Annotated in this window: 38 protein-coding genes (2 of these 38 running past the window's edge); 22 read left to right on the top strand and 16 right to left on the bottom strand. The window is 34.8% G+C overall.

Going from position 1 to position 57671, the window contains the following annotated elements:
- Positions 1–206, bottom strand: partial view of a prolyl oligopeptidase family serine peptidase gene (locus V7719_RS04410; protein WP_335728659.1) — the 5' portion only. Its footprint begins 2248 nt before the window's first position; the window shows 206 of its 2454 coding nt (coding positions 1–206); the start codon lies at positions 204–206; the stop codon falls past the left edge of the window.
- A 194-nt stretch (positions 207–400) separates the two neighbouring features.
- Between V7719_RS04410 and V7719_RS04405 the strand changes: the two genes are divergently transcribed.
- Positions 401–1411, top strand: coding sequence for a 3-oxoacyl-ACP synthase III family protein (locus tag V7719_RS04405; RefSeq protein WP_335728658.1), 1011 nt, complete (start codon positions 401–403; stop codon positions 1409–1411).
- Between the two features lie 633 nt (positions 1412–2044).
- On the opposite strand, the gene V7719_RS04400 is transcribed toward V7719_RS04405, so the two are convergent.
- Complete coding sequence (locus V7719_RS04400; protein ID WP_335728657.1) at positions 2045–4501, bottom strand: TonB-dependent receptor domain-containing protein; 2457 nt, start codon at positions 4499–4501, stop codon at positions 2045–2047.
- Between the two features lie 163 nt (positions 4502–4664).
- Here V7719_RS04400 and V7719_RS04395 point away from each other — a divergent pair, with 163 nt between their 5' ends.
- Positions 4665–5027 carry a CoA-binding protein gene (locus V7719_RS04395; protein ID WP_335728656.1) on the top strand — a complete coding sequence of 121 codons (363 nt, stop codon included), beginning with the start codon at positions 4665–4667 and terminating at the stop codon, positions 5025–5027.
- Here V7719_RS04395 and V7719_RS04390 read toward each other — a convergent pair.
- Positions 5011–6486 (bottom strand): sodium:solute symporter, encoded by a 1476-nt coding sequence (locus tag V7719_RS04390; protein WP_335728655.1) that lies wholly within the window; start codon positions 6484–6486, stop codon positions 5011–5013. The genes V7719_RS04395 and V7719_RS04390 overlap by 17 nt on opposite strands.
- A gap of 144 nt (positions 6487–6630) precedes the next feature.
- On the opposite strand from V7719_RS04390, the gene V7719_RS04385 reads away from it, so the two are divergent.
- The 4 genes from V7719_RS04385 to V7719_RS04370 all read left to right on the top strand — a co-directional run bounded on the left by V7719_RS04385 (position 6631) and on the right by V7719_RS04370 (position 12393).
- On the top strand, positions 6631–9141 hold the full coding sequence (locus V7719_RS04385; protein WP_335728654.1) for a T9SS type A sorting domain-containing protein: 2511 nt from the start codon (positions 6631–6633) through the stop codon (positions 9139–9141).
- A gap of 102 nt (positions 9142–9243) precedes the next feature.
- Entirely contained in the window at positions 9244–9861 is a 618-nt protein-coding gene (gene recR / locus V7719_RS04380) for a recombination mediator RecR (RefSeq protein WP_335728653.1), read from the top strand.
- A 7-nt stretch (positions 9862–9868) separates the two neighbouring features.
- A complete protein-coding gene (locus V7719_RS04375; protein ID WP_335728652.1) occupies positions 9869–10975 on the top strand; it encodes a glycosyltransferase family 2 protein in 1107 nt (368 codons plus the stop codon).
- Between the two features lie 80 nt (positions 10976–11055).
- Positions 11056–12393, top strand: coding sequence for a dihydrolipoamide acetyltransferase family protein (locus V7719_RS04370; RefSeq protein ID WP_335728651.1), 1338 nt, complete (start codon positions 11056–11058; stop codon positions 12391–12393).
- A 119-nt stretch (positions 12394–12512) separates the two neighbouring features.
- Here the strand turns inward: V7719_RS04370 and V7719_RS04365 are convergent, their stop codons facing one another.
- From V7719_RS04365 to V7719_RS04355, 3 genes are all read right to left on the bottom strand, one after another.
- Entirely contained in the window at positions 12513–14324 is a 1812-nt protein-coding gene (locus tag V7719_RS04365; RefSeq protein WP_335728650.1) for a glycoside hydrolase family 2 TIM barrel-domain containing protein, read from the bottom strand.
- 83 nt (positions 14325–14407) lie between these two features.
- Entirely contained in the window at positions 14408–15595 is a 1188-nt protein-coding gene (locus tag V7719_RS04360) for a DUF1624 domain-containing protein (protein ID WP_335728649.1), read from the bottom strand.
- Between the two features lie 158 nt (positions 15596–15753).
- The gene (locus V7719_RS04355) at positions 15754–17298 is read right to left on the bottom strand and encodes a hypothetical protein (RefSeq protein ID WP_335728648.1); all 1545 of its coding nucleotides are present in this window, start codon (positions 17296–17298) and stop codon (positions 15754–15756) included.
- Positions 17299–17478: 180 nt separating this feature from the next.
- Here V7719_RS04355 and V7719_RS04350 point away from each other — a divergent pair, with 180 nt between their 5' ends.
- From V7719_RS04350 to rimO, 10 genes are all read left to right on the top strand, one after another.
- The gene (locus V7719_RS04350; protein ID WP_335728647.1) at positions 17479–18255 is read left to right on the top strand and encodes a 3'-5' exonuclease; all 777 of its coding nucleotides are present in this window, start codon (positions 17479–17481) and stop codon (positions 18253–18255) included.
- 100 nt (positions 18256–18355) lie between these two features.
- Positions 18356–18967, top strand: coding sequence for a fumarylacetoacetate hydrolase family protein (locus V7719_RS04345; RefSeq protein WP_335728646.1), 612 nt, complete (start codon positions 18356–18358; stop codon positions 18965–18967).
- 2 nt (positions 18968–18969) lie between these two features.
- The gene (locus V7719_RS04340; protein ID WP_335728645.1) at positions 18970–19311 is read left to right on the top strand and encodes an Hpt domain-containing protein; all 342 of its coding nucleotides are present in this window, start codon (positions 18970–18972) and stop codon (positions 19309–19311) included.
- Positions 19311–20558: a competence/damage-inducible protein A gene (locus tag V7719_RS04335; protein WP_335728644.1), complete on the top strand. Its 1248-nt coding sequence runs from the start codon at positions 19311–19313 to the stop codon at positions 20556–20558. Before V7719_RS04340 ends, V7719_RS04335 begins: the two co-directional genes overlap by 1 nt.
- An 81-nt stretch (positions 20559–20639) precedes the next feature.
- Positions 20640–20876, top strand: a complete 237-nt coding sequence (gene rpmB / locus V7719_RS04330; RefSeq protein WP_335728643.1) for a 50S ribosomal protein L28 — start codon at positions 20640–20642, stop codon at positions 20874–20876.
- Positions 20877–20903: 27 nt separating this feature from the next.
- Positions 20904–21086: a 50S ribosomal protein L33 gene (gene rpmG, locus V7719_RS04325; RefSeq protein ID WP_335728642.1), complete on the top strand. Its 183-nt coding sequence runs from the start codon at positions 20904–20906 to the stop codon at positions 21084–21086.
- Between the two features lie 49 nt (positions 21087–21135).
- Entirely contained in the window at positions 21136–21288 is a 153-nt protein-coding gene (locus tag V7719_RS04320; protein ID WP_173588131.1) for a DUF4295 domain-containing protein, read from the top strand.
- 144 nt (positions 21289–21432) lie between these two features.
- Complete coding sequence (gene ftsY / locus V7719_RS04315; protein ID WP_335728641.1) at positions 21433–22407, top strand: signal recognition particle-docking protein FtsY; 975 nt, start codon at positions 21433–21435, stop codon at positions 22405–22407.
- A 179-nt stretch (positions 22408–22586) separates the two neighbouring features.
- On the top strand, positions 22587–24257 hold the full coding sequence (locus V7719_RS04310; protein WP_335728640.1) for an amidase family protein: 1671 nt from the start codon (positions 22587–22589) through the stop codon (positions 24255–24257).
- Positions 24258–24297: 40 nt separating this feature from the next.
- Positions 24298–25602 (top strand): 30S ribosomal protein S12 methylthiotransferase RimO, encoded by a 1305-nt coding sequence (rimO, locus tag V7719_RS04305; RefSeq protein WP_335728639.1) that lies wholly within the window; start codon positions 24298–24300, stop codon positions 25600–25602.
- Positions 25603–25620: 18 nt separating this feature from the next.
- Here rimO and V7719_RS04300 read toward each other — a convergent pair whose 3' ends face one another.
- The 5 genes from V7719_RS04300 to thrA all read right to left on the bottom strand — a co-directional run bounded on the left by V7719_RS04300 (position 25621) and on the right by thrA (position 31851).
- Positions 25621–26436 (bottom strand): hypothetical protein, encoded by an 816-nt coding sequence (locus V7719_RS04300; RefSeq protein WP_335728638.1) that lies wholly within the window; start codon positions 26434–26436, stop codon positions 25621–25623.
- A 100-nt stretch (positions 26437–26536) separates the two neighbouring features.
- Positions 26537–27079 (bottom strand): DUF4287 domain-containing protein, encoded by a 543-nt coding sequence (locus tag V7719_RS04295; protein ID WP_335728637.1) that lies wholly within the window; start codon positions 27077–27079, stop codon positions 26537–26539.
- A gap of 108 nt (positions 27080–27187) precedes the next feature.
- Positions 27188–28486, bottom strand: a complete 1299-nt coding sequence (gene thrC, locus V7719_RS04290; protein ID WP_335728636.1) for a threonine synthase — start codon at positions 28484–28486, stop codon at positions 27188–27190.
- Entirely contained in the window at positions 28487–29407 is a 921-nt protein-coding gene (locus V7719_RS04285) for a homoserine kinase (RefSeq protein WP_335728635.1), read from the bottom strand.
- Positions 29407–31851, bottom strand: coding sequence for a bifunctional aspartate kinase/homoserine dehydrogenase I (gene thrA / locus V7719_RS04280; protein ID WP_335728634.1), 2445 nt, complete (start codon positions 31849–31851; stop codon positions 29407–29409). The genes V7719_RS04285 and thrA overlap by 1 nt, the downstream gene beginning before the upstream one ends.
- A 322-nt stretch (positions 31852–32173) precedes the next feature.
- Here thrA and V7719_RS04275 point away from each other — a divergent pair, with 322 nt between their 5' ends.
- Entirely contained in the window at positions 32174–33727 is a 1554-nt protein-coding gene (locus tag V7719_RS04275; protein ID WP_335728633.1) for an NAD(P)H-hydrate dehydratase, read from the top strand.
- A gap of 49 nt (positions 33728–33776) precedes the next feature.
- Here the strand turns inward: V7719_RS04275 and V7719_RS04270 are convergent, their stop codons facing one another.
- A complete protein-coding gene (locus V7719_RS04270) occupies positions 33777–35162 on the bottom strand; it encodes a TlpA family protein disulfide reductase (RefSeq protein WP_335728632.1) in 1386 nt (461 codons plus the stop codon).
- A gap of 125 nt (positions 35163–35287) precedes the next feature.
- On the opposite strand from V7719_RS04270, the gene hutH reads away from it, so the two are divergent.
- Together hutH and V7719_RS04260 are read left to right on the top strand one after the other, a co-directional pair.
- A complete protein-coding gene (gene hutH / locus V7719_RS04265) occupies positions 35288–36799 on the top strand; it encodes a histidine ammonia-lyase (protein WP_335728631.1) in 1512 nt (503 codons plus the stop codon).
- Between the two features lie 373 nt (positions 36800–37172).
- Positions 37173–46133, top strand: coding sequence for a T9SS type A sorting domain-containing protein (locus tag V7719_RS04260; RefSeq protein WP_335728630.1), 8961 nt, complete (start codon positions 37173–37175; stop codon positions 46131–46133).
- Between the two features lie 281 nt (positions 46134–46414).
- On the opposite strand, the gene V7719_RS04255 is transcribed toward V7719_RS04260, so the two are convergent.
- Together V7719_RS04255 and V7719_RS04250 are read right to left on the bottom strand one after the other, a co-directional pair.
- Complete coding sequence (locus V7719_RS04255; RefSeq protein ID WP_335728629.1) at positions 46415–46777, bottom strand: hypothetical protein; 363 nt, start codon at positions 46775–46777, stop codon at positions 46415–46417.
- An 84-nt stretch (positions 46778–46861) separates the two neighbouring features.
- On the bottom strand, positions 46862–49411 hold the full coding sequence (locus V7719_RS04250; RefSeq protein ID WP_335728935.1) for an ATP-dependent Clp protease ATP-binding subunit: 2550 nt from the start codon (positions 49409–49411) through the stop codon (positions 46862–46864).
- 256 nt (positions 49412–49667) lie between these two features.
- Between V7719_RS04250 and gyrA the strand changes: the two genes are divergently transcribed.
- Positions 49668–52217 carry a DNA gyrase subunit A gene (gyrA, locus tag V7719_RS04245; RefSeq protein WP_335728628.1) on the top strand — a complete coding sequence of 850 codons (2550 nt, stop codon included), beginning with the start codon at positions 49668–49670 and terminating at the stop codon, positions 52215–52217.
- Between the two features lie 27 nt (positions 52218–52244).
- A complete protein-coding gene (locus V7719_RS04240) occupies positions 52245–53525 on the top strand; it encodes a tetratricopeptide repeat protein (protein ID WP_335728627.1) in 1281 nt (426 codons plus the stop codon).
- A 53-nt stretch (positions 53526–53578) separates the two neighbouring features.
- On the opposite strand, the gene V7719_RS04235 is transcribed toward V7719_RS04240, so the two are convergent.
- Both V7719_RS04235 and V7719_RS04230 read right to left on the bottom strand, forming a co-directional pair.
- A complete protein-coding gene (locus tag V7719_RS04235) occupies positions 53579–54328 on the bottom strand; it encodes a C40 family peptidase (RefSeq protein ID WP_335728626.1) in 750 nt (249 codons plus the stop codon).
- A gap of 9 nt (positions 54329–54337) precedes the next feature.
- Positions 54338–55516 (bottom strand): acetyl-CoA C-acyltransferase, encoded by a 1179-nt coding sequence (locus V7719_RS04230; RefSeq protein ID WP_335728625.1) that lies wholly within the window; start codon positions 55514–55516, stop codon positions 54338–54340.
- Positions 55517–55681: 165 nt separating this feature from the next.
- On the opposite strand from V7719_RS04230, the gene V7719_RS04225 reads away from it, so the two are divergent.
- Positions 55682–57671 carry the 5' portion of an HD family phosphohydrolase gene (locus V7719_RS04225; protein WP_335728624.1) on the top strand. It continues 56 nt past the right edge of the window, so only the first 1990 of its 2046 coding nucleotides appear in the window; its start codon is at positions 55682–55684; the stop codon falls past the right edge of the window.

Genomic DNA, 57671 nt, shown 5'->3' with positions numbered 1-57671 from the left:
GTTTCCGATAGCTCAGCAATAGATTTGTATTGATCGCGATATAGCAAGACCATATGTTCACCTTTACTATCAATTTGTACACCTGGGGCTAATTCTACATCAGCAAGTTCTAGAATTTCATCAGGAGGTTGTTGATAGGTTAGATTTTCTTGGGCGTAGCTTCCAAAGGCTATAAAAAGAGTAAATAATTGAATGAGATGTTTCATTTTATATCTGAATATTTGTTAGTCCTTGAAGATACTAAAATTATGATTTATTGAGGGAATTACGAGGTTAAAATTAAATCATAAGGAACACGTGTTTTATATTACTATGCATGCATAACGAATAGGTTTCCGTTTAAAAAAAAGTACTACTGAAATGGTTAAATTGCAATCACTTATTTAATACAAAAAATACTATGTACAATTCCAAGATAATAGGTTTAGGACATTATGTTCCTGACAATGTGGTCACGAATGCTCATTTATCCAAAATGATGGATACTAATGACGAATGGATACAAGAGCGTACCGGAATTAAAGAACGTCGTTGGGTTAAGGAAGGCTCAAGAGATACAACGGCGACCATGGGAGTCAAAGCTGCTAAAGTTGCTATTGAACGTGCTGGTTTAGATAAAGACGATATTGATTTTATCATCTTTGCGACTTTGAGTCCAGATATGTATTTTCCGGGACCAGGTGTTCAAGTACAACACGCTTTAGATATTAAAACTGTTGGTGCTTTAGATGTACGTAATCAATGTTCTGGATTTGTGTATGCGATTTCTGTAGCAGATAACTTTATTAAAACAGGCATGTATAAAAACATACTTGTGATTGGTAGCGAATTACATTCGCGTGGATTAGATAAAACGACACGTGGTAGAGGAGTATCTGTGATTTTTGGAGATGGAGCAGGAGCTGCAGTTTTAACTAGAGAAGAAGATACGAGTAAAGGGATTTTATCGACGCATTTGCACTCACAAGGTGAACATGCAGAGGAATTGGTCGTTATGGCACCAGGAATGGGAACGCGTTGGGTGACAGACATTATTTCTGAAGACAATCCTAATGACGAAAGTTATTATCCTTATATGAATGGTCAATTTGTGTTTAAAAATGCTGTGGTTCGTTTTAGTGAAGTGATTATGGAAGGTTTGATGAAAAACAACCTTCAAGTCGATGATATTGATATGTTAATTCCGCATCAAGCTAATTTACGTATCTCGCAGTTTATACAGCGTAAGTTTAAATTGGGAGATGACCAAGTATTTAATAATATACAGAAATACGGAAATACAACAGCAGCTTCCATTCCAATCGCATTAACCGAAGCTTGGGAAGAAGGTAAAATCAAAGAAGGCGATACGGTTGTCTTGGCTGCTTTTGGTAGTGGTTTTACTTGGGGAAGTGTGATTATGAAGTGGTAATAAATCCCTTCGAAAAAAAAGATCTCATTGTCAATAATCAAAATTCAGTTTACTAGTGATAAGGTATAATCATCTACTAATTTCAAATTTGAACGATAGAAACTGAAATAAATCAATTTAAAAACTTTTAAATCATAGATACAAAAAATCCCAAAGTTTATGCTTTGGGATTTTTCTGCTATTAACCAATTTTACTAAAAACACTAAAACTATAAAATAGTGATTTGTTTAAACTGCTTAACCTTAAAACTTATCACATACTTATTACGCTAGAATGCCTAATTTATTTCATCTCTTAACATTTTTAACTATCAATTAACACAACGCGGTGTTTTTCGATTTAGGGACTAAAAAAAATCCGCAGTTTGCACTACGGATTTTCTTGCTATTAATCATTTAAAATTTTGTCTAGTACTTAGAGCTAATCTTAATAAACCAAATGTTATGTATAGAAGATTTGTCGTGAAGTGAATGCCTATATTACATTGAATATTAAACTTTAACACTTCTTTATAAAAATAAAAATAAAAATAAAAACCCAAAACGAAACGTCTTGGGTTTTCTTATTTAGTAACCAAACACTAACACTAACCATCAACTATTATATGTAGGTTACTAAACTTTACTTTATTTTTATATGAATCCGCCTCCAGATTTTTCGTCTTTATCTCTATTCTTACGAGATTTAGCACGATATTTTCCACCACCGAAACGGTAATTAAGTCCAAGATTCCAAGTGTTGCTTTCCCAATTAAATTGAAGATCTTGTCTCAAAGGCCTATGAGAATTGCCAGAGAACTTCATCGTATTAAATACATCATTGTAGCTAAAACTAAATGTAGCCTTTCCTTCCAAGAAGTTATAACGCATTCCAAGATTTACGAAGTGCATTGCATCCTGTTCGAATTGGATACTTTCGTTCGCTCCACGATAAAAAGCAAATGCAGTAAACGATAACTTATTATTCACTTTAAAGTTATTAAAGACTCTAAAATTATACGCTACATTGTCAACTTCTACAGATTCTAGAACAATATCGGCCTCTGTTGCTGTTTCAGCTGGCGCCGTTAAACGTTCACTAATACTTTTCTGTGTTTGTGAATACAAATCAAAACTTCCGTTAAGGGACCACCATGATGTTGGACGATAGCTAGAAGATATTTCTAATCCGTAGGCAGATGTATTTGAAAAATTGTCGTCTGTTACGATTAATCGATTAAAATCTGCTCTATCCACAAGAATTACAGTCGAGATTTCTGTCTTAATTCTTCTATAAAAAACACCTCCAGTGATGCTTCCTTTTTCTAATTTTCTTGTGTAATTTGTTTCAAACGAGTTTGTAAACTGAGGTAATAAATCTTGATTACCAAACTTAGAAATTAAAGGTGTATTAAATTCTGGTAAGGGGTTTATTTGTCCAACGCCTGGTCTGTCAATACGTCTGCTATAACTAAATTGATAAGAGTTCTTTTCTGAAGCTTGCAAGGTTACAAATGCCGAAGGATAAAGTTCAAAATAATCATTATCAAAAGGTGTCACTGTAACTTCATTTGTTATTAAATCCGTCTCCTCAGCTAAAGTTTCAACATTTGCAGATTCAGCACGAAGTCCTAATTGAACATTCCACTTGTTTATTTTTTTGTTATAATTTACATAAGCCGAGTAAATATCTCTACTATAATCAAAATTAGTTAATGAAGGAATATAACCACCATTTGCATTTTGAGAACGTCCATCAGATTCATAGTTTATAGTATTATTAAATAACCTAGCTTGAAGACCTAATTCTAGTTTTGTAGTTTCAGATAATGGATCAACATAATCTAAGTTAATCGAAGTACGATCTCTTTCAGTATGTGTTAATTCGAAAAAGTTAGGTCGGTTATTTGCGCTTCCAGAAAAGGAATTATTTGATTCAGAATCGCTATCGTAGACGTTATAATCTACCTCAAGTTCTAAATTCTGACCTTCTTTATCAAAATCTAATTTATAATCGAAGTTATATTGTTCAGACGTGTTATCTCCATCACTGGTGATAAATTGATCTTGAAATGTACCGTTGCCAAAAACGATGTCAGTTTCTGCATCTGTTCCACCATCAAATGAATTTAGGTTAGTAAAAACCGATATCGTGTTTTTTTCATTAAGATAAAAGTCAAGCCCCACTTTAAATGCGTGAGATTTTTTAGTGTCTAGAACTCTTACATTTTGAATTGTATTCTGATCAATTCTATTGATTAGTCCATAGTTAAAACTCTTTGAGATATTATTACTATAGTTGCCATACAAGTTGAATTTACCATTTCTATAGTTCATATTTAATGCACTATTAAATTTTGGTCGTCTTTCGTAACTAAAATTTGTACTTAAGCTTCCATTAAATCCAACCATAGAATTTTTGTGTAGTACTATATTAATGATGCCACTCATACCATCTGGATCATATTTAGCAGAAGGGTTTGTAATTAACTCTATAGATTTAATTGCACTTGAAGGGATTTGTTTAAGTAATTGCGCAGTAGGTATGTTTGATAGTTTCCCATCAACCATAACACGTACGTTTTGATTTCCTCTTAAACTAATATCTCCAGTTTGTGTATCTATGCTTACCGAAGGAATTCCTACCATAAGTTCTGAAGCAGTTCCACTTGCAGCAAGGTCTTTACCAATAGTAATGACCTTACGGTCTACTTTTTGTTGTATAGTAGAAACTTCAGCAACTATAGTTACTTCGTCTAAACTAGCAATGTCTTCTTCTAAAAAGAGATCTCCAAGCTTTATATTACGGTTGTTTTTGCCAATTGTTACTTCCTTAACTATGGTTTTATAACCAATGTAAGTGATTTCAATTTTAATAACGCCTTCAGGTAATTTTTTAATTTTGAAGTTCCCATTATCCTCTGTAATTCCACCAGTAATGATAGCGTCGGATGCATCTTTTATAATAACATTCACATAAGGTAATGGTAGATTAAGCGTTGCATCTATAACTCTGCCTGTTACAGTGCCATCTCTTAAATCTAATTTTGGGGGTTGTGCAAATGCCATAAGGGCAAATAGAAAAATGCACAATTGTGTGATTTTTTTCATTTATTGATTGATTGTTTTGATTGATGAGTCTTATTGCTTAATAAAACGGTTGTTATCTCATAGACGACAACTATGCAGATGTGTTACTTATTTTAACATGCTTTTAACATTTTGAGCTTAATACTCAAGATGTGAATGCTATTTTTGTAGAAAATTATTTGGAATGAATAAAAAAACTTTGGTCGTTGGAGCGTCTTTAAAACCACAACGTTATTCCAATCTTGCAATAAATCGATTGGTAAGTCATGGGTATGAAGTTGTTGGATTTGGCTTAAGAGAAGGCAAGGTTTCTGGAGTTGCTATTGATACACATTTGATGCCTTATAAGGACATTCATACGATAACCTTGTACCTCAATCCCGAACGACAAAAAGCGTTTTATGACTATATCATTTCTTTACATCCTGAACGGGTTATCTTTAATCCAGGAACCGAAAACCCCGATTTTCAGAATATTTTAAAACAAGAAGGTGTTTATTTTGAAGAAGCTTGTACGCTAGTTCTATTGTCTACGAATCAATACTAGTCGATTGCTTTTTTGAAATTAAAAATAAGCCAAGCATAGTGATTAAACCATTAATTGGTAATACTTCCCAATGAAATTTATAAGTGCCAATAATTGAAACTGGTAAAGATGTTATTCCGTAAGTAATAAGAATAGCTACTAAACCAACAATCCATGCATATTTATCTTTTATACCTTTTTTGGTTAAGATTCCGAATGCAAATAAACCTAATAAAGGACCATAAGTAAACGTGGCAAATTTGAATAGATTGCTAACAACACTGCCTTCTAGAGTATTAAAAATAATAACAACAATTATTAATACTAATGACACGCCAATATGCACTTTTTTACGAAGTGGTTTTTGTAGAGATGCTTCTTTCTTTTCAATATTTAGAAAATCTACAGAGAACGAAGTCGTTAAAGACGTTAATGCACTATCTGCACTACTATAAGCAGCAGCAATTAAGCCAATGATGAAAGTTATGGCAAGACCAGTTCCTAAGTTTTGATTCATCGCTATTTCAGGGAATAAAAGGTCATTTCTTGTCCTTCCATCTACCACCGGAATGTCGACACCAAATTTTTCAGCATAGATAAATAATAATGCACCTAAGCTTAAAAAGACAAAGTTGACTATGACCAATAAAACGGACATAGAAAACATGTTTTTTTGTGCATCTTTTTTGTTCTTGCAAGTCAGGTTTTTTTGCATCATATCTTGATCTAAACCTGTCATAGCTATAGTGATGAAAATTCCTCCAATAAAGTATTTCCAGAAATAGACTGTTGCATTCACATCATCAAAAAAGAAGATTTTGCTTTTAGATTTGAAGAGATCATTATTTATAATTTCTGAAGCTGACCATTCCAACTTGTTAGCAATTAAAACAATTGCCACAACAACACTAGTAAGCATGGCTAGTGTTTGTAATGTATCTGTCCAAACAATGGTTTTTATGCCACCTCTTTTGGTGTAAATCCATATTAAAAGAATAGAGATAACAACAGTAATCCAAAACGGAACACCTAATTCCTCAAAAACAATGTATTGCATAGCTAAGGCTACTAAATATAGTCTAAATGACGCTCCAGTGACTCTTGATAATAAGAAGAAAAATGCACCAGTTTTGTAACTCACTTTACCAAATCGATGCTCTAAGTATTGATAAATAGAAGTCACATTAAGTCTGTAATACAAAGGCAGTAAAACAAAAAGCACTATTAAATATCCCACAAAGAAACCAAAAACACCTTGCATATACGCAAACTGTTGCCCATCCACTATTCCAGGTACAGATATAAAAGTAACACCAGATAAGGATGCGCCAATCATACCGAATGCTACAACGTACCAAGGCGATTGTTTTTTAGCTTTAAAAAACACCTCGTTGGAGTCTTCTTTTCCCGTGAAGTAAGAAATTAAAATAAGTACTCCAAAATAGGCTAATATGAGTATAATGATGGCATTCGTCGACATAAATGGGGTTTTAACAAGACTTTATTAGAAAAATCTTATTTTAGCAAAAAATTGTAAACAATATTAACCATTTAAAATTAAAGTAGCATAATTGCCTATTTAATGCAATTATCTATGATAATTTTGTCCTAAATTTCATTAATAATGAAAAAGATATTACTCGTCTTCGCATTTGCTTTTTTTGCTATAACATCTTGGTCTCAAGAGTATAATAACATGATTTCTCAAGTCGAAGACTATACTGTTGCTGAAATCGTTGAAGAGGCGGAAACTTACTTTGATACTGCTGGTAGAGGCAGAGGAACAGGCTATAAATCGTTCAAAAGATGGCAGTATTTTGCTGAGCGTAACATGGATGAAACGGGAAAAACAAAATCACCGCAATTTTATCAGCAAGAGCTCGAAAACTATAACGCATATTTAAATTCGGGTGATGTGTTAGCAAGAACCACAGTGGGTACTTGGGAAGAAATGGGACCTACTTCATGGAATGCAACATCTGGATGGAATCCAGGAGTAGGTCGTATCACGTCGATTGCAGTTGACCCAAATACACCAACTACAATGATTGTGGGTTCAGTAACTGGAGGTATTTGGAGATCTACTGATGGAGGCCAAAACTGGACAGTCTTAACAGATAACTTATCTAATATTGACGTTTTTGCCTTAGCTATTGACCCAAAAAATCCTGCTATTTATTATTGGGGATCTACAGGAGGAACAATTTTTAGATCAACAGATTCGGGTAGCACTTGGAATTTTTACTCTGATATAGGAAATGGAAACATTAATAAAATATTGATTGACCCAACAGCAAATAGCACAAAAATGTATGCTACGGCACAAGGTGGTGGAATTAATAAATCAACGGATAGTGGATTAAATTGGACGCAAATTACCGGTGGGAGTGGATACGATGTAGAGTTCAAGCCAGGTGATCCTAGTGTTGTTTATGCTTCAGGAAACAGTTTCTATTATTCTAATAATGGTGGAGCATCATTTATAATAATTCCATCTGTGGCAACTTCTGGACAAAAAATGATTGGTGTGTCTGCAGATGATGCAAATACAGTTTATGTTCTTGAAGCAAGTGGAGGCGTCTTTAATAATTTATATAAGTCTACTAATTCGGGAATTAGTTTTACAACTTTAAGTCATATAGGAAAAAATTACTTTGGTTATAGCTCTTTAGCAGATGATAATTTAGGACAGGCACCACGAGATATGGATATTGCTGTTAATCCAACTAACATTGATGAAGTGCACATAGCTGGAATAAATACATGGAAATCAAGTAATGGAGGTGCTACATTTAGTATTACTTCTCAATGGACACCAGGGAATGCTCAGTTTGAAGGTATTGGCTATTGTCATGCCGATGTAGATATTTTGGAGTTTGTAGGCGACAAGTTATATGTTGGTTCAGATGGAGGTGTTTACGTAGCAAATAATACAACAGTTGTAAATACTAATTTTTACACGGATTTAACTAATGGTTTAGGAATACGTCAATTCTATAAAATTGGTATAAGTCAAACAGATCCTGTAGTTGTTACTGGAGGTGCTCAAGATAACGGATCATCCGTTATGAATGCTGCTGGTAACTGGACCGATTGGTTAGGTGCAGATGGAATGGAAAGTTTTATTGATAAGAACAATTCTCAAATTTTATATGGAACCAGCCAGTTTGGGTCTTTATATAAAAGTACAAATGGTGGATCTAATCTTGCAGGAATCTCTCAGCCTGAAGGTAAAGGTGGGCAAAATAATTGGAATTGGATTGTACCATTTGAACAAGATCCAATAGATGGTAATGTGATTTATGTGGCTTACGATGAGGTGTATAAGTCAATAGATGGAGGTGCTACTTGGGCATCTATATCTACAAATTTTGGTGCTAATATTGATCATTTAAAAATATCTCCTATTAATAACGATATCATGTATATGGCAATTAATGGTAACTTTTTTGGAACCTTAGATGGAGGTGCTAATTGGTTTCAATCACCAACTTTAAATTTAGGCGGCGGAATTGTTAATAGTATTGCGCCTCATCCTACAGATGCAACTAAGGTTGCTATAGCGACGTCAGGATCTGAAAGAGTATATGTGAGTACTAATAACGGTATTTCATTTACTGGTGCTGAGTTTGATCTACCTGCATTTCCTGCTCAGGCTATTGCATATCAAAATAATGGACAGGATGGTATGTATGTCGGAATGAATTATGGCGTATACTATAAAGATAATACAACTCCGAACTCTTGGTTGCCTTTTAATAATGGTTTGCCAAATGTGCGTATCAACGAATTGGAAATTAATACTGCAGATGATAAAATTTATGCTGGAACTTTTGGTCGTGGACTATGGAGATCTAGTGTCTATGACTCCTCCTTAAGTGTGAGCGAATTTGATTTAGAAACCTTTAAAGTGTATCCAAACCCTGCTACAAATAGTGTCACATTAAATTGGGATAAGAACGAACCTGTTACAATTAAAATATATGATGCCTTAGGTAAATTGATGTACTACACGAAAAGCAAAAATATCTCAGAACCTACTAATATAGATGTGTCTAATTATGCGTCTGGTCTATACTTTGTTAAAATTAATAACGCAGTTGGATCAATAACCAAAAAATTAGTTATTAAATAGCATATTATCAAATACATACTAAAAACCTCTATTGTTACGACGATAGTGGTTTTTTTATGCAATGCCTCTTGAAATTGCTCTACAAATTGTAAATTCGCAACTATGGAATTTTCTTCAAAATTACTTGAAAATGCAGTTAGCGAAATGTCGCAATTACCTGGAGTTGGTAAGCGTACGGCATTACGTTTGGTGTTGCATTTATTGCGTCAGCCTAAGGAGCAAACACTCGATTTTGCGAACGCATTAAGTACAATGCGTACAGAGATAAAATTCTGTAAGAGTTGTCATAATATAAGTGATACAGATGTTTGTGAAATTTGTTCAAACTCTAATCGTGTTGAGAATATCGTATGTGTTGTTGAAGATATAAGAGATGTTATGGCTATAGAAAATACAAGTTCTTTTAAAGGCTTGTATCATGTTTTAGGTGGAAAAATATCACCTATGGATGGTATTGGTCCAAATGAGCTAAATATCCAATCGTTGGTGGAGAAAGTGAAACTGGGGACGATTAAGGAGCTTATTTTTGCTCTAGGTTCTACGATGGAAGGTGATACAACTAACTTTTATATTTACAAGCAGATTCAAGGTTATGATGTAAAAACATCAACTATTGCTAGGGGGATTTCCGTAGGAAACGAGCTCGAATATACCGATGAGGTCACACTTGGTCGAAGTATCATTAACAGAATTCCGTTTGAAACATCTTTAAAATCATAATTTTTAGTTGAAGCTATCCGTTATCATATTAAATTATAATGTCTGCCATTTTTTAGAGCTTTGTCTCAAAAGTGTTGAAGCTGCTTTAATTCATATTGATGCTGAAATCATCGTCATTGATAATTGGTCTAAAGATGACAGCTGTGAGATGGTAAAGCGCCTGTTTCCGATGGTGAAACTTATTGAGAATACTGAAAATTTCGGATTTTCAAAAGGTAATAACATTGGAGTAGCTCAAGCAAAAGGCAAGTACGTCTGCATTTTAAATCCAGATACGGTTATAGCCGAAGATACGTTTGAGACCTTGCTGAAGTTTTCCGAAGACAACGATAACCTTGGTATTGTAAGTTGCCGATTGGTGGATGGTCAAGGACGATTTCTTCCAGAAAGCAAACGAAATATTCCAACACCAACAATCGCAATTAAAAAGATGTTAGGCTTTGTAAAGTCTTATTATGTCTCTACACTAGGCGAAAAAGAAACTGGTCACGTTCCCGTGTTTGTAGGTGCATTTATGTTACTTAAAAAATCAATATACAATGAAGTCAATGGATTTGATGAAGATTACTTTATGTATGGTGAAGATATCGATTTGTCTTATAAAGTAAGTCAAGCGGGTTATAATAATATGTACTATGGCGCTAAAACTATGATTCATTACAAAGGCGAAAGTACTTTAAAAGATAAAACTTACGCCAAACGATTTTATGGAGCGATGCAGATTTTTTACAATAAGCATTTTAAATCCAATATTGTTTTTGATGCGTTAGTATGGTTCGGAATAAAGATTGTGCCCTTACTTAAAAACCCTTCAGGTATTGATAAGACAAATGTTAATCACTATGTGCTCCTCTCTTCGGAAATGAATAAGCCTCTAGAAGTAGCACTAAAACATGATTTGAAGTTGCAATTGGGTGTTAGAAACTATGCCGATGATACCGAGTATATTTTAGATAATAATCATCTCAATTTTAAGTCAATCATCGAAATCCTGTCCAGTTCACCTAAAAATTGTACAGCGACATTCAAAATTCTACCAAAAAACTCTAACTTTATCATCGGAAGTAACAGCTCCAAAAGTAGAGGAGAGGTGATTGCTTTTGATTTTAATTAATTGAAATAATCTCAACAAATTTGCTGATTTTTTATTAATTTTGCAACCGAAAAACAAATTATAGACCCTAGATTACAGATATGGCAAAATTTGAACTAAAACTTCCTAAAATGGGAGAGAGTGTTGCTGAGGCAACAATAACATCTTGGTTAAAAGAAGTTGGTGATACTATCGAAGCAGATGAAGCAGTTTTAGAAATTGCGACAGACAAGGTCGATAGCGAAGTACCGAGTGAAGTTGATGGTGTTTTAATTGAAAAACTATTTGATGTCGATGATGTAGTTCAAGTAGGTCAGACTATTGCTGTTATTGAAATAGCTGGTGAAGATAGTGGCTCAACAGAAGCAACAGAAGTAGTGTCTGCAAAAGATACTACTCCAGAGCCTGTTGCGGTTGCTGAAGTTGCTAAAACAATAACACTTGCTCAAGAAACTGCAGCTCCAATCGTGAGTTCTGGTGATCGTTTCTATTCGCCATTAGTTAGAAATATTGCAAAACAAGAAGGTATTTCTCAGGTTGAATTAGATGCTATTGCTGGTTCTGGTAAAGAAGGACGTGTCACTAAAAATGACATCCTTTCTTACATAGATATGAGAAGCTCACAACCAACTCCTGTAAAAGTAGAAACTCAAGAGGCACCAAAAACGGTTCCAACTCCAGCTAAGTCTGTAGATAAAAAACCTGAATCGACACCAGTAGTTGCAAGTGGTGATGATGAGATTATTGAAATGACAAGAATGGGGAAACTCATTGCGCATCATATGGTTGAGTCTGTACAAACGGCTGCGCATGTGCAAAGTTTTATTGAAGCTGATGTTACTAAAATATGGAACTGGAGAAAGAAGGTGAAAGACGAGTTCTTTAAACGCGAAGGTGAGAATCTAACCTTTACACCAATCTTTATGGAAGCTGTAGCCAAAGCGCTACGTGATTTTCCAATGATGAATATATCGCTTCAGGGAGATACCATCGTTAAGAAAAAACGTATCAATTTAGGTATGGCAGCTGCTTTAGGAAATGGCAATTTAATTGTACCAGTAATTAAAGATGCAGACCAGCTTAATTTGGTTGGTATGACCAAGAAAGTAAATGACTTAGCAAGTCGCGCAAGGGATAATCAATTAAAGCCTGACGATGTTCAAGGAGGAACATACACAGTGACTAATGTTGGTACCTTCGGAAGTATTATGGGAACTCCAATTATCAATCAGCCACAAGTTGGTATTTTAGCTCTTGGAGCTATTAGAAAAGTGCCTGCTGTTGTAGAAACTGCTGAAGGTGATTTTATTGGTATACGTTACAGAATGTTCTTATCGCACTCCTACGACCATCGTGTTGTCAATGGTGCATTAGGCGGACAATTTGTAAAAGCGGTAAAGGACTATTTAGAAGCTTGGGATTCTAATCGCGAGATTTAATTTTATTATTCCAGCGAAAGCAGGGATCTAATTATATAAAAAAGCACAATCTTAGGATTGTGCTTTTTCTGTTTTTATGTTTTCGTGGATTTTTGTTAGGGTGTAAGTCTTATAAAAACTTATTCAAAAATCACATCATCTATATAGATGTCTTGTGATGCTCGATTAGCACTAGAAAAAATAACTAAACCTGAGCGAATACAACTTAGGTCTAAGTTTTTTGTTTTGATAGTGTATTTTTTCCATTTTGTACTCAATTTGATTTCAATTGATTTTTTTGCAGTATCAGGAAATGGTTTGTCCTTATCAATTAACCCAAATCCAATAGTAGCGCTCACCTCTTTTTTGCTTGCCTTTGCCCAGAAACTAAATTTTTCAGCTCCAGTAATATCATAACCACCAAGAATTTCTCCCCAATCATTTGCGGGGTCAACAAAACCAACACCATACCAATCATGGTCATAGTTGTAGCTAATTTTTATTGACGTTTCTCCAGAATGTACATACTCAGTATTCTTTAGGTCTATAGATATATATTTATAATTCCCCATATATCCAGATGGTGCATATGGCAAGTCATTTCCGTCCTTGTAAACATAAAAAGGTAATTTGGCTTTTGGTACGAGATATTTTTTAAGTTTTGCTTTTTCATCTAAAACCATAATTGAAGTTGACGCTATGCCAACGTTATTGAAAGTGTCGCTAACATTTACATACACTTTTATGGCGCCATCTTCTTTTGGAAGAAGAACTTCAAAACCATCCGTCATATTACCCCTAAAATCAAGTTTGTTAACCTGATCTCTTCGTTTTCTACTACCAGTTCTTTGATTGTAATAAAAACCGAAGTCTAAGCTATCATTTTCAGCATCAAACACTTCTAAAGTTACAGGAATCCAAGTTTGACTTTTTACTTTAGAATCAGGTAATTGAAACGTTTTTATTTCAGGAATACTATTAACGGGTTTATTTCCAGTATAAGCCTCTCTAATCGCCCAATATTGCGGACGGTACATCCCTCTATGATGTGTTAGTAGCCAAGGTGAAATGAAATTATTGCCATTTGAATAATGAAAGACATAAACCCCTAAGCAATTGGTTTTGTTTTTAATCCAATCATGGTATCCTTTTGCTATAGCATCATATTTTTCTTGATCAGATGGTTCAATTTTAATTCCATTTTTTTCGGCTTTGATATCCCATTCTCCTGTAACACCGAATTCAGTAATTATATAGGGTTTATCAATGCCTTTTTTTTCTAATTCGCCAGCTAAATAATTTGCACCAGGACCATAACTATTCAATCCATAAATGTCAATAGATGGTACAAATTTTCCCCACCAATCTAGTCCGAATGTCCAGGCTTCTACTGAAGTTATAGGATGATTGGAGTCCGTTTTTTTGATGTCTTGACAAATGCGTTCTAATAGTTTTGAATACGCTTCTTTTTCGGCATCAGTTGTCATATTTAAGTAGACTTCATTTCCAATTCCCCAAGTCAGTACTGCTGGATGATTTTTGTAGGTTTCAACAGTTTTAATCGCATTACGATACATGTCTTCCATGCCTTCTTTGTCTTTTATATAGTCAAAGCTATCATCATCTTCCATTCCAGGGCGTCCATGACGCATCCAAATTCCAAGCATAACTTTTATACCATATGAATCGGCAACATCTAGAAGTTTAATCGTATTCTCATTAGTGGCCCAAAGCCTAATCGTATTGACACCTAGGAAATTTAGATTTTCAAAATATGTCTCGTAATTTTCTACATCTTTGTCATAGCCAAAAGTCACGCCTTTAACTTCAAATGGTTTTCCATCGACGTTTAAATTCCATTTTCCATCATTTTTATGGATAGTTGTTTGAGCATTAATGCAGAAACAAAAGAAGTAAATAGAAAGAACTATATAGTTTTGTTTGAAGTTCATTCGAGATTATATATTAACAGATTATAAGTGTTAAGGTAAGTTCGTCAATTTGTAACATAAATCAAAATATAATTAGTTTAAGTCTACAAATAACTCAACCACCATTTGTCTCGATTATTTGCTTTATACACCATATACTTTTTACAGAGCGGATAAAGCAATGCAACAGTAACAATCCAAACAGCATAGGTAACCCACAAATCAAAGCCTTTATCGGCTAGAAATTCACTGGCATCTCGATGAGGTGTATCTATTAATTCTTTCCAGTCTTCACCTAAAATACTTAGTCCTATGAATCCAAATAAATGAATCACATACAAGTGTAGGATGTAGTAAAAAAAGGGCACACGACCGATGACCACTAAAAAATTTGTAAACCAATTCTTTACAGATTCAATAGCATATAGAAATAACATGGCAGGACCAAGTGTCATTAATGCATACATCAATGATGGTGGATATTTAGTGGTGTTTAGAAAATCCATAAGTGTATATGTCATATTCTTTTGTTCGCTCCAAGGTGTCAGATTTCCGTAGATATTGATAAATCTTATCACTATAAATAGAGCTATAGCTCCCAGTCCAAAATAAAGCAACGCCTTTTTACGAATTTTCACATCAAAACCTTTCTTATAAAAATGACCAAAACAATAGCCTAAAATCATAATACCTAACCAAGGTAAAAACGGATAAGCGATAAGCAAGATGCTTTCTCCATTGTTAAATTCTGGAAAGCCTTGTTGATGCGTAAAATACCATAGCAGCGATAGTGGGTCATTGCCTTGCATGGTAATACCATCTAAAAGATTATGACCAAACAGGATTAGGAACCCTAGGACTAATAATACTTTTTTATGTAGATAAACTAATGCCGACATAAATAGCATACAAATACCGATGGCCCAAATCACCTGAAAGATGTGAAGGCCTAAACCAATATCAAAGGTCCATGCAAAATTAACCACTGTTAATTCTATAAAGACGAGCCACAATCCGCGGGTAAATAAAAATTTTGCCAAGTCTTTTTTTGATGCTTTTTTAGAACCATATAAAAAGGCTGAGGTTCCAGCTAAAAACACGAAAACGGGTGCGCAAAAATGGGTGATCCATCGTGTGAAAAATAGTACTGGTGTCGTCGTATCCATATTGGTTGGATCGGTGTAAAAATAACCGAAATTGGTATAATCTCTTACATGATCTAATGCCATGATAACCATAACGAGGCCTCTTAAAATGTCGATAGATTCGATGCGGTTGGATTTGACTTTCATAAAGGAATATGGATTGATTGTTTGTTAATCAGCAAATTGTAATTTAAATCAACGTAAGTTCGTTTATTTTTTTCAAAATGCAAAACCTAGATTTAAATAACAAAAAAAGCACAACTCTAAAATTGTGCTTTTTTTGTTAGTCATTATTTAAAATTGAATTATTTCTTTTTTAATACCACTTTCCAAATTTTGTTAGAAGCTCTAGAATACGTTTTTCCATAAGTTCCAGGATTAGATCTAAAAGCTTCAATACCACCATAGATATGCCCAATAGTTGTGTCTGAGTTATCAAAAGAAGTCATGTCTAATAACTCTGTTTTAGTACCATCTGATGCCAAAACAGGATTAAGGTTTTCATTTATAAATAAAATGGCTTCAGCTCCGTAAAATGGAGGCTTGTTGTTGGCGCTTTGATTAAATAAATAATCTGATTTTATTAAGTGATGCGAACTTCTTAGGGGAAATTCGGAAATATTGGTCTCAATACGAACTGCTGTATTTGTAAATCCTGATAAATTACCATCTTTTGCAAATTTTCCATCACCTATACCTCCAATTAAAAAAGTATATGAGATATCCGATGTTGAATCGTAGACTACAAAGTTAGGGCATGAATACACATTGTAATTGTTTTGATTATACTCAGTATCAATAGTAAATAATTTCCCTTCTTTATTAGCAAAACTAGGATGAACATAAACAGCATCATTCCATGCTTGTAAATTTGAATCTGATCCAGGCATGAACACACCAGTATAAAAAGCGAGTCCTTGATTAATGTCATTGTTTACTGGGCTTTTATAAATTGTAGGGACTATTGGTCCATCTCTTCTTCTAAATGTAGAAAGATCATCAGCTATTGGTAAGGTAGGATCAACAACATCTGAAATAGGTGTTTGTAGTTTGATTGTTAATTGATGAAGTGAGTCTTTTATCGTAAAAGGATAAACGGCATCTACATATTTTTGTCCTTTTGCAAAGTTGTGACCACCTGCTAAATAAAATGTCGGTGTATTCTCTGAGCCCATAACTTGTAATTCTCCGCCAGTGCTTATGAGTAAACTATCTCTTCCAAAAGACAGGAATTTTTCAGCATCAACTTTTTCAAATTCTCTTTTTACTAGATGAATAAGAGACTTCACATGAATTTTAGCGACTTGATTATAGGTTTCATAACCATTTTTCGGAGCCTTAAAATCTATTGGGCCATAGCCTCCTATGACGTAGAGGTATTCGCCATTTTGTTTGACTAAAGCGTTTGAGTTTTGAAAGACCGATTCAAAGCCTTTATATGCAGCATAATTTTCTGGAAAATCTTGTTGTAACATCAGTTTAAATGTTGATAAAGGCAATTCATGTCTCTTGTCATTTTTTGCATTGTACACAAATATTCTATCATTATATGATGGTGGTGTAAAAGAGGTGTTTGCATAATTAGCAGTTAAATTATGTAAGCCTCCATTTAAAGAATCTTTGGAGTTAGTCCTACCTGCAAAGAGTAACCAGTTATCACCATCTACACCATGTGCAAATGATTGTAAAGAAGGTGCGTTTTTTAAGTCGACTTCCTCGACAGAAAGTGTATATTCAAAATGAGATTCTTTAAGATCGTTGTGTTCTGTTTTGTCTTGCTTGGGTTGACATGATATAACTAATGTTGCTGCTAAAAGTATGTACAACATTTTTGATGCATAAATGTTCATGATTGTGGTTGATTTTAGTGTTAAAAAGTTTGAGACTAATATAAATCAACTACTAGAGCTAGAGCTACGTAAAAATACCTGTTTTTAAAGAGTGACATTTCAGAAACTATTAATCGTGTTTTTAGTACTTCGCAAGGCTTTTTTGTTTATTCTCATTATCTTTGTCTCAAAATTGATTACATGCAACTCAATCTCACAAAACCCATCTGTTTTTTCGATTTAGAAACGACAGGAATTAATATCACTAATGACCGAATAGTTGAAATTTCCATCTTGAAAGTCCATCCTAACGGAAAAGAGGAAATCTACACCCAACGTGTTAATCCAACAATTCCTATTCCGCCAGAAGTGACTTTAGTTCATGGGATTTCAGATGTTGATATTGCCGATAAGCCAACCTTCAACGAGATTTCTAAAGAGGTTTATAGCATGATTAAGGATTGTGATTTGGGTGGTTTTAATTCTAATCGATTTGATATTCCACTCCTTGCCGAAGAAATGTTACGAGCTGAGGTCGATTTCGACATGAAAGGCACACAATCTATCGACGTACAAACTATTTTTCATAAAATGGAACAGCGAACGTTGGGTGCTGCATATAAATTTTATTGTGATAAAAGTTTAGATAACGCGCACAGTGCAGAAGCAGATACCATAGCTACTTATGAAGTGTTGAAAGCACAATTAGATCGATATGATGATTTAGAAAATGATGCTAAATTTTTAGCTGAATTCAGTTCCCGTAAGAAGTTTGCTGATTTTGCTGGCTTTATAGCGTTCAATAAAGATGATAAAGAATGCTTCTCTTTTGGAAAGCATAAAGGAAAGTTGGTTACCGAAGTTTTAGAAAAAGAGCCAGGTTATTTTGGCTGGTTGCTTAATGCCGATTTCCCATTGTACACTAAAAAAGTTCTTACAGCGATTAAGTTAAGAGCCTTCAATAATAAATTGTTTTAATAGAACAGAGAACAGAAAGACAAGATTAAAGATAATAAGAGTATTAAATTATCGTCTTTATTCTACAAGTGAAGCGCTCCATGTTCTATAATCTTTATATATGAAACTCATTTGCATAGGTCGTAATTATACCGAACATATCAAAGAACTCAAAAATGAGAGACCTACAGATCCTGTGGTTTTTTTAAAGCCTGATACATCTATTTTACTGAGGAAGCAACCGTTTTTTATTCCAGATTTTTCCGAGGATGTACATCATGAGGTCGAAATTTTAGTAAAAATCAATAAAGTTGGAAAACATATTGCGAAGAAGTTTGCTCATAATTATTACGATCAAATAGGATTAGGTATCGATTTTACAGCACGTGATGTACAAGCCAAACTTAAAGCTAAAGGTTTACCTTGGGAGAAAGCTAAAGCCTTTGATGGCTCAGCTGTGATTGGCGAGTGGTTACCTAAAAGTGATTTTGAAGATGTGAATCGTATAAATTTTAGTTTACACAAAAATGACCTCAGCGTTCAAAACGGAAATACAAGTCTAATGCTCTGGAAAATTGATGAAATTATAGAATATGTCTCAAAATATTTTACTTTAAAGATTGGAGATATTATATTTACCGGAACGCCATCTGGAGTTGGCAAAGTTATTGCAAACGATAAATTAAAAGGATATATCGAAGACAAACAATTGTTTTCAATTACAGTAAAATAAGAATGGAACAACATTACAAATTATCAAGAGTTAAAGATTTAGCAGACAACGACATGGATTTTATCCAGGCGATAGCAGAAGCATTTATAGAAGAAGTGCCTGAAGATGCAGAACGACTCAAAAAAGCAGTAGCTGAATCAGATTACTACAATACGTATCAGGCTGCTCATAAAATGAAACCAACAATAGATTTATTCGAACTTGGCGTACTACAAGACCTAATTGTAGTTCAAGATTGGGGAAAATTTGAAAGAGCAGGTGAAGACTGTTCTCGTGAATTAGAATTGGTGTTAACAGCCGTAGAACGAGCTTCTGCTGAACTCAAGGAAGATTTTAATCTCTAATGCAAGCAGAAATTATTACCATAGGTGATGAGATTCTCATTGGGCAAATTGTTGACTCAAATTCAGCATTTATAGCTAAGAAACTTAATAAGATAGGCGTTTCGGTGTATCAAATTACATCTGTGCAAGATGATCGAACTCATCTTTTAAAGGCGTTTGCTGAAGCCGAAGCTAATGCAGATATCGTCATTATAACTGGAGGTTTAGGGCCAACAAAAGACGATATCACTAAAAAAACAATTACCGAATATTTTGATGATACCTTATTAGAAGATGTTTCCGTGAGGAAAAACATCGAACATCTCTGGGAAGTATATGTCAAAAAACCGGTAACGCAAGTTAATTTAGATCAAGCATTGGTGCCTTCAAAAGCTGAAGTGTTGATGAATCGATATGGAAGTGCTCCAGGTATGTGGTTAGAAAAAAACAATACGGTTTTTATAGCATTACCGGGCGTACCTTACGAAATGAAAGCTTTGATTGCAGATGAGGTGATTCCGAAGTTAAGAAGCCAATTTCAATTTCCATACATTCAGCATAAAACCTTTTTAACCTACGGTTTGGGTGAAAGTACATTGGCTGAACGTATTGAAACTTTCGAAAACGAATTGCCAGAATTTATCAAATTAGCTTATTTACCAAGTTTGGGTCGTGTACGTTTACGTTTATCAGCAAAAGGAAGTGATAAGGTAGTTGTTGAAGCTGAAATGGAAAAGCAAACGCAATTGTTGTTGCCACAAATTCAAGATATTTTTGTCGGTTTTGAAGATGATTTATCTATAGAAGCAGTTATTGGAAAGTATTTAACTGAAATAGGTAAAACAGTTGCTACTGCCGAAAGTTGTACTGGCGGATTAATTGCCGAGCGCTTTACAGCAAATGCTGGCGCATCAAAATATTTTAAAGGAGGCGTCGTAAGCTATACTAAAGAGGCAAAAGTTAATGTGCTTCACGTTTCCGAAGCTATTATAGACACGCATTCTGTAGTAAGTGGAGAAGTTGCCGAAGCTATGGCAAAAAACGCACGCACGTTATTGAATACTGACTATGCGATAGCAACCACTGGAAATGCTGGACCTACGAAAGATGATACTGCAGAAGATTTAGGAATTGTATATATCGCAATAGCTACAAAAGACGCCGTTTATTCAGAGAAGTATAGTTTTGGAAATCATCGTGTAAAAGTAATCAACAAAGCCGCAAATAAAGCCTTTGAAATGATGCAAAAAGAAATTTTAAAAAAGTAGCGCTTTTAGTTTGTACGTAATATAAAGTTTTACTAAATTTGCACCCTGTTTTAAAAGAACATAATTTAAAGTTAGAAAGAAATGTCAAGAGTTTGTGAACTTACAGGAAAGAAAGCGATGGTTGGAAACAACGTATCTCACGCGATGAATAGAACGAAGCGTAAATTTAACGTTAACTTAATCAAAAAGCGTTTCTACATTCCTGAAGAAGATAAGTGGGTAACGTTAAAAGTATCAACTTCAGCATTAAAGACTATCAATAAAATTGGTATTTCTGCTGTAATAAAAGAAGCTAAATCCAAAGGATTTTTAAAATAATAGCATAACGCGTTAAAGACACGTACAATGGCAAAAAGAGGAAATAGAATACAGGTAATATTAGAATGTACAGAGCATAAAGAGTCTGGTCAACCAGGAACTTCTCGTTACATTACTACAAAAAATAAAAAGAATTCGCCAGATAGAATGGAGATTAAGAAATTTAATCCAGTCTTAAAGCGTATGACACTTCACAAAGAGATTAAATAATAATTCGAGATTTTCGCAAGAAAAACTCAAATAACACATACATAGAGTCATGGCAAAGAAATCAGTAGCATCATTACAAACCGGATCTAAAAGACTTACTAAAGCAATCAAAATGGTGAAATCACCAAAGACTGGAGCTTACATGTTTGTTGAGTCAGTAATGGCACCAGAGTTTGTCAGTGATTTTTTAAACAAGAAATAAATTAGATTCTTTATATCTAGTTACAGACTGCTTTCAAATATGAAAGCAGTTTTTTTATGTCTATATTTGAACGGTTATCTGCCAAAATAGCAGTAAAAATTTTCGGCTCGACATTTGACTAGAACTTATAAATAAGTATTACGAATGAGTTTTTTTAAAAAAATATTTTCTTCAGAAAAAAAGGAAACCCTTGACAAAGGGTTAGAGAAATCGAAGTCATCGTTTTTCTCAAAACTTAATAAAGCCGTAGCAGGTAAATCTAAAGTAGATGATGACGTTTTAGATAACCTTGAAGAGATTTTAGTAAGTAGTGATGTTGGTGTCAATACGACTTTAAAAGTGATTGAACGCATCGAAGAACGTGTATCAAAGGATAAGTATTTAGGGACTTCAGAGTTAAACCAAATCTTACGAGATGAAATCGCCGGACTCTTATCTAAAACCAATTCTGGTGAAGATACTGATTTTGTGATTCCAGAATTACCAAGACATGAGAATGGGTCAAAAACACCTTATGTCTTAATGGTCGTTGGAGTTAATGGCGTTGGGAAAACAACAACCATTGGTAAGTTGGCCTATCAGTTTAAGAAAAAAGGATTTAAAGTGGTTCTTGGCGCTGCAGATACTTTTAGAGCTGCCGCTATTGAGCAGCTTCAAGTTTGGGCAGATCGTGTAGATGTGCCAATGATTCGTCAAGACATGGGAAGTGATCCTGCGAGCGTCGCTTTTGATGCCTTACAGTCTGGAGTTAATCAAGAGGCAGATGTGATTATTATTGATACGGCTGGACGTTTACACAATAAAGTCAACTTAATGAATGAGTTGACCAAAGTAAAACGTGTCATGCAAAAAGTTATTGGAGATGCACCTCATGATGTCTTATTGGTTTTGGATGGTTCTACAGGTCAAAACGCATTTGAGCAAGCAAAACAGTTTACAGCCGCTACAGAGGTAACTTCACTAGCAGTTACAAAATTGGACGGAACTGCAAAAGGAGGCGTTGTGATTGGGATTAGTGATCAGTTTCAAATTCCAGTGAAATATATTGGCGTAGGTGAAGGTATAGAAGATTTACAAGTCTTTAATAAGTATGAGTTTGTAGATAGCTTTTTTAAATAGTAAAACCCTACTCAAATTCTCCCATACCAATTGGCCTGACAATAACCATCATTTTAGATGTTCTTCATTTTGTTGGTCACAATTATTACAAGGCTTGAAAAATTATATCGAAAAGGGAACTGTTATTCCTTTTGAAAAACGCAATTGATTTTTCCGTATTTTTATTAAAAATACAAATCATGCGATATCTCCTTTTGCTAAGTCTCTTTTTATTGACCTATAACTGCAAACCTTCCGACGAGAAGAAAACAAACTCAAAAGATTTTGAAATACCGAAAGCAGTTGAAGACACAAAAGATAAAGATGATTTAAGTGACATCTCCACAAAAGATTTTAGAGAGTTCAAAGTCCTAGATTCTAAAAACCTAACCAAAACCGAAATTTGGAAAACTATTAACCCTGAAATGGAAGACTTTAAAGATGCTGATTATAGTCGTTTAAAGCCTTTGATTTTAGATCAAGATATTCCAACACTTCAGCAGCAGATTACAGATGGTAAATTTAATTATCAAGAATTAGTCAAATTCTATTTATATCGTATTAGAGAGTTTGATCGTGAGAATTCATTATCATTAAATTCTGTTATAGCTATTAATCCTAATATAATAAAACAAGCGTATGCTTTAGATGAACTTATTGATTACGATTCAATTCATCCAATTTATGGGATGCCAATCCTTCTAAAAGATAATATTAACGCTTCTGGAATGCCAACAACAGCAGGCGCTGTAGCTTTAAAGAATAACACAACTAAAGATGCTTTTATTGTTACACAATTGAAATCTAAAGGGGCACTAATTTTAGGAAAAGCCAACTTGAGTGAATGGGCTTACTTTTTCTGTGGTGAATGCCCAAGTGGGTATTCTGCCATTGGTGGTCAAACGCTTAACCCATATGGTCGTAGAATTATAGATACTGGTGGTTCTAGTTCTGGAAGTGGCGTAGCAGTAACCGCTAATTTTTGTGCTGCAGCCATAGGGAGCGAAACCTCAGGGTCTATATTATCACCTGCGAGTCAAAATTCTACTGTTGGCTTAAAACCAACCATCGGTTTGGTAAGTCGGAGTGGTATTGTTCCTATTTCTTCAACATTAGATACTGCAGGTCCAATCACTAAAAATGTGATAGATAATGCCATCTTGTTGGATGCGCTTTTTGGTGAAGATCTTTCAGATTCAAAATCGATTTATAGCCTTTGGGAGAGTCCGTTCTATTATAAAGATTTAAATAACGCTACTCTGAACGGTAAACGTTTTGGAGCGTTTAAAAACTTATTGGAAGATCCGCTTTATGCGAATGCAATAGCGGTTCTCAAACAACAAGGCGCAGAGATAGTAGAAATAGAACCAGCAGATATTAAACTCCCTGGATTTTTAAGATTATTGAATTTAGATATGAAAGTAGATTTAGTCAACTATTTGAAAGACTACGGAAATCCATATTTAGAATATAAATCCATTGAAGACATCATGGCTTTTAATCGAACTGATAGTTTGAATAGCATGCCTTACGGACAAAAATTGTTTTATGGCGTTTCTGAAGATTTAAGTTCGGCTTTAGAATTTGACGCGCTCAAAGGTGTTTTAAAAACTAACGGTAAACGGTTTTTTGATGACCCCATGACAGCTCAAAATTTAGATGGAATTCTTTCAGTAAATAACTATCATGCAGGTTTTGCTGCAGTAGCCGAATATCCAGCATTAACAGTCCCAATGGGATATACTGAAGAAGGCGTTCCGAAAGGCTTAACATTTATCAGCTCAAGATTACGTGAAAAACAAATTTTAGAATGGGCTTATGTCTATGAGCAAGCGTCTAAAATGCGAGTTGCGCCCAAAAATTACAATTAGATAGATATTAGATGTATCTTTGCAGCCTGAAATTTGAAGCATGAGAACGAAATCACTTAAGAAGAATAGAATCAACGTCATCACACTTGGCTGTAGCAAAAATGTGTATGATAGCGAAATATTGATGGGACAATTAAAAGCCAACGGAAAGGATGTTGTTCATGAAGAAGATGGTAATGTCGTTGTGATAAACACCTGCGGTTTTATTAATAATGCCAAGGAGGAAAGTGTCAATACTATTTTGGATTTTATGCAAAAGAAGGAAGCAGGAGAGGTTGATAAAGTCTTTGTAACAGGCTGCTTGAGTGAACGTTATAAGCCAGATTTAGAAAAGGAAATTCCTAATGTGGATCAATATTTCGGGACAACAGAATTACCCCAATTATTAAAAGCACTAGGTGCAGATTATAAGCACGAACTCATAGGTGAGCGTTTAACAACAACACCAAAAAACTACGCTTATTTAAAGATTGCAGAAGGTTGTGATCGACCTTGTAGTTTTTGTGCAATCCCTTTAATGCGTGGAAAACATAAGAGTACTCCAATTGAAGAAATCGTTATTGAAGCTGAAAAATTAGCAGTAAATGGTGTTAAGGAACTTATATTGATTGCTCAGGATTTAACGTATTACGGATTAGATATATACAAAAAACGAAACCTTGCTGAATTACTAGAACACTTGGTAAAGGTAGAAGGTATTGAATGGATTCGTTTGCATTATGCATTTCCAACAGGTTTCCCGATGGATGTGTTAGATGTGATGAATCGCGAGCCTAAGGTTTGTAATTATATAGATATTCCGTTGCAGCATATTTCAGATTCAATTCTGAAAAGTATGCGCCGTGGGACTACCAAAGAGAAAACGACCAAGTTGCTCAAAGCGTTTAGAGCGAAAGTCCCAGAAATGACTATTAGAACCACACTTATAGTTGGTTATCCTGGTGAAACTGAAGAAGATTTTGAAACTCTTAGAGATTGGGTTAAAGAGATGCGTTTTGAACGTTTAGGATGTTTTACGTATTCTCATGAAGAAAATACACATGCTTACAATCTTGAAGATGATGTGCCTGAAGATGTGAAAATCGACAGAGCTAATCAGATTATGGAAATCCAATCACAGATTTCTTTTGAATTGAACCAAGCAAAAATCGGACAAGAATTTAAGGTCGTTATCGATCGAAAAGAAGGCAATTACTTTGTTGGTCGTACCGAATACGATTCTCCAGATGTAGACAATGAGGTCTTGATTGATGCCACAAACACTTATTTAAAAACAGGAGAGTTTGCTAAAGTTAAAGTGATTGAAGCAGAGGACTTTGATTTATATGCTGAACCTATTAGCTAAATAATCTTTGTTTGATGATTAACAGCCATTTGCTGGCCCAAATGTAAATACGAATTCATAATCTATTTTTTCGCCTTTAGAATTTTCTGCAGCGGTCCATTCACCTGGAATATTTTTGACAAGTTCAATTAACTTTTTATCAATAGAAGAATATCCCGTTGTCATGGCGTCATGTGTAACTTTTGAAACAGTTCCTTCTTTTGTTACAATAAAAGATATTTTAATAGCTCCAAGATTATCCCCTTTTATAATAGTCATGCTTTCTTTGCTGTTATCCTTAAGGTAGTTAATAAGTGCTTCATTACCGTCAATATAAACTGCTTGCTTATCTGGAACAACGGTAATATGAGGGCCGAAAAAACGCTCATCCAATTTACCAGTCTCCTTATTTTTTTCTTTGAATTCGGTTCTAATCGTAAAATGACTGAAGTAATCTGTCGATCTTAAGATTTTTAGTTGAGCATCAGTGAGTTGGTCACTTTCTCCATATTCTTGTATTTCACTTTGTTGATTATCTTTTATAATGATAATCCCTACTGAATTGATGTGTGCTATTTGTTGAGCTTCACCATCATTAAGAAAATCATAAATTGTGGTGGCATTATGGATATCTGTTTTTTTTATAGCAGCGAATCGTGTGTCTACTCCATAGTATAAGTCTGGAATTTTATTGTTAGTGGTAGGTTCTAGGTTTGAGTTAACAAGAGCAAGATCACTATTGTTTGAGGAGTTTGCTTCATTCGATTTAACAGTATGGTTACAACTTAAGAAACTGAATATTAATACGCTTGTAATAGCTAGTTTTGTTCCGAAAATAATAATGTTCTTTTTCATGTCAGATTTATTTTGAGATTAATGTCTATCAAATGTATGGTTGATAGATGGTTACATCGCCAGATTAAATGTAAAAAAAGTGTAAATTTTATGTGAAATCCTATTCAGCTCTGTCATAAGCCTCTTTCATCCAACCAATCAATTCTTGATCAATTTCAGTTTCCGAAGTGATTTGAACGCGATGCGTGCACATGCTTCCAAAAGGGCCAGAATTGCCTAGACGATCTGTTGTTGGTTTATCGGGAAGTTTGAGTCCGAGATCAATACGCGTTTTAGTCGCTGGTTTTATAAGAACAAATTGTCGCTTTCTAATCACACTAACACTTGTTTTTTTAGGTGTAATAGTGATGTCGTTTCCAAAAGGTTTTATGACTGAAAGTAGCTTTTTATAAATTGGGAATAAGGCTTCTTTTCCTTTGTATTGAGTCGTTACCAAATCATCATCAGAATTGTTTTCATCTTTAGATAAGGTGACTATGGTGTTTGCAAAACCATGAGTTACGTTGTGTTCTTTTTTAAGAAAGTTGACACCTTCAGAATGTTTAGCAAAGGATTTGTTTTTCAATATGGTTTTCCATTCGTCTAATGATTTACCTGTTTTCTCAGGCATATTGTTAATCATTGTTTGTAAAGCTTTGTCCATAGTTTAGCGATTTACTAGAAGTTTATGCTTTTAAAGATAAAACAAGTTATTCACTTTTTCAGAAACACCAGATAAAAATGATTATGGAATAAACGCCACACTTTGTAACTAAATTGTTTGTAGTAAATACGCTTTTAGATCCGCATAGTTTTTAATCTGCAATGCCACTTTTTCTTTATCTATAACTGCTTTGATTTGATCGGGTAAATCAACTTTAGTATCTATGACATCTTCAACGATATCCAAGAATTTTGTTGGATGAGCAGTTTCTAAAAAGACACAATGCGTGTTTTTATGCGTTTTGAGATAGTCTTTACATCCTAAATATCCAACTGCTCCATGTGGATCAGCAACATAATTATAACGCTCGTAAATTTCTAATAAGGCCTCTTTCGTTTCCTCGTCCGTGTAGGAGTAGGACGATAAATTTTCCTTTAAACGCTCAAAGTCATTTTTATAAATCTCTTGTATACGAACAAAATTACTTGGGTTTCCTACATCCATAGCATTGCTTATGGTTTGTACAGAAGGCTTCGGATTGTAGTTTTCGGATTCTAAATATTGAGTAACTACATTATTAACGTTGTTTGCCGCAATAAAATGCTTGACAGGTAATCCTAATTGTTGTGCCATCATTCCGGCACAGATATTTCCGAAGTTTCCACTAGGAATCGAAAATACAATTTCGTCATGTTCTTTATGCAACTGCTTATACGCAAACATAAAATAAAAGAGCTGAGGTAACCATCTGGCCACATTAATAGAATTTGCTGAAGTGAGTTGCATTTTGCTCGTAATTGATTCATCTAAAAATGCTTTTTTCACCATATCTTGACAGTCGTCAAACACACCATCAACTTCTAGTGCTGTAATATTTTGACCAAGTGTAGTGAGTTGTTTTTCTTGAATATCACTCACCTTTCCTGACGGATAAAGGATCACAACATTAACACCTTTTACTCCTAGAAATCCATTCGCAACAGCACCTCCAGTATCGCCAGAAGTGGCTACTAAAACGGTGACATCATTGGTGTTATCTTGATTGAAATAAGCCAAGCATCTTGCCATAAATCGTGCGCCAACATCCTTAAATGCCATGGTTGGTCCATGAAATAACTCGAGTGTCGAAATATTAGCATTAAGCTTAACAATAGGAAAATCAAACGACAAGGTTTCTTCAACGATTGTTTTTAAGATGGATTCAGGAATTTCCGGACTCACAAACTGCTTGATGGCTTCAAATGCAATTTCAGTATAAGATTTGCTGTCAATATCTTTAAAAAAAGAAGCTGGTAATGCCGTAATTTCTTTCGGAAAATATAAACCTCTATCAGGAGCTAGTCCTTTGATGACGGCATTTGAAAAGGTAGTGTCTGGTGCTTTTCTGTTTAAGCTGTAATAATTCATCTAGAGTATTTTTATCCCTTGTGTGTTTATTTCTGAAATGTAAACTTCAAATGGTATTCCCGTTTTAGAATATACATTTTTAATGGCTTGAGCGACTTGGTTTGCACGTTCTTTTCCGTGACATAAATTGAAAATAGAAGGTCCAGATCCTGAAATCCCACAACCTATAGCACCACTTTCTAAAGCACTTTGTCGTACAGCATTAAAATGTGGAATCAATTGACTGCGATAAGGTTCAACCACAACATCAGTCAGTGATTTGCTTAATAATTCATAATCACTTGTATGTAAAGCATGAACCAAACTCCCAACATTCGACCATTGTGTAATCGCACTTTTTAAAGGAATTTCTTTTGGTAAAATAGCGCGTGCTTCGGCAGTTTTTATTTCAATTTGCGGATGAATAATAACCGCATATATATCCTTTGGTGTTGGTAGTTGTAAAATCTCTAGAGGTGTTACTGATTTTACTAATGTAAATCCGCCAAAAACAGCTGGTGCAATATTATCTGCATGTTCACATTGGCTCGCAAGTGCTTCCCCTTTCATAGCAAAGTTTGTGAGTTCTGTTTTATTATAGGGTTTTCCTAAGAGTTCATTCATAGCAAAAACACTTCCTACAGCACTTGCAGAACTACTTCCAATACCACTTCCTGGCTTTATGTTTTTGTAGATTTCAATCTCGAACCCAAAATCTGGCTTTGCGTCATTTAGCATTGCTAAAGCAGAAACCCCAGCGACATTATTTTCGGCTTCAAAAGGTAAATCATAGCCTTCAATTTTAGTGATATAAATTCCTTTTTTATCGGTTTTTCTAATCACCATTTCATCTCCTATGCTATCTAAGCAAAATCCGAGAACATCGAATCCGCAAGACACATTTGCAACTGTTGCAGGTGAGAATATTTTGAGTTCTTTCATTAGTTGTTTCCTATTCTAATTATATCTGCAAAAAGTCCAGAAGCTGTAACATCGGCACCAGCACCAGCACCTTTTACAATAAGTGGTTGCTCTGGATAACGTTCGGTATGGAACATTACTATATTATCTTTGCCTTCTAAATTATAAAAAGGATGTCCTTCACGTACTTCTTTTAAACCAACTTTAGCTTTGCCTTTTTTAAATTCTGCCACGTATTTGAGTTGACAATTATTCTTTTTGGCCGAAGCATATAGCTTTTGGAAATGATCTTCATTAGCTTCTATAGTATCGTAAAAATCATCCACAGAGTTGCTTTCTAAATTGGCTTTTGTTAAAAAAGTGTTGTTTTCAATATCATCAATTTCCATTGCGATACCATTTTCTCTGACCAAAATCAGCATCTTTCTTGCGACATCAATACCACTTAAATCTATTCTTGGGTCTGGTTCTGTATAGCCTTCAAATTGAGCGCGCTTTACAGTATCATGAAAATTATTTTTATCACTAAAATTATTAAATATAAAGTTTAAACTACCAGATAAAACAGCTTCAATGCTTGTTACTTTATCACCAGATGCAACCAAGTTATTCAATGTATTGATGATTGGTAATCCAGCACCAACATTGGTTTCGAATAAAAAGGGAGTATTATATTTTAGCGAAAGTCTTTTCAAGTTTTTGTAATTATCATAAGAACTAGCGCATGCAATTTTATTACACGCTACAACAGCGATGCTTTGTCTTAAATAATCTTCATAGAGGTTTGCTACAGCTTCACTTGCAGTAATATCAATAAAGATGCTGTTTCTTAAATTAAGTTCAATAATCTTGTCAAAAAAGCCACGCAAACTCGATTTTTCAGCGTAATGAAATTGTGCTGCCCAATTATCTAAATCTATGCCATCTTCATTAAAAATCATAGTTCGAGAATTAGACAGGCCCACGACTTTTAGATTGATTTTCAGTTGCTCTTTAAGATATTTTTGTTGTTGTTTAATTTGTTCTACAAGTCGTTCTCCAACATTTCCAATACCAGTTATAAATACATTGAGTTGCTTATTTTTATCTTCAAAGAAGCGCTCATGAAGTGTGTTTAAAGCTTTCTTTATATCCTTTTCGGCGATTACTGCTGATATATTTCTTTCTGAAGCACCTTGTGCTATAGCCCGTATGTTGATATTGTTCTTTCCTAAGGTTTTGAACATTCTACCACTAATCCCTTGGTGGCTCTTCATTTTGTCACCTACAAGCGCAATAATTGACAGTCCAGTTTCAACGATAATTGGGTCGATTTTATGTAATGAGATTTCATTCTCAAAAGTGATGTCAATAGCTCTTTGAGCAGTCTCAGAATCTTTGATATCAATACCAAAACAAATAGAATGTTCTGAAGATGCTTGAGTAATAAAAATCACATTTATTTTTTCATGCGCGAGCGTCTCAAATAACCGTTTTGAAAATCCAGGAATGCCAACCATGCCACTTCCTTGTAGTGTTAACAAAGCAATGTTATTAATGTTTGTAATCCCTTTTACTGGATTGGAATTTTCTTTCAATTCATGAGAAATAATCGTGCCAGGCGCTTCTGGTTTCATGGTGTTTTTTATATGAATCGGAATATTTAAATTCAATACAGGCTGCACCGTCGGAGGATATAAAACTTTAGCCCCAAAATGTGATAATTCCATTGCTTCTTGATACGATATGCTTTCTATAGGGAAGGCTTGTTTAACCAGTTTTGGATTGGTGGTAAACATTCCGCTAACGTCTGTCCAGATCTCAAGTCGGTTTACATTTAATGCGGCAGCTACAATAGCTGCGGTAAAATCTGAACCACCTCGACCTAAGGTTGTAATCTCTCCAGTTTCTGATTTGGAGATAAACCCTGGAAGGATTGTTATGCGGTGTTTTACTTCGGAAAAATAGCTTGTTATATTATGGTTAGTTTGCTCGTAAATGACTTCAGCTTTTGTGAAATTTGAATTGGTAACAACTAAATCTTGACTGTTTTTTCTAACGCAATCTAATTCTCTTTTTATCATCGTTTCAGCAATGATAAATGAAGATAATAGTTCACCAAAACTGACTAATTTATCTGATGTCTTTGGAGATAATTCGTTAATTAAAAAGATGCCATCTAGAAGGCTTTTAAGTTGCTTTAATTTTAAATTGAGATGATCTAAAACTGCCGTGTTTTCTGTCGGAATTAATTCTGATAAAATGGCGTTATGAATTTGAGTAATTGTATCAAATTCTGATACATATTTTTTATCTTTATTTTGCGCTAATTCTCCTGCGTTTAATAGTTTGTCGGTAATACCGCCAACTGCAGAAACTACGCAAATAACACCATCGGTCTTTGAGTAATTTTCAAGAATAGCGATGACTTTATTTATGTTTTTTGCTGAACCTACTGAAGTTCCTCCAAATTTTAAGACGTTCATTTATAGTGATTTAAAATAATTCGGTTGTTTTTGTGTATCCTTAAATAGGATGTAAATATGGCGAAGATATGTAAAACTAAAGACCCCAAAGGGTAATTGTACTAGTAATCACCCCAAAATGTGTAGGAGAATTAAGTGAAATTATTTGTGTTTCGTTTAGCATTTTTTATAGTCTATACTTTCCAAATGTATTATTTTTACAAGAATAAAAAAACTTAAAGGGTTGATTTACATTTTTTCCAGTTTAAAATAGAAAATGTGTTTTATTTGTTTTTTAAGCGATAATAATTGTCATTTTAGCAATAGATTTTATAAGAGATACATGAAGATTTTTTCAAAAGAACAGATTTACGAAGGCGATAAGCTTACAGCGAAGAAACAAAACATCACTTCTACAGAGCTAATGGAGCGTGCAGGAATAGAAATTTTCAATTGGTTGCATCTGCGAATGCAAGGCGCTCAAGTGCCTATTCATGTATTTTGCGGAATTGGTAATAATGGAGGAGACGGTTTGGTTGTTGCTAGGCATTTAATTACTCATGGTTATAATGTAAATACTTATGTTGTTAATTGCAGTGATAAGCGCACTAAAAATTTTTTAGTAAACTATGATTTGATAAAGCAAACCACTAAAAAGTGGCCAAATATGTTGAGTTGTGAAGCCGATTTTCCGGAAATGCATAACGATGATATTATTGTTGATGCTATCTTCGGAATTGGGCTAAATAGACCTGTAAATGATTGGGTGAAATCGCTGTTTAATCACTTTAAAGATAGTCAGGCATTTACGCTTTCGGTAGATATTCCTTCAGGGATTTACACCGATAAAATTCCTGAAGATGAAAATGGGGTGGTTTGGGCAAATTATACCTTGAGTTTTCAATCACCAAAACTCGTCTTCTTTCTACCGGAAACTGCCAAATATTCTCGCGAATGGGAAGTATTAGATATTGGTATAGATCGGGAATTTATAGTTGCTAGCGAGACAGAAGCTGAATTGATTGGTAAACGCGAAGTATTACCTATTTATAAACCGCGAGAAAAGTTTGTACATAAAGGAACTTATGGTCATAGTTTGATTATTGGTGGTAGTTATGGGAAAATAGGCTCGGTTATATTAACCAGTCGTGCGACATTGTCAATTGGAGCTGGAATGGTTACGGCCTTTGTGCCAAAATGTGGTTATCAAATTATGCAAACTGCTTTTCCAGAAGCTATGGTGATTACAGATGAGAATGAACAAATAATCTCTAATATTAATTTTGATATAGAACCAAAAGTTATCGGTCTAGGCATTGGGATTGGAACTGAAACTGTAACCATTTCTGCTCTTGAAAAATTCTTAAAATCAAATAAAACACCACTTGTTATTGATGCAGATGGACTTAATATATTATCAAAGAAAAAGGCCCTTTTAAAATCGCTTCCGGAGCAAACGGTTTTAACCCCTCATCCAAAAGAATTAGAACGTTTAATTGGTAAATGGAAAGATGATTTTGATAAACTCGAAAAGACAAAGAAATTCTCAAAAAAATACAATGTAATTGTTGTCATTAAAGGCGCGAATACCATAACTGTTTTTCAAGACAAATACTATATAAACTCTACAGGTAATCCGGGTATGGCAACAGCTGGAACAGGCGATATTTTAACAGGTGTAATTACAGGGTTGATTTCTCAAGATTATGATCCGCTTGAAGCTGCTATTTTTGGTGTGTATTTACATGGAAGAGCTGCAGATATAGCCATAGAAGATTTAGGGTATCAAAGCTTAATTGCAAGTCATATTATTGAGGCCTTAGGGAAGGCTTATGTCGATCTGTTCAAACAACCAGAACAGCCTCAAGTTGAAGAGGCAAAACAAGAAGAATTATAACTAAAAAAAGCCACTCAAACGAGTGGCTTTTTTTTGATATCTTATATGCTTAAGGTTGCATTTTAAGTTCTTCTTCTAGCAGTTCTACTAATTTAGGATCTGATGGTCTTGGTGCATCTGCACTTACGATATTCCCATTAGGATCTATTAAAATAAACCTTGGAATACCTTGAATAGCATAATCTTGAACGAATTTAGATTTCCAATCGTTGTCTGCCATTAACTGCATACCGCCTAGCTCTTTGTCTTTTACCATAGCCACCCATTTATCATGGTCTTTTACTTGGTCGATAGAAGCACTTACAAATTCTATGTTTTCATTATGAAATTTCTTTTCAACTTCTTTAAGAGAAGGAATTTCTCTAATACAAGGTCCGCACCATGTAGCCCAAACGTCAACATAAACATATTTTCCTTTTAAATCAGTAAGAGACATCTCACCACCTTTATGGTTTTCATAGTTAACAAATTGAGGAGATGGTTTTCCTTTTATTAAGTCTTTGTTCTTTTCAAACGTTTCTGTAAGATTCTTTTTACTGTCTTCATTTGTTGAATTACTTACAAAAAAATTATAAAGTGACTCCATATTAGGATTTCCTGGAGATACCAAAAATCCTCCTAAACTATTTATTACATCGTTTTTTAAGGCCTGTATTTTGATGTCTTTAATGCTCTTTAAGTGATCTGTAGTTGTAGAAAGGTGATTTTCACCAATGGCATCATAAATAGGCTTAATAGTTTTTCCCATAGCCAAGCTTCTATACGAAGCCGACATTTTATAAGCCTGCGAATCATTAAAACTCATAGCTTTTAACTCTTCAGGTAAAAAACTTTCAGATATTTCATATTCAGGATTCTTAGCATAATGTCTATGGTAATTTTGATAGCGATCCATCATGCTATATTCATCATAAACCAAATTGTTTTTCTCTGTAGCCACAAACGCTTCATCAGCATTTTCTAAAGCATTAAGATTTTGAAGATTATCAGATGCCATCTTACTTAGGCTTTTCTTGTAGGTATCTTCATCTTGTGAATAGAATGCTGCGGGATCTTTAGTTACGGCTTCGTTATTTAAATACTTTTTAACGAGGTAGTTGTTTTCTGTCGCACCTTCACTTGTATAGTTTATAGATTCATCAAATTCTTTTATGTCTAAGGCCATGTTGATATTATCACCTTTTTTGAGATACATTGAAGTGCTTTCTCTGCCAATTGAAAGTGAATAAAATCCGTTTTCAGGAATTCGAAGTGTATCAGCAAAAGTGCCATCTTCGTTAATTGCTATTTCTGTTTTAAAATCTGCACTCTTCAACATCGCTGCTGTAGCTTTAGAATTTTCTACCTTACCAGAAAGAATAGCGTAATCAATTTTTGGTTCTTGCTGACATGCAAAAATGGAAATTGCGAGTACGGCAATAATTAATCTTTTCATAATTTAATCGTTTTAGTTACTCAAAAATACAGATTATTAGTTTTTTAAAAGAAATTTTATTAATTATTAACATTTGTTGCACAATTGAGATGTTATTCAGAATTTTGAATTCGTAAAACATACCTATGAATTCAATACATTTTATCTCTTCTGAAATTTTAGAGATCTCGACTATTAGCGATATTATTTTTCAGAATAAAAAAATAGAGCTTTCTAAAGCAGCTATCGAAAAAATAGAAAAATGTCGAAACTACCTTGACAATAAAATTGAAAATCAAGAGGAACCTATATATGGGATTAATACAGGTTTTGGATCACTATGTAATGTAGAAATTTCAAAAGATAAATTAACTCAGCTTCAAGAAAACTTAGTCATGTCACATGCTTGTGGTGTTGGCGAATTAGTGCCTAAAGAAGTTGTGAAACTTATGTTGCTTCTCAAAGTACAATCCTTAAGCTATGGTCATAGTGGAGTTCAGCTCCAAACAGTACAACGCTTGATAGATTTTTTTAATAACGATATACTACCAGTAGTTTATACCCAGGGTTCGTTGGGTGCGTCTGGAGATTTGGCGCCTTTGGCACATTTGGCATTGCCATTAATAGCCAAAGGAGAAGTTGTATATGAGGATGAGGTTTATGACTCTCAAGAAATTTTATCAAAATTTAGTTTGGAACCGATAGAATTAAAATCAAAAGAAGGTTTGGCCCTATTGAATGGGACACAATTCATGAGTGCTTACGGAGTTCACTTACTTATTAAATCATTTAAGTTGTCTTATTTTGCAGATCTAATTGGAAGTATTTCTTTGGATGCTTTCGATGGAAGAATTGAACCTTTTAATGAATTAGTTCATTTGGTTAGACCACATAAAGGTCAGATAAAAACTGCCGAACGTATTCGAGGATTTTTGGAAGGAAGTGAATTGATTAAACAGAAAAAAGAACATGTGCAAGATCCGTATTCTTTTAGATGTATCCCTCAAGTTCATGGGGCAACAAAAGACACCTTGGATTTTGCTCACAAGGTTTTTAAAACAGAGATCAATTCAGTAACAGATAACCCAAATATTTTTGTTGGTGAAGATGAAATTATTTCCGGAGGAAATTTCCACGGACAACCATTAGCTTTAGCTTTTGATTACTTGAAAATAGCTATGGCAGAGTTAGGTAATATTTCTGAAAGACGAATCTATCAATTGGTGTCAGGTCAAAGAGGTTTACCTACTTTCTTGATTGATAATCCTGGAGTGAATTCTGGATTTATGATTCCACAATACACAGCTGCAAGTATTGTTAGTGCAAATAAGCAATTAGCAACACCAGCAAGTGTCGATAGTATCGTATCTAGTAATGGTCAGGAAGACCATGTGAGTATGGGAGCAAATGCAGCGACACAATGTTATAGTATTGTGAGCAATGTTGAACGAATTTTATCTATAGAATTACTTAATGCAGCTCAAGCTATATATTTTAAAAAACCCCTAAAGTCTTCACCTTTAATTGAATCTTTTTTAGGTAGTTATAGAAATGAAGTGGAATTTGTAAAAGAGGACCAAGTATTTTACAAATTGATTAAAACAACATTGCATTTTATCGATGATTTTTACATTGAAAATGAATTGATTTTCGATTAAATGCAGAAAAAAATGTTCAACTGTTTATTATAAGAAAAAAGAATAAATTTATTTGGCAGTCAGTATTTTATAGTATACTTTTGAGATAAGTCGAGGTGGATTTCGTCCACTAATAAGACTGATAGTAGCCCCTATAATAGCAAACGGATTACTATTCTTACCTTAAAATTGTTTGATAGCACAACAATTGATTATTAGCATTTATTGAATTAGAATGGCAACATTCTAGTATTTGATGTTCTGTTTATACAGTTCGTCATAATTGATTTTAAGCTTATTCGTAAATCTTGTATTTACGCTTTTGCTGGCAATCCCTGTATTGTCATTATATAAATGTTAAGATAATTTTAATTTAAACCAAAATGTTATGTTTATGAGCAATTTTACCCGAAGCGGTGGACGCGCCAAAATTTGGCAATCCATCACGAACCTATCGTGTTGCATTGATTTTATGACTAGACGAAGTAAGAGCATGAAGGCGTTTGCCTTTATCATGCTTTTTGCGTTTAGTACAGTTTCTGTGTTTGCACAAGACTTGGAGCGAAGTACATTCTTCAACCGATGTCAAAATGATGCACCCCCTGGGCCTTCTGAGGCCGATGTGGCAAATCTTTATTTAACTCAATGTGGAGATCTTCTTGCAGAAGTTGTCAAGTCAACTTTAATGGAAGGAAACGATTGTGCTTGGAATGTTGAATACACTTACGATGTTAAGTGTGGCGCCTTTGAAGAGCAAATCAAAATCTCTTATAACGGTGGAGATATAACCCCTCCTGAGTTAAATGATGGAGCAGAGCTTCCAACTGGAGACACTGGATTAATCCTGTGTTACAACGCTATTCCTAGCGGACCTTCAATTGGTGATATTACTGCGTTATATTCAGATAACTGTAGTGATGTTTTTGTTACCAAGTCTGGAACTCCAAATGGTAATGATTGTGAATGGGATGTAACCTATACGTATACTGTTAAGGATGCATGTTTAAACATGGTAGCAGAAGACTTAGTGATTACTTATACAGGAGGTGATACTCAAGCACCAACTCTAAACAAAGGATCAGTTATTCCTGGAAACATGGATGGTATTGAAGCTTGTTTTAATGCGAAACCAGCAGGACCAACTGTAGAGGAAATTTTAGCTTTATTTTCGGATAATTGCGGTAATGTATATGTTACAAAGTCAGCAGCATCTAAATCTAGCGATGGAGATTGCAAATGGTTGGCAGAATATACATATACAATTAAAGATGATTGCGATAATTACGCAGACACGATTATAATTGTATACACTGGAGGTGATACTGTAGATCCTGTTTTATCAGGAGTGCCAAATGATACTACTGTTGATTGTATTGATCAAATTCCTGAACCTGATTATAAATTAGTTTCTGCTACAGATAATTGTGCAGTGGATTTAGAAATTATAGTTACAGATGATATTAGTCAGTTAGGAGATTCTTGTACAGGAGGAGTAGTTGTTAGAACATATAGAGTTACTGATGATTGTGGATTTAGTGATTCAGAAACACAGACGATAACTGTATTACCAACACCTGAGGCTACATTAAATGTGCCTGAATTGCCAACAAGCATTTCATGTGAAGAAGCAGCTGGCTTTTTAGCTGCGAATGCTACATATAGTAACGGTATTGATGAAGGAGCTTGTGCTGTTTCAGGATCTATTGAAGCAAATGTGAATCCTCAATATACTGAATGTGGAGGTACAATTACTGTATCTTACGATGGAGTTGATTCTTGTGATCGTCCATTAAGTGCAGGACCATATATTATTACAGTAGACCCAGCACCAGTAGCAGTGTTTAATGGAGTACAAGATATTTCTATAGCTTGTTATTTAGCTGACCAATATGAAGTAAACCCATTAGGATACTCTAATGGCGGAACTGGAGTATGTGAGATTTCAGGATCAGCGCCAGGATCATTAAGTGGATCATACGATGAGTGTGGTGGTACTTTATATGTAGACTGGACTTACACTGATGACTGTAACAGAACAATCACAGCTAAAAAAACAATTACTGTTTTACCAGCACCAGAAGCTGAGTTTGAAGAAGTTTTAGACATGGAGATTTCATGTGAAGAAGCTAATTTACACGAAGCAGGATCATTAAGTTATACAAATGGTGGAACTGGAGCATGCGAGATCTCAGGATCAGTTCTAGGAGAAGCAACACCAGATTATGATGAGTGTGGAGGAGTGATTTCTGTAAGCTGGACTTACACTGATGATTGTGAAAGAACAATCACAGCAAATAAAACAATTACTGTATTACCAGCACCAATGGCAACGTTTGAAGAAGTTCTAGACATGGAGATTACATGTGAGCAAGCTAATTCATTCGAAGCAGGATCATTAAGTTATACAAATGGTGGAACTGGAGTTTGTGAAATTTCAGGATCAGTACTCGGATTATTAAGTGGAACATACGATGAGTGTGGTGGTACTTTATATGTTGACTGGTCTTACACTGATGATTGTCAGAGAACAATCACAGCTAAGAAGCAGATTAATGTTTTACCAGCACCAGCCGCAGAGTTTGAAGAAGTTTTAGACATGGAGATTACATGTGAAGAAGCTAATGCATTCCAAGCAGGATCATTAAGTTATACAAATGGTGGAACTGGAGCATGCGAGATCTCAGGATCAGTACCAGGCGAAGCAACACCAGATTATGATGAGTGTGGAGGCGTAATTACTGTCAACTGGACATACACTGATGATTGTCAGAGAACAATCTCAGCAAGTAAAACAGTTACTGTATTACCAGCACCTCAAGCTGAGTTTGAATTAGTTGAACATATTACAATTACGTGTGAAGAAGCTAATAACTTACAAGTAGGATCATTACCATATACTAATGGTGGAACTGGAGTTTGTGAAATTTCAGGATCAGTACCAGGAGAATTAAGTGGAGAGTACGATGAGTGTGGTGGTTTATTATTTATAGATTGGACTTATACTGACGATTGTGGAAGAACAATCACAGCAAGACAACAAGTAAAAGTTAACCCAGCACCAGAAGCAGAGTTTGAAGAAGTTTTAGACATGGAAATTACATGTGAGCAAGCTAATTTATACGAAGCTGGATCATTAAGTTACACTAATGGTGGAACTGGACTTTGTGAGATCTCAGGATCAGTACCAGGAGAATTAAGTGGATCATACGATGAGTGTGGTGGTACTTTATATGTTAACTGGACATACACTGATAAATGTGACAGAACAATCACAGCAAGTAAAACAATTATTGTTTTACCAGCACCAGGAGCAGAGTTTGAAGAAGTTTTAGACATGGAGATTTCATGTGAGCAAGCTAATTCATACGAAGCAGGATCATTAAGTTATACAAATGGTGGAACTGGAATTTGTGAAATTTCAGGATCAGTACCAGGATTATTAAGTGGATCATACGATGAGTGTGGTGGTACTTTATATGTTGACTGGACTTACACTGATGATTGTCTAAGAACAATCACAGCTAAGAAAACAATTATTGTTTTACCAGCACCAGCGGCAGAGTTTGAAGAAGTTTTAGACATGGAAATTACATGTGAAGAGGCTAATTTATACGAAGCAGGATCATTAAGTTATACAAATGGTGGAACTGGAGCATGCGAGATCTCAGGATCAGTAGCAGGCGAAGCAACACCAGATTATGATGAGTGTGGAGGCGTAATTACTGTCAACTGGACATACACTGATGATTGTCAGAGAACAATCACAGCAAGTAAAACAGTTACTGTATTACCAGCACCAATGGCAGAGTTTGAAGAAGTTCTAGACATGGAGATTACATGTGAAGAAGCAAATTCATTCGAAGCAGGATCATTAAGTTATACAAATGGTGGAACTGGAACATGTGAAATTTCAGGATCAGTACCAGGATTATTAAGTGGAGCATACGATGAGTGTGGTGGTACTTTATATATTGACTGGGCTTACACTGATGATTGTCAGAGAACAATCACAGCTAAGAAAACAATTATTGTTTTACCAGCGCCAGCAGCAACGTTTGAAGAAGTTTTAGACATGGAGATTTCATGTGAAGAAGCTGAAGATTTTACTGCTAATTATTTAGCTCAAGGTTTTGTAGGAGATTTTGATGCAGCTAATTGGAATTTAGATCTTTCTAACGGAAGTATTGCAATTAATGCAGTAGATATGACAATTATAGGAAATAGCGGTTCTGGAGGAACTACTCAAGCAACAGCTACTTGTCCAGTTAGTGGCACCTATAGCTTTGATTGGGATTATGCAAATCCAGATGATTCTGCCTACTGGGATCCTGCATTCTATGTAAATGGAGTAGCTATTGATCTTACAGATGGAAGTTCTGTGCAATTTGACTCAGGATCTCTTTCAGTAAACTGTGCAGCAGGTGATGTCATTGGATTCGGAATCAATAGTTTAGATGGATTAGGAGATGGTGCAACATTAGTGATTACTAACTTCTCAGTTGGTAGTGCTAATATGTTAGCATATACCAATGGTGGAACTGGAGCTTGTGAAATTTCAGGAGCTGTACCAGGATTATTAAGTGGAGCATACGATGAGTGTGGTGGTACTTTATACATAGACTGGTCATACACTGATGATTGTGGTAGAACAATTACTGCACAAAAAGTCATTACTGTCTTACCTGCACCTCAAGCTGAGTTTGAAACAGTTGAAGACATGACAATTACATGTGAGGAAGCTGCAGCTATTGTGAGTACAACTTTAGTTGAAGACTTTACAAACCCAGGTGAAATATACCCATTTGAAGGTTTAGCTGCTGCTAACGTTACTGCCGATCCTCAGGATGGTAATAACCAAGTATTAGAGCTTATTTCTACAGATGCAGGTCAACCATGGCAAGGTGCCGGGCTTATCAATAATATTGATTTAACTAATACGAAGTCTATGAAGATTGATGTATTAGCAGATCAGGCATTTGATCTCTTAGTTAAGGTAGAAAACACACCAAATGATTTTGCAGAAACTGGAGTATCTTACACTAACGTAGGACAATGGCAAACATTGACTGTGTCGTTTGATCAACCTTCTAATGGTGAGGCTACAGATCAGGTTTATCCAATATTAGCACTATTCCCTAACTGGAACGTTGGTGCCAATGGATGGAACGAAGCTCCAGGAAACTTCGCTGTATATGTTGATAACATTGTTGTAGGTGGACCAGGTTGTCTATCTTATACTAATGGTGGAACAGGAGCTTGTGAGATCTCAGGATCTGTACCAGGTGAAGTTACAGGAACATACGATGAGTGTGGTGGTCTGTTAGAAGTAGATTATACGTTTACTGACGATTGTAATAGAACAATCACAGCTAAGAAGATTATTACAGTTTTACCAGCACCTGAAGCTGTATTTGAATCAGTAGAAAACATGACGGTGTCTTGTGAAGATGCTGAAGATTTTACTGCTAATTATTTAGTTGAAGGTTTTGTAGGAGATTTTGATGCAGCTAATTGGAATTTAGATCTTTCTAGCGGAAGTATTGCAATTAATGCAGTAGATATGACAATTATAGGAAATAGCGGTTCTGGAGGAATTACTCAAGCAACAGCTACTTGTCCAGTTAGTGGCACCTATAGCTTTGATTGGGATTATGCAAATCCAGATGATTCTGCCTACTGGGATCCTGCATTCTATGTAAATGGAGTAGCTATTGATCTTACAGATGGAAGTTCTGTGCAATTTGACTCAGGATCTCTTTCAGTAAACTGTGCAGCAGGTGATGTCATTGGATTCGGAATCAATAGTTTAGATGGATTAGGAGATGGTGCAACATTAGTGATTACTAACTTCTCAGTTGGTAGTGCTAATATGTTAGCATATACCAATGGTGGAACTGGAGCTTGTGAAATTTCAGGAGCTGTACCAGGATTATTAAGTGGAGCATACGATGAGTGTGGTGGTACTTTATACATAGACTGGTCATACACTGATGATTGTGGTAGAACAATTACTGCACAAAAAGTCATTACTGTTGAACCAGCACCTACAGCGGAATTTGCAACAATCTTAGATGCATCAATTGCATGTGAAGATTTAGCAACTTATGAACCAGAATTCTTATCATATACAAATGGTGGAACTGGAGCATGTGAGATCTCAGGATCTGTTCAAGGTGTAGCCGATGCTTTCGAAGGAAGCTGTGGTACGTTTGAAGTTAACTTTACATTTACTGATGATTGTGGAAATACAATTACAGCTAAACATGTGATTACTGTTATTGATGAAACTGCACCAACTTTAGTAGGTGAAGCACCAGGTGGTGAGTCATTTATTAATGCGTGTTTCGGTAACCGTCCAGAAGGACCATCTATATCGGAAATCACTGATTTATTTGTAGATAACTGTGGTAACGTAAATGTTACTAAAGACGAAACAGTAGTGGAAAGCTCTGATTGTCAATGGGCAGTATTCTATGTGTATACTATCTCTGATGATTGTGGTAATTTCGCAAATAACATCAAAATAAGCTACTTCGGTGGTGATGATAATGCTCCTGTATTAACAGGTACATTACCAAATGGTGTTACAGGTTTACAGTGTTATGGTGAAAACCCTGGAGTTTCTGAAACTATAGTTGCTGATATTACAGCAGCATACATTGATGACTGTGGAGAAGTAATCGTTACACCATTAGAGCCTATATTTACAGGTGATGATTGTGGATGGACTGCTACGTATACATATACTGTTCAAGATTCTTGTGGAAACTTTGCTAATAACGTAGTTATCGTAAATAGTGGAGCTGATACAATCAATCCAGAATATAATGGTGACTTAGATGATACATTTACAAATACTACATTATGTTTTGATTCTCCATTAGGAGAGCCAAGTGCTGATGATATGAAGTCTATGTTCTCTGATAATTGTGATAGTGATTTAACAATCACTAAAACAGTTCAAGCATTCGGTTCTGACTGTCAATGGTTGAAAGTATTCATCTATACAGCTACAGATGATTGTGGAAACGTTTCTGATCTAATTAAGATTAACTATGAAGGATTAGATGTTGAAGCGCCAGTATTTGATCTAGGCTGTCAGTTAGATGTAGTTATTGGTACCATGGACGGTGCTATATGTCCTGATGATGCAGAGATCAGTTTAAATATAAATCAAGAAATTGATGTATTTACAAGCTGGACAGTAGGTGGTATAGAAATACTTCCATTAGTAGGTTGTGTAAGTGATAATTGTAGCGCTGATGAAGAATTAGTGATACGAGTGAAAGACAAAACAAAAGTAGGAGATGACTGTAGCCAGACATTGACAATAACTTTTGTGGCAATCGATGCTTGTGGAAAAATATCTGAAGACTTTGTATGTGTCTATACTATCATTGATGATACTGCACCAGTTGTAACGTGTCCAGTAGGTCAAGACTATGGTCTTGTAACTGAAGCACCAACAGGATTTGCTGATAAAGCAAATTACACTGATAACTGTCAGGCTGATGGTGAAACACAGGACTTTACAGATTCTGTTGTTTCAGTTGTTTCAATTGGGACTGAGAACTTTATTATAGAGTGTATTCGAATTTCAGATGATGTAATTAATTCTACTTGGACTTATACAAGAACAGGTACCGATAATAATGGATATGCTACTTATGATGCTTTAATTAGTACAGGTAGTACCGGACACGTAAGTTACAACGCTGACTTAGGACAGTTTGAGAATTTCGTAGATGGTGATGCAGATCCAGCATGGATTAACGTTACAGATGCACTTTCTGCTTCTTGTTTGACTGAAGATTGGGATTATGTAGTTCCAGGTGGTGTTCATTATTTAAATGCTATTTGTGTTAATAGTGGAGCAAGTACTAGAGATTACACTTTAGTGCGCACATTCACAGCTAATGATGGTTGTGATAACACTGCGACTTGTGATGTTGTTTACACATGGTCTTATGAATTAAGTTCATGTGATAATGCTGAAGTATTAGATTGTGGAGCTGTTGTAAGCGGTGATACATCTGTTACTGGTTCTTCTGCGGTTGACGGTCAAGACTGTGTTTCTTTCGGAGAGGCTACTGGTGTATGGTATACAGTTGTAGGAACAGGTAATCCTATAGTTGTTAGTACATGTAGTGAAAACACAACTCATGATACGTACTTAAGTGCTTATTCTGATTGTGGAATTACTTGTGTAGCTAATAATGATGATAACTTCACTTGTGAGCATAGTAGTCTTCATTCTCAAATAGAATTTGATACTGTTGCAGGTGAAGAATACAAAATCTTTGTATCTGGATTCGCTGGCGGTGTTGGAGCTTATGAGTTATCTGTTGAGTGTTTAACTGCTTGTGAAGCAGCTGATGAAATTCAATGTGGTGATATTGTAAGTGGTGATACTACTAATGGTACTCCAGTATACGATGGTCAAGACTGTACATCTAGTGAATTTAGCACAGGTGATTGGTACTCATTTGTTGGTACCGGAGATCTCGTTACATTTAGTACATGTAGTGCAAACACAATGTATGATACATACTTAAGTGCTTATACTGATTGTGGTACAACATGTGTTGTGAATAATGACGATGACTTCTCTTGTGAGCATAGTGTCTTTCATTCTTCTATCCAAGTTCAAACTGAAGTTGGTCAAGAATACAAGATATATGTATCTGGATTCTCAACTAGTGAAGGAGCTTATGACTTATCAGTAACATGTGAAACTCCTGTTACTGCTACAATCGTAGATTGTGGTGGAGATGGTGAAACTGTAGCAGTTAATAACTATCCTAACAATGTACTTCTAGAATGGGCATTTACGTCTAGTACTGGAGATCCATTAACAATTAATTTTGATGGTTCAACTGAAGCAGGATTTGATGAGATATTTGTTTATGACGGTCTTGATGCTACTGCGCCATTCCTTGGTGTATTTACTGGAGACTTAACTGGTCAATCTGTAACAACAACTGGAGATTCAGTATACGTTACATTTGATAGTGATGGTTCTGTATCAGGATTCTCATTTATAGTTGATGTAGCATGTGGTCAATTAGCTAGACAAGCTCAAGAAGATGTGAAAATCGACTTTACTGCTTTCCCAGTGCCATTTGATAATGAAGTAAACATTGCTTACACATTTGAGTTTGAAACTAACGTAACTATTGAGTTATTTGATACTAAAGGCTTACAAGTCTTCAGTGAAACTAACAAGGATTACGTTGCAGGTTCTAATGGTAGATCAACATTTGATTTATCTAGATACTCAAGCCAAATGTTCTATGTGAAGTTGACAACAAGTCAAGGTTCTGTTACTAAGAAGATTGTATCTTCTGGTAAGTAGTAATTGATAAATAATTAGGGAGATTCCCTAAGGGTATATAAGAAAGGCAGCTATTTAATAGCTGCCTTTTTTTTATGGAAATATTTTTACTTCTGAATAGTTGTCAAGCAAAACAGACTACTCGACTAATTTATCTATGATAGGTATGGCATTCAACTAAGATTTTTGAAGAGAGTAATTTGAAAATGAATGTATAAAGCCTAGATTGACATTATAATTTAAAGTCATATTTTCTTGTAAGGCTATTTGTTAATTAATGGAATAAATAAATAGAATAGAATCTACTGAAAAGTTTTTGCCCAAGCAATCGCATCTGTTAAGGTGTCAAAAATTTCGAAAGGTTTACTAAGAAATAACTTTTCTATTTGTGCAGCACTCTTAGCCATGTAATTTTTAGAAACGACACAAAATCCAACGAGGTTGCTAATTTTTGAGGTTTCCTTATATACCGTAGGATCCACAGAATAGGAATTGATTCTGTGAGTAATATAAACAAATGGTTTGTTCTTGAAATAGGTATCAGCGACACGTGTTAATACTTCATTGTGTACAGGTGTAATATTAACGCCAGTATTTACAGTCACCACCATATAGTTTTCATATATGTGAATTTCGCAAAAATCAAGAGTTATTTTATCTGTCATATTTTAAAGTTAATCATTCTATAAATTTGAAACAAAAAAAAGCCTCTTTATTTAAAGAGGCTTTTTAATGAATGTATTTAAATACTAGGATTCTTTCTGTGTTTCAGACTTTTCAATTTTAATAGTCAGTTCGTCTAATTTGGTGTCTAAATCCATAATTATAGTGTCACCTTCGTGCAACTGAGAATTAATAATTTCTTCCGCAAGTGCATCTTCAACGTACTTTTGAATGGCTCTCTTTAATGGTCTTGCTCCATATTCCTTGTCAAAGCCTTTTTCAGCAATATAATCTTTAGCTTTTTTGCTTAGCTTAAGTTTATAGCCTAAATCTTTTATTCTTTCAATTAGCTGAGCTAATTCGATATCAATAATTTTATTAATATGTTCTCTTTCTAATACATTAAAGACCATGACGTCATCAATTCTGTTTAAAAACTCTGGAGCAAATGCTTTTTTAAGTGCATTTTCAATAATACTTTTTGAGTTGTCAGCAGCTTGAGCAGTTTTTGCAGAAGTACCAAATCCAACACCTTGACCAAAATCTTTAAGTCTTCTTGCTCCAATATTAGAGGTCATGATAATAATCGTATTTCTAAAATCAATTTTACGTCCTAAACTATCTGTTAAGTAACCATCATCAAGCACTTGTAAAAGCATATTAAAGACATCTGGATGGGCTTTTTCAATTTCATCTAAAAGAATTACAGCGTAAGGTTTACGACGAACTTTTTCAGTTAATTGACCACCTTCTTCATAACCAACGTATCCTGGAGGCGCTCCAACTAATCTAGAAATAGCAAATTTCTCCATGTATTCACTCATATCAATTCTTATCAGTGCATCTTCACTGTCAAAAAGTTCACGAGCGAGAACTTTAGCTAATTGCGTTTTCCCAACTCCTGTTTGACCTAAAAAGATAAATGAGCCAATGGGTTTGTTAGGATCTTTAAGTCCAGCACGATTACGCTGAATGGCTTTTACTACCTTAGCAACGGCTTCATCTTGGCCAATTACTTTACCTTTAATAAGTTCAGGTAGTTGAACCAGTTTGTTGCTTTCAGTTTGTGCAATTCTATTAACAGGAATTCCAGTCATCATAGAGACCACATCTGCCACATTGTCTTCGGTAACAACTTCTCTATGTTGTTTGGTGTCTTCTTCCCATTTTTCTTGAGCAATAGCTAATTCTTTTTCAAGACGTTTTTCGTCATCTCTAAGTTTAGCAGCTTCCTCATATTTCTGTTTTTTTACTACCTTATTTTTTGTTTCCTTAACTTCTTCGAGTTTGTTTTCGAGCTCAAGTATTTGTTTTGGAACATCAATATTAGTAATATGAACACGAGATCCAGCTTCATCTAAAGCATCGATAGCTTTGTCTGGCAAGAAACGCTCGGTCATATACCTATTTGTTAACTTGACGCAAGCTAGAATAGCTTCTGGTGTATAATCAACATTATGATGTTCTTCGTATTTACCTTTGATATTGTTAAGAATCTCAATAGTTTCCTCAACAGTTGTTGGTTCAACAATAACCTTTTGAAAACGACGCTCTAAAGCACCATCCTTTTCAATATATTGTCTGTATTCATCCAATGTAGTAGCTCCAATACATTGAATCTCGCCTCTTGCGAGAGCAGGTTTAAACATATTTGAAGCATCTAGACTTCCCGTAGCACCTCCAGCGCCAACTATAGTATGAATTTCATCAATAAAGAGGATAATATCATCGTTCTTTTCTAATTCGTTCATAACCGCTTTCATTCGCTCTTCAAATTGTCCTCGATATTTGGTCCCAGCAACTAGGCTAGCCAAATCTAAGGTCACTACACGTTTATTGAAAAGTATTCTTGACACTTTTCGTTTAACGATTCTAAGTGCTAAACCTTCGGCTATTGCCGATTTACCAACACCTGGTTCACCTATCAATAAAGGATTATTCTTTTTACGTCGACTCAAAATTTGAGATACGCGTTGAATTTCTTTTTCTCTTCCAACAACAGGATCGAGTTTTCCTTCTTCGGCCATTACAGTAAGATCTCTTCCGAAGTTATCCAAAACGGGTGTTTTAGATTTTTTCGTTGATTTAGCTGTAGATTGTCCAAAAGGGTTTTCTTTTTCGTTTTCTTCTTCATTAGGTTCGTCATCTGAAAAAGACTCAGATTTAGGAATGTCTATGAATTCATCATCATTTGTTATCATAAATTTGAATTGTTCTTTTACGTTATCATAATCCACCTTCAACTTATTTAAAAGTTTTGTGGTAGGATCATTTTCATTTCTTAAAATGCACAATAGTAAATGTGCTGTGTTTATTGACGTGCTTTGAAATAGTTTAGCTTCTAAAAAGGTCGTTTTTAGAGCACGTTCAGCTTGTCTAGTAAGATGTAGGTTCTTCTTTTCGTTTGAGGAAACAGTAATATTTGGATTTGCCGGACTCAAAATCTCGACCTTGCGTCTCAAGTGATTGAGGTCGATGTCCAACGCATTCAATATATCTATAGCTTTTCCATTACCGTCACGAAGTAAGCCTAACATTAAATGTTCGGTACCTATAAAATCGTGACCTAAACGCAAAGCTTCTTCCTTGCTGTATGCAATTACATCTTTAACTCTTGGGGAAAAATTATCATCCATAGTAATCTCTTTCTGCATTAAAAATAATAAAATCTACCTATAAAAAGGCAAAAATTATACCTTAAATAATGGTCTGCTACTAATAGAGTGAAAAAACTTTACAAATTCAAAGTATTTAACAACATACTTATTAAAAACTCGACTAAATTTTGTTAATAAAAAATTTTATTTTCGAGCAGATATAACGCTTAAACACTATGGAAATCGTTATCTTAGCACGATTCTAGAACCTACAAAAAATCTAATTTAATAATATATGGAAGAAGGAGAGAAATTGATCCCTATTAACATTGAAGATGAAATGAAATCAGCCTACATTGATTATTCAATGTCGGTCATTGTGTCACGTGCATTACCAGATGTAAGAGATGGTTTAAAACCTGTACACAGACGTGTGCTTTATGGTATGCATGAACTTGGAGTTCGATCAAATACTGCTCATAAAAAATCGGCAAGAATTGTCGGTGAAGTTTTAGGAAAGTACCATCCGCATGGTGATACATCCGTTTATGATGCTATGGTTCGTATGGCTCAAGAATGGAGTTTGCGTTATATGCTCGTTGATGGTCAAGGAAACTTTGGTTCTATTGATGGTGACAGTCCTGCAGCAATGCGTTATACTGAAGCTAGAATGAAGAAGATATCTGAAGAGATGCTTGCTGATATCGATAAAGAAACCGTAGATCATAAATTAAATTTTGATGATACACTTCAAGAACCAACTGTACTTCCAACGAGAGTTCCTGGGCTTTTAGTTAATGGTGCTTCAGGTATTGCAGTAGGTATGGCAACTAATATGCCTCCTCATAATTTGTCTGAAGTTATTGATGGTACTATAGCATATATTGAGAACAACGATATAGAAATAGATGAATTAATTCAACATGTTAAGGCTCCTGATTTTCCAACTGGAGGTACTATTTATGGATATGATGGGGTTCGAGAGGCTTTTAAAACTGGTCGTGGACGAATTGTCATAAGAGGTAAAGCGAGAATAGAAGAAGTTCAAGGAAGAGAATCTATTATTGTTACCGAAATCCCATATCAAGTTAATAAGGCAGATATGATTAAAAAAACTGCCGATTTAGTTAACGATAAAAAAATAGATGGAATATCTCTCATTAGAGATGAATCTGATAGAAATGGTATGCGTATTGTTTACGTTTTAAAACGTGATGCTATTCCTAATATCGTATTAAATATGTTGTATAAGTATACAGCATTACAATCCTCTTTTAGTGTTAATAATATAGCCTTAGTTAAAGGGCGTCCGCAGTTATTGAATCTTAAAGAAATGATTCATTACTTCGTAGAGCATAGACATGAAGTTATTGTAAGACGTACAAAGTACGAATTGCGTAAAGCAGAAGAACGTGCACATATCTTAGAAGGTTTAATTATAGCTTCAGATAATATTGATGAAGTGATTGCACTTATTCGGTCATCTTCTAATGCTGATGAAGCAAGAGCTAAGTTAATTGAGCGTTTTAAACTTTCAGAAATACAGGCAAAAGCAATCGTAGAAATGCGATTACGTCAACTTACAGGTTTAGAACAAGATAAATTACGTACAGAGTATAATGAGTTAATGAAAACGATCGAGGATTTAAAAGATATTCTTGACAAGCAAGATCGTCGTTATGAAATCATTAAAGAAGAACTTCAAGTCATTAAAGAAAAATATGGTGATGAACGTCGTTCGGTAATTGAATATGCTGGAGGTGATTTAAGTATCGAAGATATGATTCCTGATGAGCAAGTGGTTATTACTATTTCGCACGCTGGTTACATCAAAAGAACATCACTTACCGAATACAAAACACAAAATAGAGGAGGTGTTGGTCAAAAAGCATCAACAACTCGTAATGAAGATTTCTTAGAACATTTATTTGTTGGGACTAACCACCAATACATGCTATTCTTCACTCAAAAAGGAAAATGTTTCTGGATGCGTGTTTATGAAATTCCAGAAGGAAGCAAGACTTCAAAAGGTAGAGCGATTCAGAACCTTATAAATATTGAGCAAGACGATAAAGTCATGGCTTTTATCTGTACTCAAGATTTAAAAGACGAAGAATATATCAATAGTCACTATGTGATTATGGCTACCAAAAAAGGTCAAGTAAAGAAAACATCTTTAGAACAATATTCGAGACCTCGTACCAATGGTATCAATGCCATTACGATTAAAGAAGATGATGAGTTACTAGAAGCAAAACTAACGACAGGGAATAGTCAAGTGATGCTAGCATTAAAATCTGGTAAAGCGATTCGATTTGAAGAGCAGAAAACCAGACCTATGGGTAGAAATGCTTCAGGTGTGAGAGGTATACGACTCGCTAGTGAAAAAGATGAAGTTATCGGTATGATTGCTATTGAGAATCCTCAAGAAGAATCTGTTTTAGTGGTTTCTGAAAATGGCTACGGAAAACGAAGCTATATTGATGATCCAGAAGATGGAGAAGCTATTTATAGAATTACCAATCGTGGCGGAAAAGGAGTGAAGACAATTTCTGTTACCGAGAAGACAGGCCACTTAGTTGCTATCAAAACGGTTACTGATGAAGATGATTTAATGATTATTAATAGATCAGGTATTGCCATTCGTATGCAAGTTGCAGATTTACGTGTTATGGGTAGAGCAACTCAAGGTGTAAAACTCATTAATTTGAAAGGTAGTGATTCTATTGCAGCAGTTGCTAAGGTCATGAAAGAAGATGAAGAGGAAGAAGTTGATTCTGAGAACGCTGACATTCAAGACGTTAATGAAGATGGCACAACTCTTGATTCTAACGAAGAAGAATAAATATATTAACACTTAAAATAACTAATAATGAAAAAACTAATCGTAGTTGCTTTGGCACTTTTAGTAGGTACACTTTCTTTTGCACAGAAAAATGAACTAAAAACTGCTGAAAAAGCAATTAAATCTGGTAATTACGCTGATGCTAAATCAGCTATCCAATCTGCTGAATCCTTAATTGGTGCTGCAGATGATAAAATGAAAGCTAAGTTTTATTTTCTAAAAGGTAAAGCATTTTACGCTACTGGCTCAGTTTCAAATGAAGATGTTGGAAAAGCAATAGAAAGTTTTGACAAAGCTAAATCAATCGAAGCTAGCGCTGGTAAATTGAAGTACACCGAAGATATCAATAAAATAAAATCTGATATGTTAAGTAGTATTTTAACAAAGGCTCAAACGGATCTTCAAAATAAGGAATATATGAAGTCTTCGGCTAATTTTGAACAGGCCTATAAAATGTCTCCTAGCGATACGCTTTATTTGTATTATGCCGCTTCAACAGCAGTGACAGCTCAAGACTATGTAGTCTCTTTGAAACATTATGAAAATTTAAGAGATTTAGGTTATAATGGAGAAGGTTATCAGTACTATGCTATGAATAAAGCTACAGGACAAGAAGAACTTTTTGATAGCAATTTGTTACGTGATGCAGCTGTTACCTCTGGAGAGTACATTGTGCCTAAAGACAAAAAGACAGCCTCTAAGTATGCAGAAATCGTTAAAAATATTGCGTTAATCCACCTTTCAAATGGCGATAATGAAAAAGCATTAGATGCTATGAAAGTGGCAAGAGATCAAAATCCAGATGATTTAGGACTTTTAATTTCTGAAGCGAATGTTCAACTTAAAATGGGTAACCAAGCTCGTTTTAAAGAATTAATGGAAGAAGCAACAACTAAAGATCCAGACAATGCAGAATTACAATATAACTTAGGTGTTATTGCTGCAGAAGGCGGTGAAACTGAAGCCGCTCGTAGCTATTATGAAAAAGCAATTGCTTTAGACCCCTCTTATGCAGATGCTTATAATAATATGGCAGTTTTAATCCTAGGTACTGAAAGTGATATCGTTGAGGAAATGAATTCTCTGGGTACATCTAGTGCTGATAACAAGCGATATGATGAGTTAAGGGCAAAGCGTACAAATATTTATGAAACGGCTATACCTTTTCTTGAAACGGCTCTGAAACTTAAGCCTAATAGTATCAATGCTGCACAAACACTTATGAATATCTATAGTGCGACATCGCAAACGGATAAGTTTAAGGCAATGAAAGCTAAATTAGAAGAATTGCAAGCTGGTGAAAACTAAGCTGAAGTATTCAAACCATAAAAAAAGCGATTAGTTAATTCTAATCGCTTTTTTTATATGATTTTTTTAATGACTCTTAATTTGTGTGTATGGATTCCTGTGTCAACATTATAGATTCCAGAGTGGTCTAATCGGTCTATTCTCACTTTTCCATGTGCATGAATAATATAATTATCTTCCATGATAAGGCCAACATGCGTGATTGCGCCTTCTTGATTATCAAAAAAGGCCAAATCACCTGGTTCGCTTTCTTCAATAAAACTCAAAGCTTGTCCTTGCGTAGCCTGTTGCGATGCGTCTCTCAAAATGTGGTAACCATTTAATTTGTAAACCATTTGTGTAAACCCTGAACAGTCTATGCCAAAAGGCGTTTTTCCGCCCCAAAGATATGGTGCATTCAGATAGGCAAACGCGGTTTTTATGAGATTTGATTTTTCCTGCTTTGAAGCAATTGAATGACCATCAAATGTATGGTTTAATAGATTCAATCCATTTAAAGATGAACCAATCGAAATGGTATAGAGTTGATCGTTTTTATCTTGAATATATTCTATCAAATCTGTTGAAAGGATATGATCTTGTTGCTTGATGTCTTTATAGATATCTTCTGAAATTTCTAGATATTGTTTATTATCTAACCAAGCTTCATACTTATCAAAAGCTAACCGAATTCTGCTCCAAGACTTGCGCTGTTCTAACACCTTAAAAATTTCACCATAGAGGACTTGTGAAACTAATTCACTTGTGTCATTAGGTTCTATTCTAAGAGGAACGATGCTCAGATTACAAATTCCGTATTGCATTAAGCTATATTAATTACGTTCAATGACTATTGCTGAAGCTCCACCGCCACCATTACAAATAGCAGCAGCTCCAATTTTAGCATTATTTTGTTGTAGTACACTCAATAAAGTAATGATGATTCTAACACCAGAACAACCTAATGGATGTCCTAATGAAACCGCACCACCATTCACATTGACATTAATGTCATTTAAACCTAAGATTTTCATATTGGCTAAACCAACAACAGCAAACGCTTCGTTAAATTCGAAATAATCTACGTCATCCAAAGAAATTCCAGCTTTATCAATAGCTTTAGGTAATGCTTTTGAAGGAGCAGTTGTGAACCATTTTGGCTCTTGAGCCGCATCGGCATAACTTTTTATGGTTGCCAATGGTTTCAGTCCTAAAGCTTCTGCTTTTTCTCTACTCATTAAAACCATGGCACCAGCGCCATCATTAATCGTAGAAGCATTAGCAGCAGTAACAGTACCATCTTTTGTGAAAGCAGGTCTTAATGCAGGAATTTTTTCCATTCTTACATTAGTGAATTCTTCATCTTTAGATACTATTATAGGTTCTCCACGGCGTTGAGGTACTTCTACAGGAACGACTTCATCGTCATACTTTCCAGATTCCCAAGCAGCAGCCGAACGTTCGTAAGATTGAACTGCATAAGCATCTTGGTCTTCTCTAGAGAATTCATATTCAGTAGCACAAGCATCTGCACAAACGCCCATTGCATTTTGATCGTATGCATCTACCAGTCCGTCTTTTTGCATACCATCAATTAAAGTTGCTGGCCCAAATTTGGTAGCAGACCTTGCATAAAGATAATGCGGAATCATACTCATGTTTTCCATTCCACCAGCGACAACAATATCAGTATCACCAAGTGCGATGGATTGAGCAGCTTGCATAACCGTTTTCATTCCTGAAGCACAAACTTTATTAATCGTCGTACATGGAACCGTATCTGGAATGCCAGCATAAATCGCAGCCTGTCTAGCAGGAGCTTGACCAGTTCCAGCTTGCACAACATTTCCCATTAATACCTCTTCTACCATTTCAGGCTTCAGATTAATTTTATCTAAAGCACCTTTAATTGCTATAGCTCCAAGTTTTGGTGCAGGAATTGTTGATAAAGCACCCAAAAAACTTCCTATAGGAGTTCTTGCGGTTGATACTATTACGACTTCTCTACTCATTTTGAATGTATATTATTTTCTTGCTGCAAAATTAATCATTTTTTAATTAAATTTTGGCTTAGAAGCAATAACATGAGTTCTATTATATTTTCTTACTTTTGAAAGCATAAGCAGACATTTTATCTAGAAATATTGTAGGAGAAATGAGTCGAAATAGTTTTTAAAATGAATGATTTAATAAATAAATGGTACCGAAATCACGCACTTTTGTATAAAGTGCTTTTATTTTTGAGTACGACATTTTTGATTGTTTATTTATTTCCGAAGAGCGGGAAATTTAGATACGATTTTGATAAAGGTAAGCCATGGCAATCAGAGACTATATATGCGCCTTTTGATTTTGCTATCAAGAAATCTTTCGAAGAAATTAAACAAGAGCAAACCGAAGCTTCTGAAAAAAGTGCTGTATATATTGATATTGATATTCCAGTTAAATCTATCGTTCTGAATGATTATGCTGAAAAATTTAAAACGTCATTTACAGACAGTACTATAAGGGTAAATCCAGGACTTTTTAGAGTTGGAGAATCTGCAATCAATGACATTTATGCGTTTGGTGTTTTAGACGAAGATTATGACTATACAGCTGATAAAAATGTTATATTATTTAGTGATAATACCCAATATGCAGAAACGCAATTCTCTAAGCTCACAAAGTTAGATGGGTTTAGAAGTATTATTGAAGGTAAACTTGCCGACAACGGGTTTTCAAATTTTGATGCCACATTTGTATCCATCTTTTTTAATATTATAAAACCTAACTTAAAACTCAATTCCTCGTTTACACAAAATGCACTCGACGAAAAGTTAGAAGGCATATCCAGTGTTAGAGGAAGTATAGAAAAAGGAACGCTTATCATTTCTAAAGGTGAAATTGTTGAAGGTAACAAATATGATGTTTTAAACTCTCTGGAAGCTGAATATGAATCCCAAGTTTGGAACGAATCTAACTATAATCTTGTCCTTTTCGCCTATGCATTATTGGTGGCTTTAGCTCTATTGATGCTTTTATTATTTCTGCGGAAATATAGAATGGATGTTTTTTTAGATAATACTAAAGTGACCTTTATTTTCTTCAATATTTTAGTGATGATTTTATTGACAACATTGGTCATTAATTATAACTCGCAATATGTTTATGTCGTGCCATTATGTATTCTTCCATTGGTATTGAAGGCCTTTTTTGATGCACGATTGGGATTATTTGCTCATGTACTGACTGTGCTTTTATTAGGGTTTATAGTGCCGAATAATTACGAATACATGTTTCTTCAAATTATTGCTGGTATCGTAACCATTTTAACGGTTTCCGAACTTTATAAACGTGCAAATCTTTTTATATCTGTTGGTCAAATCACCTTAATTTATATCATTGCTTACTTTGCGTTTTTTGTGATTCAAGAAGGGAATATCTCTACTCTAGATCCGTCTACTTTTGGTTTATTTGTACTTTGTGGATTAGCTACTTTATTTGTACAGCCACTAATCTACATCTATGAAAAACTTTTCGGATTAGTATCTGATGTGTCGCTATTAGAGCTTTCAGACACCAATACAAAGCTTTTAAAGGAGTTATCAAATAAAGCTCCAGGAACCTTTCATCATTCTTTAAACGTTGCGAATTTGGCTGAAGCATCTGCAAACGAAATAGGAGCCAATGCCATGTTGATTAGAGTAGGTGCATTATATCATGATATTGGTAAAATGAAAAACCCAACGTATTTTACCGAAAATCAAGCAACAGGAATAAATCCCCATGATGAATTATCTTCACGAGAAAGCACTCATATTATTATTGATCATGTTTTGGATGGTATAGAAATAGCTAAGAAAAATAATTTGCCAGATCGCGTTATAGATTTTATTAGAACCCATCACGGCACAAGCATGGTGTACTACTTTTATAGGAAAGAAAAAGAACTGGACGAAAATACTAACGAAGCTGATTTTAGATACCCAGGACCGCAACCATTTAGTAAGGAGACTGCAATATTGATGATGTGCGATAGTGTAGAAGCAGCTTCAAAGAGTTTAAAAGAGCCTACATCGACTAAAATTGACAAGTTTGTTGAAAGTATTATCAACAAACAAATGGAAGACGGTCAATTTTTAAATGCAAATATCACCTTTAAAGAGATTCAATCCATAAAGAAAG

The organism is Psychroserpens sp. (genome assembly GCF_036960315.1).
Lineage (GTDB): Bacteria > Bacteroidota > Bacteroidia > Flavobacteriales > Flavobacteriaceae > Psychroserpens.
This window is presented reverse-complemented; position numbering and strand designations above follow the sequence as displayed.

Coding starts and splice junctions, on each gene's coding strand:
- V7719_RS04390 (WP_335728655.1), bottom strand. CDS start 6,486: ATGTCGACGAATGCCATCATTATACTCATATTAGCCTATTTTGGAGTA.
- rpmG (WP_335728642.1), top strand. CDS start 20,904: ATGGCAAAAAGAGGAAATAGAATACAGGTAATATTAGAATGTACAGAG.
- V7719_RS04395 (WP_335728656.1), top strand. CDS start 4,665: ATGAATAAAAAAACTTTGGTCGTTGGAGCGTCTTTAAAACCACAACGT.
- hutH (WP_335728631.1), top strand. CDS start 35,288: ATGAATTCAATACATTTTATCTCTTCTGAAATTTTAGAGATCTCGACT.
- V7719_RS04285 (WP_335728635.1), bottom strand. CDS start 29,407: ATGAAAGAACTCAAAATATTCTCACCTGCAACAGTTGCAAATGTGTCT.
- V7719_RS04365 (WP_335728650.1), bottom strand. CDS start 14,324: ATGAACTTCAAACAAAACTATATAGTTCTTTCTATTTACTTCTTTTGT.
- V7719_RS04235 (WP_335728626.1), bottom strand. CDS start 54,328: ATGCAATACGGAATTTGTAATCTGAGCATCGTTCCTCTTAGAATAGAA.
- V7719_RS04355 (WP_335728648.1), bottom strand. CDS start 17,298: ATGAACATTTATGCATCAAAAATGTTGTACATACTTTTAGCAGCAACA.
- V7719_RS04345 (WP_335728646.1), top strand. CDS start 18,356: ATGAAACTCATTTGCATAGGTCGTAATTATACCGAACATATCAAAGAA.
- rimO (WP_335728639.1), top strand. CDS start 24,298: ATGAGAACGAAATCACTTAAGAAGAATAGAATCAACGTCATCACACTT.
- V7719_RS04260 (WP_335728630.1), top strand. CDS start 37,173: ATGAGCAATTTTACCCGAAGCGGTGGACGCGCCAAAATTTGGCAATCC.
- V7719_RS04230 (WP_335728625.1), bottom strand. CDS start 55,516: ATGAGTAGAGAAGTCGTAATAGTATCAACCGCAAGAACTCCTATAGGA.
- V7719_RS04340 (WP_335728645.1), top strand. CDS start 18,970: ATGGAACAACATTACAAATTATCAAGAGTTAAAGATTTAGCAGACAAC.
- rpmB (WP_335728643.1), top strand. CDS start 20,640: ATGTCAAGAGTTTGTGAACTTACAGGAAAGAAAGCGATGGTTGGAAAC.
- V7719_RS04310 (WP_335728640.1), top strand. CDS start 22,587: ATGCGATATCTCCTTTTGCTAAGTCTCTTTTTATTGACCTATAACTGC.
- V7719_RS04335 (WP_335728644.1), top strand. CDS start 19,311: ATGCAAGCAGAAATTATTACCATAGGTGATGAGATTCTCATTGGGCAA.
- ftsY (WP_335728641.1), top strand. CDS start 21,433: ATGAGTTTTTTTAAAAAAATATTTTCTTCAGAAAAAAAGGAAACCCTT.
- thrA (WP_335728634.1), bottom strand. CDS start 31,851: ATGAACGTCTTAAAATTTGGAGGAACTTCAGTAGGTTCAGCAAAAAAC.
- V7719_RS04240 (WP_335728627.1), top strand. CDS start 52,245: ATGAAAAAACTAATCGTAGTTGCTTTGGCACTTTTAGTAGGTACACTT.
- V7719_RS04295 (WP_335728637.1), bottom strand. CDS start 27,079: ATGGACAAAGCTTTACAAACAATGATTAACAATATGCCTGAGAAAACA.
- V7719_RS04300 (WP_335728638.1), bottom strand. CDS start 26,436: ATGAAAAAGAACATTATTATTTTCGGAACAAAACTAGCTATTACAAGC.
- thrC (WP_335728636.1), bottom strand. CDS start 28,486: ATGAATTATTACAGCTTAAACAGAAAAGCACCAGACACTACCTTTTCA.
- V7719_RS04350 (WP_335728647.1), top strand. CDS start 17,479: ATGCAACTCAATCTCACAAAACCCATCTGTTTTTTCGATTTAGAAACG.
- V7719_RS04400 (WP_335728657.1), bottom strand. CDS start 4,501: ATGAAAAAAATCACACAATTGTGCATTTTTCTATTTGCCCTTATGGCA.
- V7719_RS04360 (WP_335728649.1), bottom strand. CDS start 15,595: ATGAAAGTCAAATCCAACCGCATCGAATCTATCGACATTTTAAGAGGC.
- V7719_RS04275 (WP_335728633.1), top strand. CDS start 32,174: ATGAAGATTTTTTCAAAAGAACAGATTTACGAAGGCGATAAGCTTACA.
- recR (WP_335728653.1), top strand. CDS start 9,244: ATGGAATTTTCTTCAAAATTACTTGAAAATGCAGTTAGCGAAATGTCG.
- V7719_RS04255 (WP_335728629.1), bottom strand. CDS start 46,777: ATGACAGATAAAATAACTCTTGATTTTTGCGAAATTCACATATATGAA.
- V7719_RS04405 (WP_335728658.1), top strand. CDS start 401: ATGTACAATTCCAAGATAATAGGTTTAGGACATTATGTTCCTGACAAT.
- gyrA (WP_335728628.1), top strand. CDS start 49,668: ATGGAAGAAGGAGAGAAATTGATCCCTATTAACATTGAAGATGAAATG.
- V7719_RS04250 (WP_335728935.1), bottom strand. CDS start 49,411: ATGGATGATAATTTTTCCCCAAGAGTTAAAGATGTAATTGCATACAGC.
- V7719_RS04385 (WP_335728654.1), top strand. CDS start 6,631: ATGAAAAAGATATTACTCGTCTTCGCATTTGCTTTTTTTGCTATAACA.
- V7719_RS04320 (WP_173588131.1), top strand. CDS start 21,136: ATGGCAAAGAAATCAGTAGCATCATTACAAACCGGATCTAAAAGACTT.
- V7719_RS04370 (WP_335728651.1), top strand. CDS start 11,056: ATGGCAAAATTTGAACTAAAACTTCCTAAAATGGGAGAGAGTGTTGCT.
- V7719_RS04270 (WP_335728632.1), bottom strand. CDS start 35,162: ATGAAAAGATTAATTATTGCCGTACTCGCAATTTCCATTTTTGCATGT.